The organism is Aeromonas caviae (genome assembly GCF_000819785.1).
Classification (GTDB): domain Bacteria; phylum Pseudomonadota; class Gammaproteobacteria; order Enterobacterales; family Aeromonadaceae; genus Aeromonas; species Aeromonas caviae.
Genome location: NZ_CDBK01000107.1, coordinates 1 through 57,671, shown reverse-complemented (window position 1 = coordinate 57,671; position 57,671 = coordinate 1). Strand labels below are relative to the sequence as shown.

Genomic DNA, 57,671 nt, shown 5'->3' with positions numbered 1-57,671 from the left:
TGCTGCAGACGCTCGTTCAAGGCCTCGGGCCGCTCCACCTGCTCCAGCCGGACGCGGAACCAGAATTCGCTCCCCTTGCCAAGCTCGCTGGTGACGCCGATGTCCCCCCCCATCAGGTTCACCAGACGGCGACTGATGGTCAGACCAAGCCCGGTACCCCCGAAGCGGCGGCTGGTGGAGGAGTCTGCCTGGGAGAAGGCATTGAAAATGTTGGCCTGCTGCTCGGGGGGAATGCCGATCCCGGTGTCGCGCACCCGAAACAGCAAGGTGGCCATGCCGTCTTGCTCTGCTTCCAGCACGACCTTGACCTCCACCTCGCCGCGTTCGGTAAACTTGATGGCATTGCCGGTCAGGTTGAGCAACACCTGCTCGAGGCGCAGGGCGTCCCCAATCAGATGGGAAACCGGCTCGGGGGCACTGCTCACCACCAGTTCGAGGTGCTTCTGGCCAACGCAGGTGGACATGATGGCCGCCACGTGATCGAGCACCTCTTCCAGACTGAATGGCACCCGCTCAAGCTCGAGCCGACCCGACTCAATCTTGGAGAAATCAAGGATGTCGTTGATGATCCCGAGCAGCGCCTGCCCGGCCTGGTGGATTTTGCGCACCAGGGCATGCTGACCATCGTCGAGCCCTCCCTGTTCGAGCAGGTAGGTCAGCCCCATGATGGCGTTCATGGGGGTGCGGATCTCGTGGCTCATGTTGGCGATGAAATCACCTTTGACCTGTGCCAACCTGGCCGCTTCCTGCTGGGCCAGTTGCTCCTTGTGCCTGCTGCGCACCAGTGCAGCCACACCGGCACCAAACAACAGCAGCAGCACGGCGCTGGCGGCCAATATGATCCCCCAGATATGAGTGCGAATGGCCTGCAGCTCGCTGTGCGGCACCAGGGACGCGGCTTTCCAGATCAGCTGATCATGATTCTGTGCCGGGTACAGGGTGGTCCAGCTCCAGAGCCCGTCGGCAGACTCCATCTGGCCGTTTGATGCGTCCCAGAACGCCTGCCAGGCCTGGGGGGAAGTGTACTTCAGGGTGAGATCCGGGCGCTCGAGCATGAAGCCCCACTCCCGGGATGGGTCCGGGCTGCGCAGCCAGTATCCGTCCTGGTTGAACAGCATGGTGTGATCGGCTGCCTTGCCACTGCTGTCGGCAAACTCCTTGAGCATACGGGCAGCCTGGACGTTGATAAGCAGCAAACCAAGATCACGCCCCCCAAGGCGCAGACGCTTGGCAATGCGGATCATGGGGTTGAAGGGGCGATCGATCACCCCGTGTTCAACGTTGAGATCGAGCGGCGAGACGTAGACCCGCTCCCAGGGCAGCGCCATGGCATCACGAAAGTAGTAACGATCCCCCTTGTTCTGCAACTGGTCGTCCGCCACCCGCCACAGACGCTGACCCTGACGATCGATGCGCACTAGCTCCATGCCATCCGGGGCAAGCCAACGCACCTGGGCATAGTCGGGATTGCGGTTCATTAGGATGGTGAACTGGACGGCCAGGGTCTCACGGTCATTGCGACCCGCCGCTTCGAGCAGGATGGGTTCTTCCGACATGCTGCGCACATGGCGCAGTGGCACCGCCAGCTCGCCGTCAAGGCGGCCGCTGGCAAGCGCCAGGAAGGTGTTCTCATCGCTGCGAACGCGATAGAGCTCGCGCTCGATCAGTGCATTGCCAAGCAGATAACCACCCGCCAGGACCAGCAGCAGAATAGGTGAAAACAGCAGGATATATGTCCGTACGATTCCCTTCATAACGGTCAACATCGCCCCGAAAAATGGACTTGTCCGAGTACTTCTTGAACATCAGAGCACCACAACACGTGTCCTGCTGTCAATCATGCCTACAAGTAAAGACCAATAGTGCTGTTTGAGTATTTTATTTTCCCGGAAAAAATGCTGTAAAAACAAAGAGGCCACCCGATTGGGTGGCCTCTTCACAGGAAAGTTCGTTGTCAATTAGACACGAACGAAATCCAGGTGAACCAGCTTGTAGCGAACCGGGTGACGCTGGATAGCCTTCACGTTCACTTTGACTTCTTCACCGTTGATGACCAGGGTCAGCTCGGAGGAGTAGAACTCCGGCTTCTCTTGGGCCAGGATCAGTTTTTTGTGGTCCAGGGTAACGGACACGGCTTCTTTGCCTGCACCGTAAACGATGGCAGGAACCAGGTCAGCATGACGCAGGCGGCGGCTCGCACCTTTCCCCAGGTCAGAACGGACTTCAGCTTGGAATACGAAAGACATAGTGATTATCTCTTTTAAGATGAATGTATGGTGTTGACTGCGACCGGTCAGCACCTCGCAAAACGAGCGCGAATACTAGCACGGGCCCGGAGGGGATACAAGGAAAGAACCCGCGTCACTCCTCTTTGGCCAAGAGGCACTCCACCACGCCTCTCGCCATCCCCTAACGCCCCTGCTCCAGACGGGCAAACTGCTGCTGTCGCTGGGCCGGGCTCAGGGCATCGAATTGCGCCAGAGTCTGCGCTGTGGGGCAATAGAGGCGCAGCCCGGCCTGCACCCGGATTCCTTTGACCATCCTGTCACGATTTTCCTGTACCAGCGCCAGCAGATAGCTGTAAGTATCCGAACCGCCGGCCTCTTTTGACTGAAGCTGGCTTGCGATACGCCACAGGGTCTCTCCCGCCGCCACCTGATGACAAACCCGCGATGCCTCCCCTGCCGCCGTGGCGGAAAGAGTCAGGGTCGTCGGCTCAGGGGCAGACCCTGTGGCGGCCATGGGCTGCGCATCCCCCTGTCTTGCCAAAGCCTGGGTGGGGACTCCCTGCCCCCCCAGCCGTGCGAGCAAGGGCTCCTCCAGGGGCATCCGCGCTTTCCTATCCCGGGGCAGGGAGAACTCGGCGACAAAGGCGACTGCGCCCGGGACTTCGAACGAGGGGGCCGAGGAGGCGGTGTGCGGTACTGATTGGTGGGGAGCCATGCCATAGGCCATCTCATCGATGCGCTTTAGCCTGGCCAGGTAAGCCTTGGAGAGCTGGGCCTCCCCTTCGAACAGATCGAAGGGGGGCACCAGCCGGGCAGGAAAGAGGATCTGCCAGCGGCCGTTCTTCTTTCTCTGTTCAAGAGGGGGAAACTGATTGCCCCGCCAGGCCGCAAAAATGGGCGGCACGGGGCGCTGCACCGGATAGTACTCCGGGTTGAGCTGCACCCAGGTTTGTTCCGCAATGGGTTGATACCCGCTGATGTTGACCAGTGCCACCCCCAACCAGATCCCCAGCATATGACGGCCTCCCTTCCCTTTGGCGTCCCGTTGCTTTCACACTATGGCTCAGAAAACAGATAGATAGCAGCTTAGCACTGGGCAATGGCGCTCTGCACCCGTTTATCCGAGATGGGGTATGGCGTCCCCAGTTGCTGGGCGAAGAAGGAGACTCTCAGCTCCTCGATCATCCAGCGAATATTGGCCACCTCGGTGGGAATAAGCTGGGATTTGGGGATCTTGGCGAGCAGTGCCTTGTACTCCGACTCCACGCTGTGCACCTTGAGCATGTAGACCCGATCCCGGTTGGGATCGATGGCGAGCTTCTCGAGGCGCCGCTCGATGGCCCGCAGGTAGCGCAGCAAGTCAGGCAGCCGTTGCCAGCCGGTCTCGGTGACAAAGCCCTTGTGAATGAGGTTGCCGAGCTGCTGCTGGATGTCCGACATGGCAAAGGCAGTGTCGAGCTGCATCTTGCCCTTGAGCCGTTTCTTGATCTCATGGGAGAGGGTCAGCACGGCTTCCACCTGCTTGGCAACCTCCACCACCGCATCGTTGAGCTCGGCGCGGACATACTCCTTGAGCGCCTCAAAGCCGGCTTCGTCCCACGCCATGCCGCCGTGCTGCTCAATCAGCTTGTCACAGCCACAGGCGATGCAGTCGTCAATCAGCTCGGCCACCTTGCCAAACGGGTTGAAATAGAGCCCGAGCTTGGCCTTGTTGGGCAGCTTTTCCTGCAGGTACTTGATGGGAGATGGCACGTTGAGCAGCACCAGCCGACGCTGGCCAGCCCACATCAGCTGCTGCTGCACCACCGGACTCTCCACCAGCTGGATGGCGACCGAATCCTTCTGATCCACCAGGGCCGGATAGGCTTTCACCTCGAACCCACCGCGCTTCTGACTGTACTCCTGGGGCAGCTCGCCAAAGCTCCACAGGGTGAGGCCAGACTGCTCGATATCGTCGTCCGCCACTTGCGACAGGGTCTCCTGCACCTTGCCGCGCAGCGACTCTTTCAATGCCTCCAGATCCTTGCCTTCCGCCACCTTCTTGTGCTTGTCGTCCACCACCCGGAAGGTGAGTTTCAGGTGATCGGGCACCGCAGCCCAATCCCAGGATTCACGGGGCACGGTCACGCCAGTCATGCGGCGCAGCTGGCGCTCCATCTCGTCCAAGAGCGGCCCCTGCTCGGGGTTGATGCTGGCGAGCAGCGCATCGGCATAGTTGGGGGCCGGCACGAAGTTCTTGCGCATGGGCTTTGGCATCGACTTGATGAGGGCAACCAGCAGTTCGTGACGCAGGCCCGGGATCAGCCACTCGAACCCCTTCACCTCCACCTGGTTCAGGAGCGGCAGCGGGATATGCAGGGTGACGCCGTCCGCCGCCTCCCCCGGCTCAAACTGGTAGGTCAATTTCAGCTTGAGGCGCCCCTGCTGCCAGAAGTTGGGGTAGTCGAGATCGCTGATGTGGGCCGCATCCCCCTTCATCAACATCTCTTTTTCGAAGTTGAGCAGCTCGGGATCCCGCTTTTGCGCCTCTTTCCACCACTTGTCGAAGTGACGGGCGGAAATCACATCTTCCGGCAAACGGGCATCGTAGAAGCGGAACAAGTCCTCATCATCCACCAGAATGTCGCGCCGGCGGGACTTGTGCTCCAGCGCCTCTACCTCGGCCAGGAGCTTGCGGTTATCGCTGAAGAAACGGTGGCGGGTCTCGAAATCCCCCTCCACCAGCGCGCGGCGGATGAAGAGCTCGCGGCACAGCGCCGGATCGATGCGGCTGAAGTTGATGGTGCGCTCGTTGACCAAAGTCAGACCATAGAGGGTCACCTTCTCCTTGGCCATCACGGCACCGTTTTTCTTCGACCAGTGAGGGTCGCTGTGGTGCAGCTTGATGAGGTGCCCCGCCAGCGGCTCCACCCACTCCGGTTCAATCTTGGCGTTGATGCGGGCGTAGAGGCGCGAGGTCTCCACCAGCTCGGCGGCCATCACCCACTTGGGCGGCTTCTTGAACAGACCCGAGGCCGGGAAGAGGTGGAAGCGGCCATTGCGGGCCCCGAGGAATTCGGGCTTTTCCAGATCCTTGTTGCCGATATGGCTCAAAAGACCGGTCAAGAGCGCACAGTGCACCGTCTTGAAGTCTGCCGGTTCCTGGTTGGCCTTGAAGCCCAGCTCTTTGACCGTCTGGCGCAGTTGGAAGTGAATGTCCTGCCACTCGCGCACCCGCAGGTAGGAGAGAAACTCCTTCTGGCAAATGCGGCGAAACGGGTTGCTGCCAAGGAGATCCTGCTGCTCTTTCAGATAGTTCCAGAGGTTAACAAAAGCGAGGAAGTCGGAATCCTTGTCTTCAAAGCGTCTGTGCTGCTCGTCGGCGGCCTGCTTCTTCTCCATGGGCCGCTCGCGGGGATCCTGAATGCTGAGGGCGGCGGTGATCACCATCACCTCACTCAGGCAGCCGGTCTGCGCTGCGCTGATCACCATCTTGGCCAGACGCGGATCAAGGGGGATGCGCGAGAGCTGGCGACCGGTCTCGGTCAGCTGCAGCTTGGCTTCGCGATCGCCGGTGGCGGGCAGCTCGCGCACCGCCTCCAGCTCTTTCAAGAGGGTCAGACCGTCCTTGATATGGCGTGACTCAGGTGGCTCGACGAAGGGGAACGCCTCCATATTGCCAAGGCCGAGCGCCAGCATCTGCAGGATGACCGATGCCAGGTTGGTGCGCAGGATCTCGGGGTCGGTAAAGGCGGGACGGCTATTGAAATCCTCCTCCGAGTAGAGGCGGATACAGATACCATCCGCCACCCGACCGCAGCGCCCTTTACGCTGGTTGGCGCTGGCCTGGGAGACCGGCTCGATGGGCAGGCGCTGTACCTTGGTGCGCCAGGAGTAGCGGCTGATGCGGGCGGTGCCCGGATCGATGACGTAGCGAATGCCCGGCACCGTCAGCGAGGTCTCCGCCACGTTGGTGGCCAGCACGATGCGCCGCCCGGCATGTTGCTGGAACACCTTGTTCTGCTCGGCATTGGAGAGGCGGGCGTAGAGCGGCAGCACCTCGGTATCGCGCAGGTTGAGCTTGCGCAGAGCATCGGCGGTATCGCGGATCTCCCGCTCGCCGTTCATGAAGATGAGGATGTCACCCAGCCCTTCGCGTGCCAGCTCTTCCACCGCATCGAAGATCCCCTGCAGTTCGTCGCGCTCCTCCAGCCCTTCGCTTTTATCACTGACGAGCGGGCGGTAGCGCACCTCCACCGGGTAGGTGCGGCCAGAGACCTCGATCACCGGCGCCTTGTTGAAATGGCGGGAGAAACGTTGCGGGTCGATAGTGGCCGAGGTGATGATCACCTTGAGATCGGGGCGTTTGGGCAGCAGTTGCTTGAGATAGCCCAGGATGAAGTCGATGTTGAGGCTGCGCTCGTGGGCCTCATCGATGATGATGGTGTCGTACTGGGTGAGCATCCGGTCGTTCTGGATCTCCGCCAGCAGGATACCGTCGGTCATCAGCTTGATGTGGGTCTGCTCGCTCACCTGATCGGTAAAGCGCACCTTGTAACCCACGTAGTGGCCAAGCTCGGACTCCATCTCCTCGGCGATGCGGGCTGCGACGGTACGGGCCGCCAGACGGCGCGGCTGGGTGTGGCCGATGAAGCCCTTGACCCCACGCCCGAGCGCCAGACAGATCTTGGGGATCTGGGTGGTTTTGCCCGAACCGGTTTCGCCGGCGATGATCACCACTTGATGCTCTTCAATGGCTTTGGCGATCTCCCCCTGCTTCTGGCTGACTGGCAGATTGTCCGGATAGGTGACCTTGGGCACGCCCGCCAGACGGGACTGATAGCGCGCCTGTGCCACATCCAGGTCAGCGGCGATGGTCTCGAGCACGGCAGCCTGCTTGGCTTCCGGCAGCTTCTTGACCCCGTGCAGTCGACTGGAGAGACGGCGGGCGTCGAGATTCATGCAGGCGGTAAGACGGCGGCGCAGCGCCTCGATAGAGAGAGACAAGGTACGAATTCCTTAAAAGAGTGCCCATCAAGGGCCATATCGATAGCTGGGGGAGATCCTAAAGAGCGAGGCTGGGCGGTGCAAGCCTTAAAGCGCCGCGCCAGCACATCAAGCCGGAGGCGTCATGACCGTCACGGATGAAAAGAGCAGGCCGGAGCCTGCTCTTTGAAAACAACCAGACAACACCGTTTAGACTCTGGCCTGATGCACGAAACAGGTGCCAAGCTGGGCGTGGATGGCCTGCATCACATTGTGGCGGTTGATGACCCCGAGCAGGCGCCCCTCCTCCACCACAGGATAGATCTTGGGCTTTTGACCCATCATCATCTCCGCCAGATCCAGGATGCTGGTGTCGGGGCCGACTGCCAGCACCTCCTTGCGCATCACATCCCTGACCTGGGCCACCTGTTCACAGTGGTAGGCCTCCTTGAGCATGACGGCAATGCAATCCTGCTCGGAGACCCAGCCAATCAGATGTCCCTGGCTGTCCACTACGGGGCCGCCCAACTGATGACTGTTGAGAAATTTTTCCACCGCCGCCTGTACCATCATCTCTGCGCTGAAGGTGATGGGCTTGGTCTGCATGTAGTCCTTTGCTTTGAGTGATTCCATGACGCTTTCCCCCAACGAGCCTCCCGAGGGGAGGCAAGAGCCGGGCACTATGTCCGGCTCACTCCAAGCATAGTCCGCATGGATCAGGAGATGGATTGCAGCAAGAGCAAGAGCTCGTTCTGGCTGTGGCAGTCGGTCTTCTTGAACACCCCTTTCAGGGTGGAGCGCACAGTTTCCACCTTGACACCGCGCAGCTCCGCGATGTCGTTGCTGCTGTAACCCTTGCTCATCAGCACCAGCAGCTCCTTCTCGCCAATGGTGAGGGGATAGAGGCTGGCCAGCGCTTCGATGTCGGGGTTGAAGGCGTGCTCGGGGTCACGCAGCACCACTTCCACATAGCGTTCAAAGCGGCTGAGTCCGCTCATCAGGGTGCATTGGACCAGCAGCGGACGCAGGTTAGGCTGACGGGGAATGGACATATAGGCGCTGGCGCCGGGCAGCAAATAGGCAAAGCCATTGAGGATCTCCTTGAGCTGGCGTTGCTGCTCCTTATTCTGCAAAGAGAAAATGCCATTGATGGCCCGCAATTCCACATTTTCATCGGCGATACGGTTGAAGGCCACATTGGAATAATGAATATGCCCCTTGTCGTCTATGATGGCGCTGGGCTTATTATGGTTTTTCACCAGCTGTTGCAACTGATAGTTCTGGGTTTCCAGGGCCAGCAAGTTCCAATAATGCTGGCTCCAGGCCGCCAGTCCGGAATAGATTTCCGAGAGCGAGGTGAGGTCGCGACTGCTGAAATCATCTTGCGCTGCACCACGGTAACTGCACAGGCTGCTCAGCCCACGCCCTTTCACCAGGCAGACGCCGCCGGCGGCGAATTGGGCGCCGAAACTTGCCAGCAGGCCCACCGAGCTTGAAATGCTGTTGGCGCTGACGATCCCCTTGCACCCTTTATCCTGGTAATGGTTGAACCACACATCCTGGCGATGATGTTGCAGGTAAAACTGCTGCTGGGCCTCGGTCAGACCGCTGGAAAAAAGCTTTATTCCGTCGCTCTTGTCATCATCCCGCAATAAAAACAGGGATGAACTGCAGGAAACGTCGGCGCGAAATTGGTCCACGACGAGCTTAATGTCAGAATCATTAATACCGCACTCGTATAACTGGCTGATATAGGGCGATATCCTTTCTTTCTCTAATGCCTTCACACCCGAACTCCTAATTCTTATTTTTATTGAAGAGGCATCTTACTCTGCAATGGGATAGCCGAAAAGTAGTCAAATGAACAAAGGGTTTATGATTTATTCATAAATAGTCATGAATATAGGCCCATGAATGAATATGACCAGAAAGGGTAAATAGCCGCTCATGTTTTTCCTGGCGCTGGTCGCTTTCCTCCCTGTTTTGCCTCTTGATGCCTCACCACCCCGGCCCCTCTTCCCCCCAAGATCACGCTTTTCAACCTTGGGGTCATCTGCATCCACACCGACTCACATGTTGCATTTTGGTGACTTTGGTGTTTCCATTTTGAGCGCCGGACGATATTGTATATACAAATCATCCCCCTCAACGGAATTGAACCATGCGGATCACAAGGAGAGAAAATGGAACCTGAATACTCGCTCACTGCACCGGCAGGATCAGGGGCCGGCATCAAGCTGCTGCTGGCCAGCCTGCTTGGCATCGCCATCTTTTTTGTTCCCTTCGAGCTTGGCGGGCGCAGCACCATAGTGGTGGATCACCTGGCCGGCTTTCTGATTGCCCAGCGCCCCCTTGCCCTGACCATCATTCTCTTGCTCATCGCCTATGGCGCCATCACCCCCTTGCTGGATGGCCGCTGGCGCGCCCGTCCCATCGACAGGGTATTGAGCCTGTTCAAGCTGCTCGGACTGGCCCTGGCCATTTTGTATGTCACAGACTGGGGCCCTGCCTGGTTGATGACCCCGGATCGCCTCCCCTTCCTGTTCGATAAACTGGCCATGTCTGTGGGTCTCATCGTGCCTATCGGCGCCATGGCCCTGACCTTCCTGCTCGGTTTCGGCCTGCTGGAATTCATCGGGGTGCTGATGCAACCTGTGATGCGCCCCCTGTGGCGCACGCCGGGTCACTCCGCCATCGATGCCGTCGCCTCTTTCGTCGGCAGCTACTCGGTGGGCCTGCTCATCACCAACCGGGTCTTCCTCGCGGGCAAGTACACGGTGCGAGAAGCCGTCATCATCGCCACCGGCTTCTCCACCGTCTCGGCCGCCTTCATGATCATCGTGGCCAAGACCCTCAACCTGATGGGACACTGGAACTTCTACTTCTGGTCCACCCTGGTGATCACTTTCGTCATCACCGCCATCCTGGCGCGTGTTCCTCCCATCAGTCGCCTGGCTCACCATGGGGAGACCGACGAGCCGCTACCGGCTGGCATGAGCCGCTGGCAGGCGGCCCTCACCTGCGGCCTGACCCAGTCCCACCAGGCAGATCCCCTGCTGCGGCAATTGAAGGACAACCTCAGGGACGGTCTTCACATGGCCGCTGCCGTGGTGCCCACCATACTGTCCGTCGGTCTGCTGGGCCTGCTGCTGGCAAAGCACACTCCCCTGTTCGATCTGCTGGGCTGGCTGCTCTGGCCACTGACCTGGCTGCTGGATCTCGGCGAGCCGCTCGCCACCGCCAAGGCCCTCTCGGCCGGTCTGGCCGAGATGTTCCTGCCCGCCATCCTGCTCAAGGATGCCGACCTGCTGGTGCGCTATGTCGCGGCCGTGGTTTCGGTCAGCTCGGTGCTCTTCTTCTCTGCCTCCATCCCCTGCATTCTGGCCACCCGGATCCCGGTGAGCGTGGGACAGCTGGTGGTGATCTGGCTGCTGCGCACCCTGCTTGGCATCCTGCTGGCTGCCTTGTGCGGCAGGCTGGCGCTGGCCCTCGGCTGGCTCGGTTGACCAGGGCTCATAAAAAAGCAAAGCGCCATCAGGCGCTTTGTTTTTATCGGGATTGTCTCAGGGGGCGATGACGGCGAACCGGCCGCTGCTGAAATCATCTATCGCCTGATGGATCTCTGCCTCGCTGTTCATGACAAAGGGGCCATAACCCACGATGGGTTCATCGATGGGCTCGCCACTCAGCAGCAACAAGCTGGCCTCGCCCTCCGCCTCCAACATGAACTCCTCACCGTTGGGATCGAGCAGCACCAGTTGTGCTTCGCCCGCGCGCTCCTGACCGTTGATAATAAGAGAGCCCTTGAGCACCACCAAGGCGCTGTTCCATCCCGCTACCGCCGGCAGCACCACGCTGGCCCCGCCCTTGAGCCGCAGATCCCAGATGTTCATGGGCGAGAAGGTTCGGGCTGGCCCCTCTACCTCGCCTTGTTGCAACCCGGCATCGTTCCCGGCGATGATGCGCACCCGCACATCGCCCTCCTTGAGGCTCAGTTGTGGGATGGTGTCGTTGGTGATGCCCTGATAACCGGGCGTCGACATCTTGTGTTTGGCGGGCAGGTTGACCCACAGCTGCACCATGTCGAGGGTGCCACCACGACGGGTGAACCCCTGGGAGTGGAACTCGTCGTGCATGATGCCGGCGGCGGCCGTCATCCACTGCACGTCTCCCGGACCGATGATCCCCCCCTGGCCGGTCGAGTCGCGATGGGCGACCTCCCCTTCATAGACGATGGTGACCGTCTCGAAGCCACGGTGCGGGTGCTCCCCCACTCCCCTGGCATGATCGGCGGGCTCGAAATGTGCCGGGCCAGCCCTGTCCAGTAGCAGGAAGGGGCTCAAGGCGCGGCCATGGGTCTGATACGAGAACAGCGAGCGAACCGGGAATCCGTCGCCGACCCAGTGTTGTCGAGGGGCGCTGTAAATACCGATGACTCTTTTCATGATGCTCTCCTGGGTGATCGTCACGGGATGTGTCGTAGCTCGCATTGTGAGTCTGGAACGCTGCGTCCGGTAGACGTAAAATTGGCTATCAGCGTCCTATTTTGTGAACGATAACCCCATGCAACAGGATCTCAACGACCTCTATTTCTATGTCCAGGTGGTGGATCACGGGGGCTTTGCCCAGGCCGGCAGGGCCCTCGGCATGCCCAAATCCAGGCTCAGCCGCCGCATCGCCATGCTGGAGGAGCGACTCGGGGTGCGTCTTATCCAGCGTTCCACCCGCAGCTTCACCGTCACCGAACTCGGTCAGGCTTATTACACCCGTTGCCGGGCCATGCTGGTGGAAGCCGATGCGGCGCAGGATCTCATCGCCGCGACCCAGAGCGAGCCTTGCGGTCTGGTGCGCATCGCCTGCCCCATCGATCTGCTGCACGCCCACGTAGGGAGGATGCTGGTCTCGTTCGCCCTGGCCCATCCCAGCGTCAAGGTGCAGCTCGTCGGGGTCAACCGGGCGGTGGATCTGGTCGCGGAGGGGTTGGACATGGCGCTCAGGGTGCGACCACTGCCCCTGGAGGACAGCGATCTCGCCATGCGGGTGCTGGGTTATGCGACCCAGTGTCTGGTGGCAAGCCCGGCCCTTGTCACGTCACTCGGCATACCCCGGGCCCCCGCAGATCTGCTGTCATGGCCGAGCCTCGGTCACGGCGCCAGCCTGGAAGGCCATCACTGGACCCTGCTGGGCCCCAATGAGTCCAGGGTCAAACAGCACCACAGCCCCCGCTTTGCCACCACCGACATGCAGACATTGCGTCAGGGGGCGATCGACGGGCTCGGGGTCGTGCAACTGCCCACCATGATGATGGATGAGCCCCTGGCCGATGGCCGGCTGGTGCGTCTGCTCCCCGACTGGGCACCGCGCCAGGAGGTGATCCACGCGGTCTTCCCCTCACGCCGCGGTCTGCTGCCTGCCATCCGCGCCCTCATCGATCATCTGGTCGAGGGCTTCTCCCACCTGGGGCAGGCAAGTGCGCCGCACCCGCCATGATCTGTGCATGGCCGTTCCCGGGGGTGCCGACATGCAAAAGGCCAGAGCTTGGCTCTGGCCTTTTCATTTTTCCCCTTCCCAGAGGAGGGGAAACGGATACGGGCAGGATCCTCAGAAGGGCATTTTGAAGCCCGGGGGCAGTTGCATACCGCCGGTCAGCTCGCCCATCTTGGCCTTGTTCTGCTCTTCCACGCGGCGCACGGCGTCATTGACGGCGGCGGCGACCAGATCTTCCAGCATCTCCTTGTCATCTTCCATCAGGCTGGGATCGATCTCGATACGACGCACGCTGTGGCTGCCGGCCATGGTCACCTTGACCATGCCTGCGCCCGCCTCGCCGACCACTTCCATCTGGGCCAGCTGCTCTTGCATCTTCTGCATGCGCTCTTGCATCTGTTGGGCCTGTTTCATCAGGTTACCCATTCCACCTTTACCAAACATAGATCGTCTCTCGTCTTGAAATCCGGCATCCAGCGCCGGGCTGTGGGTTCATCTGCCCTAAGTGGGGGCAGCCAAAGGTCTTTTCAACCGGGGACAAACCCCGGCACGGTTTTTTCACCGCAATTCAGCGACTCAGGGGTTCGATGCTCTCGGGATGGAGCACGGCGCCGAAACGCTGCTGCAAGAATTGTACGTTGGGATCCGCCGCCAGATCCCGGCTCACCTGTTCACGCACCCCGAGATAGAGACGATGCTCTATCTCGAGCGGCGTCTCCCGCGCGGGATCCGAGCCCAGGGTCACATCGATGTGAACCGGGCCGCCCAGCTCGGGACCGATGATCTCGGCCAGATCGGCGCGGGCCTTGTCGCTCACCAGATGGCGCTGCTCGGGTTTGAGCAGCAGGGAGACCCGATTGCCTTCCCGGGTCATCACCGCGTTGATGGCCAGTTGACGCAGCCGACCACCCACCCCGGTGCGGGCGATAAGCTCGGCCCAGGCGTCCCCGCAATTGACCAGCAAGGACGAGGGGATCAGACGGGCGACCTCCCCCTCCTCCTCGGGCTGGGCGTCGCTCTCCAGGGCATCCCAGTCGATGGTCTCCATCAACGCAATGGCGGGCTGAGGCTCGCTGGCAGCCACTGGAGGTGCGGCAGGCACCATAGCGGCAACCACAGGTGCCGCCGCATCCGCGCTGCCGGCGTCAGCGCCCAGATCCCAGGGCGGCAGATCCTCCTGCGAAGGAGGTGCCATGGTGGCGGGAGCTGGCTGGGCGGAAGTCACTGCCCGCGTGGGCAACGGGGCACTGGCAAACCCCTCGTCAAACCCCTGATTCAGATACTCTTCGTAGTCACTGGCCCCCTCTTCATAGGCATCGAGAGGGGGCAGGTCGTCATACCCTGTTTGCAAGGCAGGTCCCTGCCCCGGCATCTCGGGCCGCGCCGCTGGTTGCACCTCGGTCTGGGGTGAAGTTGCGAAGGCAGGCATCGCAGGGGCCGGTTTGGTCGCGGCCACCGGTTTGACGGGAGTGACCCGGGCGGGCGCGGCGTTTGTACTCTGCTCGCCACGCAGGCGGCTTCGCAGCAGATTGCGCTTGCCAAGCAGGCTCTGCATGCTGGAGGTCGAAGAGATGGTGACGTCTTCCCCTTGGACCTCAACCTGCTGCATCTGCCCGGCGTCATCCGCCGCCAACGGCGCAGAGGCAGGCTCTGCAGGCGGACTGGTGGGCACCGCGGCCTCGTAACCCATCCGTTCGGCCTCGCGCAGCAGCTCATCCTGCTCGGCAAAGAGCGGATCCAGCACTGCGCCCTCTTCCGCCTTGGGTGCGGGGGCGACGTGCTCGGCCTCAAGGACCGATGCTGGCGCGGCGGGAGCCTGTGGTGCTGCACTGGCAGCCGGGGCCGGCTCAGCCCCCTGGGGCTTTCCCGGCAGGAGCGGCGCGCTTTCCCTCGCTGCCACCATCACGCCGGAGAGCCCTGTCATGAGAGGTTGGGCCGCCAGGTTGGCGGGATGGACCACCTCGCGCCGGGGCGAGAAGGCCAGCATCCGCAGACAGGTCATCTCCAGTGCGGTGCGCCCGTCAGGGGCCCAGGGCAGATCCTTGCGCCCCCCCAGCACGATTTGATAGCAGAGCTGTACCTCTTCCGGGCTCATGGCTCCGGCGAGCTGCAGCAAGGCATCGGCATCCGCCCCCTGCTCCTGCACGCTCGCAGGCAGCAGTTGCGCCATGGCCACCCGGTGGAGCAAGGCTTCCAGCTCGGCGTGAAGCTGATCGAAATCCGGCCCCAGGGTAGCAATCTCGGTGATCTTGGCCATGGTGGCCGGGGCATCCTGGCGCAGCACCGCCTCCAGCAACTGGTGCAGGTGGTGATGATCGAGGGTCCCCAGCATGGTGAGCACGCTCTCCAGGCGCACGCTGCCGTTGCCGTGGGCCAACGCCTGATCGGTGAGGCTCAGGGCATCGCGCATGCTGCCATCGGCCGCCTTGGCCAGGGCCAGCAGGGCGCGAGGCTCGAAGGGTTGTCCCTCCTGATCCAGCACCCATTCGAGCTGCCTGGCGATCTGGGTCTGCTCCAGGCTCTTGAGATGAAACTGCAGGCAGCGCGAGAGGATGGTGATAGGGAGCTTCTGCGGATCCGTGGTGGCCAGCAGGAATTTCACATAGGGGGGCGGCTCTTCCAGGGTTTTGAGCAGCGCATTGAAGCTGTGGCGCGACAGCATGTGCACTTCATCGATGAGGTACACCTTGAAACGACCACGGGCCGGACGGTACTGCACGTTGTCGAGCAGCTCTCGGGTGTCTTCCACCTTGGTGCGGGACGCGGCATCGATTTCCAGCAGATCGACGAAATTGCCCTGATCGATCTCGCGGCAGGTATCGCACACACCGCACGGATGGCTGCTGATCCCCTGTTCGCAGTTGAGGCTCTTGGCCAGAATGCGGGCGATGGTGGTCTTGCCCACCCCGCGGGTCCCGCTCAGCAGGTAGGCATGGTGAAGCCGTCCCTGATCCAGGGCATTGGTCAGGGCAGTCAGCACATGTTGCTGGCCGACCACTTGTTCAAACGTATGGGGGCGCCATTTGCGCGCCAAAACCTGATAGCTCATAGATCTCGATGCTGGGAAACGAGGCATTGAGGCTGGATGCTAACACAAATGGAGGGCTGGCTGTATGGGGGATGCGCCGCCTTGGGAGGGATCGCTTGAATTTCAAACCGGTGCCCGTTCAGGCACCGGTTTGCGGCAGAAAGCAGGGTGACGAGGCCTGCCGCGCGAAGGGGCGATTTACGCCCCCGCGAGTTCCACCAGAGAGACCACCTTGACGCCGGCGGCGGTCAGACGGGCATCACCGCCCAGGGACGGCAGGGAGATGATGAAGGCGGCATCCGCTACCTCACCGCCGGCGCGGCGGATGAGCTTGACGGTGGCATCGACGGTGCCGCCGGTGGCCAGCAGATCGTCCACCACCAGCACCTTGTCACCGGGCACGATGGCATCGGTGTGCAGTTGCAGAGTGTCGGTGCCGTACTCCAGGGCGTAGGACTCCTCGATGACGGCGCGGGGCAGCTTGCCCGGCTTGCGCACCGGCACGAACCCCAGCCCCATGGCGTAGGCAACCGGGGCGCCGAAGATGAAGCCACGGGCCTCGGTGCCGACAATCTTGGTGATGCCTTGATCACGGTAATGATCGGCCAGCAGATCGATGGTGGCCTTGAAGGCCTCGGCATTCTCGATCAGGCTGGTGATGTCGCGAAACAGAATGCCCGGCTTCGGATAGTCGGGAATGGTCTTGATGCTCGCTTCGATAAACTTCAGGGTTTCCGGATTCATTATTTGACCGCTTATTTTTTGAGCCCTGCCATGGCGGCGCACGGGGTCTCCGCCTGGGGGCAATAAAAAGGCCCGTCACGCAAAAATGACGAGCCGACTCCATAGCATTATTGCCGCGATAGCTTAGGGATTTCACTTCTTCATTGCAACCGGCTCCAGCACCGGCAGACGCATCAACCAGGTGAGCAGGATCACCATTATGACAACCAGCAGCCACCTCACCCAGGGCAACGGCACCACCAGCAGCGATACCGAGAACGAGATCAGGATGAAGATGATGGCGCGGCGTCTGGCATGACGGCGAATGCCGCGATACTGCTGCCAGTCGAGGATGGGGGGGCCAAACCAGGGATGCGCCAGCAACCAGCCATGAAAGCGGGGAGAGGAGCGCGCAAACAGCGCCGCCGCCAGCAACATGAAGGGGGTGGTCGGCAGCAGGGGCAGGACTATCCCGACTATCCCGGTGGCGAAGGCAAGCCAGCCCAGGGCCATCAGACACCAGCGTTTCATGGGTACTCCTCTGCATGTATCTCTGCCTTTAGCCTAACAGAGTTGGCCCGGAAGCTGACAGCCTGGCCCAGTCGGCGGCCGTCGATTGGGGCCATCGAGTGGGCAGACGGCTGACAATCCCGGCCATTGCCACTACAATCTGCGCTCTTTTTTCTCCCCTTGTCTTCGGAAGCAGCTATGCGCGTTATTTTGGCCCCCATGCAGGGGGTGCTGGATCACCTGATGCGGGAGGTCCTCACCTCCGTCAATGATTACGACCTCTGCGTCAGTGAATTCATCCGGGTGGTCGATCAACTGCTGCCCGCCAAGGTCTTCCATCGCCTTTGCCCCGAGCTGAAACAGGATGGCAAGACCCGTGCAGGGACCCCGGTACGGGTGCAACTGCTGGGACAGCATCCGGAGTGGCTGGCAGAAAATGCCATCCGGGCCATCGAGCTCGGCTCTCCCGGGGTCGATCTCAACTTCGGCTGCCCTGCCCCCACGGTCAACAAGAGCAAGGGGGGCGCCGTGCTGCTCAAGGAGCCCGAGACCGTCTATCGCATCGTCAAGGCGGTGCGGGAGGCCGTGCCTGCCCACCTGCCGGTGAGCGCCAAGATCCGCCTGGGATACGATGACAAGGATCTCTATCTGGACAACGCCCAGGCCGTCTATCAGGGGGGCGCCAACGAGCTGGCGGTGCATGCCCGCACCAAGCGCGAAGGCTACAAGGCGCCGGCCCACTGGGAGTACGTGGACGCCATCCGCCGCGCCCTGCCCATCCCCGTCACCGCCAACGGCGAGATCTGGAACCATGCCGATGCCCTGACCTGTGCCCGGGTGTCCGGTTGCGATGCCCTCATGGTGGGCCGGGGCGCCATCTCCCTGCCCAACCTGGCCAACGTGATGAAGATGGGGTGTGCCCACATGAGCTGGGCCGAGGTACTGCAATTGATGGTGACCTACACCGAGCAGGATCTGGCGAGCGACAAGGCCGACTACTACCCGAGCCGCATCAAGCAGTGGTTCTCCTACATAGTGCGGGAATACCCCCAGGCCGACGAGCTGTTTCGTCGCATCCGCACCATCAAGACCGCAGAGGAGATCCGCACCGCCCTCGAGCGCGAGTGCGCCTCACAGGCCTAGACTTGGCCGCCGCCCCGCGGCGCCCTATGATGAAGGCTCATTGACAGGAGGTCAGGATGCAGGGAGTGCCGGTCAACTTTACCCATCAGCACGACAGGGCCGATTTTCGCGCCCTGCCGGGGCAGCCTGCGACCGAGCTCTATCGCGCCCACATCCAGCACCACATCTTCGATCCCCATAGTCACGAGGGGTTTGGCCTCGGTGTCATCGAGTGCGGTGCCGAGCGCTTTCGCTATCGCGGCAGCCAGCTCCTGGCCGGTCCCGGCAGCCTGGTGCTGATGAACCCCGATGAGCTGCACACGGGCGAGTCAGCCTGCGAGCAGGGGTGGCGCTATCGCATGCTCTACCTGCCCGCCGATCGGCTCGAGGCCATCAGCGGCGAGCGCGACTGGTATTTCACCGATGCCGTGCGAAGCGATCCGCGCACTGCCCCCGTCCTGCAGGCGACCCTGGATGCCCTCTGGCACTGTGACAGCGAGCTCGCCGCCGACGGCCTGCTGCTAAGGGTGTGCGAGACCCTGCGCCCCCATGCCCGGGCCCTGGCGGCCCCGCGCGAAGCGGCCCACCCTCTGGGCCGCGCTATCGACTATATGCAGGCCTATTTCGCCCGCCCCATGACCCTGGCCGAGCTGGCCGGTGCAGTGAACCTCAGCCCCTACCACTTCCAGCGCAGCTTCAAGGCCCGCTTTCACGTCACCCCCCAGCAGATGTTGATGGCCATCCGCCTGCAGCGCGCCAAGGGGTGGCTGGCTGCCGGCCTGCCCGCAGCCGAGGTGGCCGCCGCCTGTGGTCTGGCCGATCAGTCCCACCTCAACCGTGCCTTCCTGCGCCGCTATGGCACCACCCCGGTCCGCTACCAGAAACAGGTGCAGGCTGGCCGCTAAAGCGCAATCTGGTTCAATACGCCCCCCTTCCCCCCTGCTAGGCTGGCCTCCTTCTTCTTTACCGGATATGAAACATGTTGATCGGAGTCCTGTTTGCCCTGCTGGCCGGCCTGATGTGGGGGCTCATCTTCGTCGCCCCCCTCTTGGTAGACGGCTATCCCCCCGCCCTGCTCGCGAGCGGCCGCTACCTCGCCTTCGGCCTCATCGTACTGCCGCTCGCCTGGCAGGCACGCAAACACCTGGCGGCCCTCTCGGCCAGCGACTGGCGAGAGGCCCTCGCCCTCACTCTGGTGGGGAACCTCCTCTACTACTTCTGCCTGTCGGGGGCCATCTTGCGCATCGGCTCGCCCCTGGCGGCCATGTTTATCGGCACCCTGCCGGTGGTGACGGCCCTGGCCGCCAACCGCCTCTATGGCGCACGGGACGGTCGCCTCTCCCGCACCCGGCTCTACCCGTCCCTGGTGCTGATGGGGGCCGGCCTCTGTCTGGTCAACAGCGCCGAGCTCACCTGGCACACCGAGGCGCGCACCGAACAACTGCTTGGGCTCGCCCTGGCGGTGGGCGCCGTGCTGTGCTGGACCTGGTATCCCCTGCGCAACGCCCGCTGGCTGCGCGAGCACCCGGGCCGCAGTCCGGCCGTCTGGGCCACCGCCCAGGGGCTGGTGACCCTGCCGGTGGCGCTCATTGCCTATCTCGGCAGCCTCGGCCATCTTGCCCTGAGCGCACCGGACTTTCCCCTGCCCTTCGGGCCGACGCCCCTGCGCTTCGTGCTGCTGATGGGGGCAGTGGGGCTCCTCTGCTCCTGGCTCGGCACCCTATGCTGGAACGAAGCGAGCCAGCGCCTGCCGACCGTGCTGGTCGGGCCGCTCATCGTTTTCGAGACTCTGGCGGGGCTCTTGTACGCCTTTATGCTGCGCGGGATCATGCCCCCCATGAGTACCCTGGTGGGTGTCGTCTGTCTGGTGGCGGGAGTGCTCTACGTCATCACCGGCAAGCCGCAGCACCTGCCGGAAAAACCCGTCAAAGCACGGTTAACTTGACTCATGTCATCTTGATAAACCGCGGGTTTCCCTATACTGGCCGAGTTTTATCACTCGTTTTTGGGGGCTGCTGTGTGTGAAGTGACGCAAGCCCGGTTGGCCGAATGGCATCAGCGCCTTCTGACCGACTGGGCGCAAACAAGAGAGGAGCTGATCCGTCAGCTCAAGGCCTGTCGACAAGATGACTGGGCACAGAAGGTGGAGCGCTGCGAGCGGGATCAACTGGTTGATCTGACCAGCCGTCTCGATCTGCCCGGGGTGGAACACAGCGTGGCACGCCTCAAGCGGCTCGACGCGGCGCTCTGCCAGATGGATCTGGGGCTCTATGGCTTCTGCTCCGATTGTGAGGAGCCGCTGCTCCCTGAACAGCTGGAACAGGATCCGACCCTGCAACGCTGCCCGCGCTGCGAGGCCCGCTACCGCAAGGGATTCCACGCTCACGAACTCTGATGGGGGCACCCTTTGTGCCCGCCATTTTCCTCCTCCACCCCTTCTCGCTTCCCATCATGACCAACCCTCTGGTGCGACGATCCCGGCAACCCCTGGGGGCAGCCGCACAGGCATGAAAAAGGGGAGTCATGGACTCCCCTTCTCGTACTGCGTACTCGTCACTGGGCCAGCAGGTGGCCTACCAGCTCATGACGCCACCCTTGCAGCAACATGGGCTTGTCCGCCCTGGCCCGCTCCTCGGCACTCATGCGCCAGCTCCAGGTGAAATACTGGTGGATGATCTTCTTGCTCGCCACCAGCTCCGGCGGAATGTTGCTGGCCTTGGCCTTCTCCTCCACCATGGCCTTGATGCGCTTGAGCTCGGCCTTGTACTGGGGAAAGTCCACCAGACGGCGGATGGGATCGGGCCAGCTCGCAGGGTCGCTCTGCTGGGCGGCGGCGACGATGTCCAGCATCCGCTTGCCGTGGATCTTGATCTCGATGGGCGAGAGGCCCAGCTCGTTGAGATCCCGAAGGGAAGCGGGACGACGCTCCGCCACCTTGAACAGGTGCAGCTCTTTCACCACGAAGTTGAGGGCGAGATCCCGGCGTACCGCTTCCTGCTGGCGCCAGGCGGCCAGCTCGCGCAGGATGGCCAGCTCACGGCGACCCAGTTGCCAGGCGTTGACGATCTCGAGGTAGGCTTGACGGGGATCGCTGCCCTGGGTCTTGCGGGCGGAGTGGTTCTGGCACTCCTGCTCGAACCAGGGGAACTTGCCGCTCTCGCTCAGTCTGGCCATCACCTTCTCGTAGAGGGGCATGAGGTAGAAGACATCCGCCGCGGCATATTCCAGCTGACGAGGGGTAAGGGGGCGCGCCAGCCAGTCGGTACGGGCCTGATCCTTCTCAAGCTCGACCCCGAGGAATTCGTTGACCAGGGCGCCAAACCCCACCGACACGCCATGACCCAGGAAGGCTGCCGCCAGCTGGGTATCGTGCATCTGGTTGGGCAGGTGACCCGCCTGATGCTGGATAAGTTCCAGATCCTCACCGGAGGCGTGCAGGATGGCAATCTGTCCGGCCCGACCGAGGCGTTGCCACAAACCGGAGAGATCCAGGGTCAGGGGATCGAGCAGGGCAAGCTGCTTGCCATCGTAGATCTGGAACAGACCGAGCTGGGGATAGTAGGTACGGGTGCGAACGAATTCGGTATCGATGGCCAGGGGAACGTCGGCCAGAGAAGCGAGATACTGATCCAGTTCGGCTTGCTGTGAAATGAGTTGATATTGCATCGTTGCCTGCACGTTGGTCGGATCCAGAAAGAAAAAACCGTGGATGTCCCACGGTTTTGCATAACGACAGCGCTGGACTGCAAAGCAGTGCATGCCGGTTACTGCTTGGCAATCTCCTCGTCGCGCAGCACGCGGCGCAGGATCTTGCCCACGTTGGTCTTGGGAAGTTCGTCGCGAAATTCTACCAGTTTCGGCACCTTATAGGCAGTCAGATGTTTGCGGCAGTGGGCAATTATCTCCTCTTCCGCCAGCTTTGCATCTTTCTTGACCACGAAGATCTTCACCTGCTCGCCGGACACCGGGTTGGGTACGCCGACGGCGGCCACCTCCAGCACCTTGGGATGCAGGGCTACCACGTCTTCTATCTCGTTCGGGTAGACGTTGAAGCCGGAGACCAGGATCATGTCCTTCTTGCGATCGACGATCTTGAAGAAACCCTGCTCGTCGCATACCGCGATGTCGCCGGTGCAGAGCCAGCCATCCTGCATCACCTCGGCGGTCGCCTCCGGGCGCTGCCAGTAGCCGGTCATCACCTGAGGACCGCGTACCTGCATCTCGCCGGGGGCACCCCGTTCGGTGACCTGGTTCCCCTCGTCATCCACCAGACGGATCTCGGTGGAGCAGACCGGCAGACCGATGGAGCCGTTGTAATCCACCAGATCATAGGGGCAGACGCTCACCAGGGGCGAGCACTCGGTCAGGCCATAGCCCTCCAGCAGCGGGGTGCCGGTCAGCCCCTTCCACTGCTCAGCCACCGCCCGTTGCACCGCCATGCCGCCACCGATGGTGAGCTTGAGCTTGGCAAAATCCATGCCCTTGAACTCGTCGTTGTTGACCAGGGCGTTGAACAGGGTGTTCACCCCGGTGATGCAGGTGAAAGGATACTTTTTGATCTCTTTGACAAAACCCGGGATGTCGCGGGGGTTGCTGATGAGCAGGTTGTAGCCCCCCAGACGCATGAACAGCAGGCAGTTCACCGTCAGGGCGAAGACGTGATAGAGCGGCAGCGCCGTGACCACGAACTCCTTGCCGCGCTCCAGCACAGGGCCATAGACACCGAGGCACTGCTCGACGTTGGCGATCATGTTGCGATGAGTCAGCATGGCCCCCTTGGAGAGGCCGGTGGTCCCGCCGGTGTATTGCAGGAAGGCGATGTCCTGGTTGCTGATCTCGGGTTTGATGTACTGCAGGTAGCGCCCCTTGGCGAGGGCCTGGCGCATGGTGCTGGCATGGGGCAGGTTGTACTTGGGCACCAGCTTCTTGACGTATTTGACCACGAAGTTGACCAGGGTCCCCTTGGCCAGCCCCAGGTTGTCTCCCATCCGGGTCAGGATCACATGCTTGACCGGGGTGTCATACACCACTTTTTCCAGGGTGTGGGCAAAGTTGGAGACGATGACGATGGCCTTGGCGCCGGAGTCTTTCAACTGATGCTCCAGCTCGCGCGGGGTATAGAGGGGGTTGACGTTCACCACCGTCATGCCGGCCCGCAGGATGCCGAATACCGCGATGGGGTATTGCAGCAGGTTCGGCATCATCACGGCCACCCTGTCCCCCTTGCCGAGCTTCAGCTCGTTTTGCAGGTAGGCGGCGAAGGCTCGGGACTGCTCCTCCAGCCGGCGGTAGGTAATGGTCTGCCCCATGTTGACGAAGGCGGGCTGATCGGCGAACTGGTTCACCGACTCTTCAAACATCTCGACCAGAGAGCCGTATTGGTCTGGATTGATCTCGGCGGGCACCCCTTCTGGATAACGCTTCAGCCAGACTCTTTCCACGAACTTCTCCTGCATAACTCGCACCTGTGCGCTCACTGTGTTGCCTCCGTCCCTGTCACATCCATTTCAATCAATTGTTTTAAGTTCATGCTCTAATGCCGCACATATTTACATAAGGCAACATCAATTAACAGTGAATTAACAACGGGAAATGTGAGGGAGAAAGCAAACCTGACATGATTCAAAGCCGCCGATCCTACCGGATTTGAGCGAAGTTTTCGATATAAACGGCGGTTTCTGATGAATTTTCCATATGAAAATGATGGCCTCCTGCCACTGTCACCCGTTCAATGTGGCCAAAGGCCGCCTCCCGCAACTGCCACTGTGCCAGGAGCCCGGGGAAGCCCTGCTCTCCCCGGATAAAGAGCACCGGACAGGCGATGGCCCGGATCAGGGCCTGGGCCTGCCCCTCGCTCATGCGCAGGGGGGAGAGATCGCGAAGACGGGGATCACTGCGCCAATACCAGCGCCCTGCCCGCGCCTCCAGCTGCCGCTCGCAGATAAGGCGTGCCGCACTCGAGGGAATGTCCGCCACCTTGCAGCGGGCAGCCACCGCCTCCTCGAGGGTGGCAAATCCACTGGTTGCACGCTCACGGGTACGAGTGCGGTTGAGGATGGCGCGGCGCAGCTGCCCCGGTACCTCCTCGTCGGGCTGGCTCAAGGGGCCGAGCCCCTCCAGCAGAATGAGCCGCTCGATTTGTTCGGGAAAAACGCCGGCATAGGCAGAGGCAATCAGCGCCCCCAGGGAGTGACCAAGCAGGATGAAACGCTGCCAGCCCGCGGCCTGGCTGATCTGGTAGAGATCATCCAGCCAGTCCACGAAGACATAGGGAGTCGACTTGTGATCGGAGTGACCATGGCCCGGCAGATCGACGCAGACCAGATGAAACGCCCCCAGCCAGGGGGCCAGAGGCAAAAAGCTGGCACCGTTGTCGAGCCAGCCATGGAGGGCCACCAGCAGCGGTCTGCCCTCCTGACCATTGTCCAGCAGGGCGATGTGCCGCCCGTCCGCCAGGCGCAGCCTGCGCTCCTGCAATGTCGCCGTCATCCGGGCTCCTCAGCGGCGCAGGGGCCGTCTGGGCCAGAAGGGATCATAGAAAGGATCGTAAAAGTAGGGATCCATGTAGCGGATCTCCACCTCCTTCACCGGTGGCCACAGCTTGCTCCCCGTCACCTTGAGTACCGAGAAGCGATACTTGTGCTCGCCAATCTGGCTGTCCACCGGCTTGTCGAGGGTGCCGAGCACCGTCAGGCTGCGACCCTTGGCATAGAGGGTCGGGTCGACAAACCCCTGCATGATGGCGAGAAAACGACCTGGGCTCTGCTCGGTCTGCTCCGGCACCCCGTTGGACTTGAGGGGCAGATAGACCACCTCGATGACACTCTGATCCGCCTTGTTGTGGACCGCCGAGATGACACCGCTCCAGCGGGCCGGCTTGCCTTCCATCCCCTGCAGAGCGGGTTGATAGGCCACCAGCTGATCCGCAGGCTCATAGGCAAGCTCTTTGGGCACCGTGCTGCAACCGCCCAGCAGCAGCCCCACCAATCCCAGCATGATCACGGATTTTCTCATTCGTATCTCCTTCATCATCCGACAAAGCAGCCCGGGACAGCCGCTGCCGTTTATTCGCGACCCGGCAGTTTCTTCCAGGTCACCTTGTCGCGCAGATAGACAGGGGTGGCCTGCTCTACCGGCACCGCCTCACCCGCAAACCAGGCCTGGCGTGCCAGAGGCAGCATGTCGGCGGCCGCCGGGAAACGCACCTGGCTTGGCATCAGCACATCTGCCAGGCCGCCCAGGGTCTCGCCATAGGTTTCAAAACCGGTGCCAACGCAGCTCACCGCGCCAGTCAGCTTGTCACGGGCCTGCACCAGTGCGGCTGGCTCGCTCACCACCTCCTCGCCCACCAGCGTCATCACTCCGTCCACCAAGGCGTAGTGGCCGAAATAGACCTCGTCCATGCGCGCATCGATGGCGGCAAGCACCTGCTCGGCCCCTTCCAGCTTATGGGCCCCCTGGGCCATGGCTGCCAGGGTGGAGACACCGATCATCGGCACGCCGGCACCAAAGGCGAGCCCCTGGGCCACGCTGATCCCGATCCGTACCCCGGTGAAGGAGCCAGGCCCACGGCCAAAAGCGATGGCGTCGAGCTCATCCAACGATAGACCGGCTTCATCCAACAGAGCCTGAACCATGGGCAGGATCTTGCGGGTATGGTCACGGGGCGCCTCTTCCCAGCGGGAGTAGAGGGTATCGCCCACCAAGAGGGCTGCGGAGCAGGCTTCGGTGGCGGTATCCACGGCCAGGATCTTCAACTCATCCATTCTTTTTATTCTCTTCACATCAGTCAGTTAAATCGTCAGCATGGCCAAGGCCTGCCGTCATGCATGACCGGGGGCAATCAGCCCCGGCGCGGCGGACTCACTCCCGTGGTCCGAAAAATTCTCCCAGGGTCGCCAGCTCCCGGGTCCGTGGAATGGCAGGCAGGCTCTTGATGAAGGTGGCGCCATAGGGCTTGTTTACCACCCGGGGATCACAAATAACCAGTACGCCGTGATCACTGCGATCACGGATGAGCCGCCCCACCCCCTGCTTGAGGGCAATCACCGCCTTGGGCAACTGCAGCTCGGCAAAGGGATCTCCCCCCTTGAGCTTGCAATCCTCCACCCGTGCCTTGAGCTGGGGATCGTCCGGGCTCGCAAAGGGCAGCTTGTCGATGATAACACAGGACAATGCCGCCCCCCGCACGTCTATCCCCTCCCAGAAACTGCTGGTGGCCACCAGCACGGCCCGACCGTTTTCCACGAAGGTCTTGAGCAGCCGCTGCTTGTTGTCTTCCCCTTGCAGCAGGACGGTGCGGCCGATTTCCCGGCGTAGCACCTCGGCCACCTGGCGCATCACCTGATGGCTGGTGCAGAGGAAGAAGCACCCCCCCGGCGTCTTGTTGATGAGGGGGATCATCAGGGTCGCCAGCTGCTCCCCGCGCCCGAAGGCATTGGGCTCTGGCAGGAAACGGGGTACGCACAGGCGCGCCTGCTCGGCGTAATCGAACGGACTGTCGAGAATGAGTTCGGCGCTGCCGGCCAGCCCCATCTCGGCGACGAAGTGGGCGAAGCGATTGTCCACCGTCAAGGTGGCCGAGGTGAAGACCCAGGCCACCTCGGGGCGCTGCACCTCGGCACCGAAGCGCTCGGCGACCGACAGCGGCGTCAGATTGAGGGTAAAGTGCAGACGCGAACAGTCATACCAGTAGGAGAAACCGGTCTGGTTGACCGCCAGCACCTCCCCAAGGCGAGTACGCAGCTCGCTGATGCGCTCGAAACAGTGATCCAGCTGCTCCCCTCGCCCGAGCGCCAGTTTCAGCACTTCATAACAGAGCCCGATGGCATCATTGAGGCGGGCCAGCGCCTGGGCCCAGAGGGATTGTCTCAGCAGATCCCGGGTGTTGCCGCGCCCCCCCTCCACGCCGAAGGCAAGGCGCAGATCCTGACTGGCAATGGCGAGCCTGTCCGCCGCCTTGCCAAGCTGGGCCATGTCATGAGCCTCTGCCCGGTAGGCGAGCTGGATATCCTGCGCCAAATCCTGGATGGTGCGACTGCCCACGGACTTGCCGAAGTAGTGGCTGGCGATCTCGGGCAGCTGGTGCGCCTCGTCGAAGACATAGACCTGCGCCTCGGGCACCAGCTCGCCAAAGCCGGTGTCTTTGACCGCCATGTCGGCGAAAAAGAGGTGGTGGTTGATCACCACCACCTGGGCGTCCATGGCACGGCGCCGGGCGATGACCAGGTGACAATCATCGTAATAGGGGCAGTCGCGACCCAGGCAGTTGTCGTTGGTGCTGGTGACGTGGGCAAGGATCTCGGCGTTCTCCTGTAGCCCCGGGATATCCCCCACATCGCCGTTGTCGGTAGCGGTCGACCAGGATTTGACCTTCACGAGATCGCTCAGGATCTCGGGCTTTTGCAGATGGGATTCACTCAACAGCCGGTTCATCCGCTCGATGCAGAGGTAATTGCTGCGCCCCTTGAGCAGTGCCACCGGCGGGGTGTAGTGAAGCGCCCCCGTGATGGTGGGCAGATCCCGATAGAAGAGCTGCTCTTGCAGGTTCTTGGACCCGGTGCTGATCACCACCCGCTTGCCGGATTCCAGCGCAGGCACCAGATAGGCATAGGTTTTGCCAGTGCCTGTTCCAGCCTCCACCAGCAAGCGGCCACCTTGCTTGATGGCACGGGACACCGCCTCGGCCATCTCCAGTTGCGGGGCACGGGCCTTGAAGCCGTCAATATGGCGGGCCAGGGGGCCGTCTGGCTTGAACAGGGTCTGGATGATGGTCAAAGGCATGTCCCGCTGCAAAAGCGGGCATTATGCCAAAAGCGCGGAAAAAGCGGGACTGATAATGCGTTCAGACGAAGAGATCAATCCGGTGGTCCGGATCCGGTTTGTGATCATCATCCTGCACCGCTGGTTGATCAGGCTTTGGCGGCTGCTCTCTCTGCTGGTGATGCTGGCCACCGCCGCCATTGTCGGTGCCTATCTTGCGCAGCTGATGTTTCTGGCTGATCTGGGTCACCTCCCGCTTGATGTCATCCGGGCTCGGTGTCGAGGGTGCGCGGGGCAGGATGGGAAATAACAGGTCCTGGCTGGGCATGATGTCGCCTCCTTTGGCATCTCATTGTCTAGTTATCGACCAGAAAACCGTTTTCTCAACTTTAATCGTCCTGATCACATTTTTCGGTTGCATTTTCTGTCAAGGCAGGTAGTTTAAATCGGGCGTCAACAACGGCATCTGATTTGTAAAGGATTGATTACATCATGAAGTTCACCAACCTGAAGACTCATCATCACCATCATCATCCCGAATAGTCTTTCAGGAGGTTGACTGCTGGAAGACACTTAACTGGTGACTTCCAAAAGGACCGCAAGATTCATGAACCCTCGGAAGCACATACTTCCGAGGGTTTTTTCGTTTTTGACTAGAAGGAAATCGAGCAATGGAAACACAACGTCTGCGCATCGCCATGCAAAAATCCGGTCGTCTGAGCCAGGATTCCCAGGCCCTCTTCAAGAGCTGCGGCCTCAAGATCAACCTGCGGGAACAGCGCCTCATCGCCCATGTCGAGAACATGCCCATCGACATTCTGCGAGTGCGTGATGACGACATCCCGGGTCTGGTGATGGAAGGGGTGGTCGATCTTGGCATCATCGGCGAGAACGTTCTCGAAGAGGTGCAGCTCATCCGCGCAGCCCAGGGGCAGCCCTTTGCGGTGAAGACCCTCAAGCAGCTCGACTTCGGCGGCTGCCGCCTCTCTCTGGCGGTGCCGGACGATGTCAACTACACAGGACCCGAGAGCCTTGCCGGCAAACGCATCGCCACCTCCTACCCCGGTCTGCTCAAGCGCTTCTTCGACGAGAAGGGCCTGGGCTTCAAGAGCGTTATGCTGGGCGGCTCGGTGGAAGTGGCCCCCCGCGCGGGTCTGGCCGATGCCATCTGCGATCTGGTCTCCACCGGCGCGACCCTGGAAGCCAACGGCCTGAAAGAGGTCGAGGTGATCTACCGCTCCAAGGCCGTCCTGGTGCAGGCTCCCAACCCTCTGAACGATGCCAAGCAGAAACTCATCGACAAGCTGCTGCCCCGCATCCAGGGGATGCAGCAGGCGCGCGAAAGCAAATACATCATGCTGCACGCCCCCAAAGACAAGCTCGATGCCATCACCGATCTGCTGCCGGGGGCGGAACGTCCCACCATCATGCAGCTCGCCGGTGACACCAACCAGGTGGCCCTGCACGTCGTCTCCAGCGAAACCCTGTTCTGGGAGACCATGGAACAGCTCAAGGCCCTGGGTGCCAGCTCCATCCTGGTGCTGCCCATTGAAAAGATGATGGAATAAGCCAAGAGAGATGGAATAAGGAAGACACATCATGCAGACCCTGATCTGGAAGACCCTCTCCCCCGCCCGGCAAGCCGAGGTCCTGACCCGGCCCGCCCTTGGCGACGAAGCCGACATCGGTACTGTGGTGCGAGACATCATTGCTGCGGTACGCAGCCGGGGCGATGAGGCCCTGCGCGAGCTGAGCCAGCGTTTCGAACGCGCGCCCCGCGAACAGCTTCGGGTGAGCGACGCGGAAGTGGATGCCGCCTGCGCTCGACTCGGTGATGATATCAAGGGCGCCATCGAGGCCGCCATCGCCAATATCCGTACCTTCCACGCCGCCCAGGTGCAGCCCGTCGTGCGCGTCGAGACCCAGCCAGGGGTACTGTGCGAGCTGCGCACCCAACCCATCAGCCGGGTCGGTCTCTATGTCCCGGGAGGCAGCGCGCCGCTCCCCTCCACCGTGATGATGCTGGCCATTCCGGCAAGTCTGGCCGGTTGCCGTGAGGTGGTGCTCTGCACCCCGTCTCCGGCGAGCGACGAGATCCTGTTTGCCGCCCGCGCCTGTGGCGTTCGCCAGGTGTTCGCCATCGGCGGCGCCCAGGCCATCGCGGCCATGGCCTATGGCACGCAGACCATCCCCAAGGTGGACAAGATCTTCGGCCCGGGCAACGCCTATGTGACCGAAGCCAAGGGCCAGGTTTCCCGGGACTGGCGGGGCGCCGCCATCGACATGCCAGCCGGCCCCTCCGAGGTGCTGGTGATCGCAGACGAGAGCGCCAACCCGGCCTTCGTGGCATCGGATCTGCTCTCCCAGGCCGAGCACGGCCCCGACAGCCAGGTGGTGCTGGTCACCACCTCCGCTTCCCTGGCCGATGCCATCGGCAGCGAGATCCAGGCGCAACTCGCCGAGCTCAGCCGCCGCGACATCGCCGAGCAAGCCCTGAAGGCAAGCCTGGTGATCCTCTGCGACAGCCTGGAGGAGGCCTGCACCATCTCCAACGCCTATGCCCCGGAACACCTCATCGTGCAGACCCGGGCCCCCCGGGATCTGCTGGACAAGCTCGAGAACGCGGGCTCCATCTTCCTTGGGGCATGGACACCGGAGTCAGTCGGTGATTACGCCAGCGGCACCAACCACACCCTGCCCACCTACGGCTATGCCCGCACCTGCTCGAGCCTGGGACTTGCCGACTATCAGCGCCGCTACACGGTTCAAGAGCTCACTGCAGACGGCATTCGCGGCCTTGGCCCCATCGTCCAGCGCATCGCCCAGGCCGAGGGACTCGATGCCCACAAGCATGCCGTCACCCTCAGGTTGAACGCCCTGGCCGCCGAGCCCCAACAAACAGCACAGCAGAAGGATTTGTCATGAGCATCGCCAATCTGGCCCGTCGCGTTGTACGGGCTCTCACTCCCTACCAGTCCGCGCGCCGCATCGGCGGCCAGGGCCACGTCTGGCTCAATGCCAATGAGGCCCCCCTGGCCTATCCCTTCACCGTCGAGGGGAGTCGCCTCAACCGCTATCCTGAGTGCCAGCCGGCCGAGGTGGTAAACGGCTATGCCGCCTACGCCGGGGTCAATCCGGATCAGGTGCTGGTAAGCCGCGGTGCCGACGAGGCCATAGAGCTCTTGATCCGCACCTTCTGCGAGGCAGGGGAAGATCAGATCCTCATCTGCCCCCCCACCTACGGCATGTACGCCATCAGCGCCGAGACCTGTGGCGTGGGGATTGTCGAGCAGCCATTGACCGCCAGCCGTCAGCCGGACTGGCCCGCCATCGCCGATCGCCTCTCTGACGTGAAGCTGGTGTTCCTCTGCTCCCCCAACAATCCCACCGGGGATCTGGTGGGCCGCAAGGGACTCGTCGCCCTGCTGGAGAAGGCCCGGGACCGCGCCATCATCATCGTGGACGAGGCCTACATCGAATTCTGCCCGGAGGCCTCCGTGGTGGACCTGCTCGCCCAATACCCGAACCTGGTGGTGACCCGCACCCTCTCCAAGGCCTTTGCCCTGGCGGGGATCCGCTGCGGCTTTACTTTGGGGGATCCCGAGGTGATTGCCATGCTGGCCAAGGTGATCGCGCCCTACCCCATTCCCGACCCCATCGCCCAGATTGCCGCCCAGGCGCTCTCTCCCATGGGGCTGGAACTGATGCAGGAGCGGGTGCTGGAACTCAACAAGCAAAAGGCGCTCATCAAGGCGGAGCTGCTTCGTCTGCCCTGCGTCAAGGAAGTGTTCGAGGACAAGGGCAACTTCGTGCTGGTGCGCTTCAAAGATGGCGCCGCCGTGTTCGTCGCCATGAAGGCCGCCGGCATCATCTTGCGTGATTTCTCCAGCAAGCCTGGCCTTGACAACAGCATCCGCATCACCATCGGCTATCAGGGCGAAATGGACGCCGTGCTCGCCGTGCTGCGTGACCTGCCCCCACCCTCTCTGTAAGACAAGCAAGGATGTAGCGATGAAAACCCCGTTTTTGTTTATCGACCGTGACGGCACCCTGATCGAGGAGCCGGTCACCGACAAGCAGGTGGACAGCCTTGCGAAGCTGCGCTTCGAGCCCATGGTGATACCTGTGCTGCGTGAGCTCCAGGCCGCCGGCTACGTGCTGGTGATGGTGACCAACCAGGATGGGCTCGGCACCGCCAGCCTGCCCCTTGAAAACTTCCAGCCGCCCCACGACCTGATGATGCACCTCTTCGAATCCCAGGGCGTCACCTGGGAGCAAGTGCTGATCTGCCCCCACTTCCCCACCGACGGTTGCAGCTGCCGCAAGCCTCACCTTGGGCTGGTGAAGGAGTATCTCGCCTCGGGCCGCATCGACTTTGCCAACTCCTTCGTGATTGGCGACAGACAGACCGACATCCAGCTTGCCGAGAACATGGGCATCCGCGGCATACGCTACCACCCGCAAGATCACGGCTGGACTGCCATTCGTGATCAGCTGCTCTCCAAGGGGCGCGTGGCCGAGGTGGAGCGCTACACCAAGGAGACCCGCATCCAGGTGGCAGTGGATCTCGACAAGAGCGGTGGCAACCAGATCGCCACCGGCATCGGCTTCTTCGATCACATGCTGGATCAGATAGCGACCCACGCGGGCTTTCGCCTCAAGCTCAAAGTGAGCGGCGATCTGCACATCGACGATCACCACACGGTGGAAGATGTGGGATTGGCGCTGGGTCAAGCCCTGCGCCAGGCCCTTGGCAACAAGCGCGGCATCGGCCGCTTCGGCTTCGTGCTGGCGATGGACGAGGTGCAGGCGGTGATCGACGGGCGTCCCCGCCAGGAGGCTGACAACACCTCGCTGACCGAGCTGGATGTGGCCACGGCGCTGGATCTGAGCGGCCGTCCCTACTTCGTGTTCGACTGCCCGAGCGGCTTTGGTCGCGACAGCGTGGGAGAGATGGCCACCGAGATGGTGCCCCACTTCTTCCGCTCCCTCTCTGACGCCATGGCCATCACCTTGCAGATGAAGGTGGGCAGCGGCAACACCCACCACCAGGTGGAGGCGCTGTTCAAAGGCTTTGGCCGCGCCCTGCGCCAGGCCATTCGCGTGGAAGGGAGCGAGCTTCCCTCCAGCAAGGGGGTGCTGTGATGGGGAAACAGAACCTGGTCATCATCGACACCGGCTGCGCCAACCTCGCCTCGGTGCGCATGGCGTTCGAGCGCCTCGGCGTGCAACCCAGGGTGAGCTGCAAGGCCGCCGACATCGAGCAGGCGGACAAGCTGATCCTGCCCGGCGTCGGCACCGCCATCGCCGCCATGAAGAACCTCAATGAACGGGAACTGGTGCCCCTCATTCGCGCCGCCAAGCAGCCGCTGCTCGGTTTTTGCCTCGGCATGCAGATGCTGGCACAGGCCTCGGAAGAGAACATGAGCGCCGATGGCAGCGAAGGAGCGCTCATCGACTGCCTCGGCATCGTGCCTGGCAGGATCCGCCTGATGGAGGTGGGCAACCTGCGCCTGCCCCACATGGGCTGGAACCAGATTGAACACGACGAGACCCACCCGCTACTCAAAGGCATCCCCAGCGGCAGCTACTTCTACTTTGTCCACTCCTATGCGCTGGAGGTGACCGACGCGACCCTGGCGACCTGCGACTACGGCCTGCCCTTTACCGCCATCGTCGGGCGGGACAACTTCTTTGGCGCCCAATTCCACCCGGAGCGATCCGGACCGGCCGGTGCCCGCCTACTGCAAAACTTTCTGGAGCTATGACAGGCATGATTATTCCCGCAATCGACCTCATCAACGGTCAGGTCGTGCGCCTCTACCAGGGCGACTACGGCCAGAAAACCGCCTACAGCGACAACCCGCAGGCCCGCTTCGATGACTATGTCAGCCAGGGGGCGGCGCAGCTGCACCTGGTTGATCTGGACGGCGCCAAGGATGCCAAGGCCCGCCAGTTGGCCCTCATCGCCCAGTTGCTGTCCGCCACCGAGGCACCGGTGCAGGTCGGCGGCGGCGTGCGCAGCGAACAGGACGTGGCCGACTTGCTGGCGGCCGGCGCCAGCCGGGTGGTGATCGGTTCCACCGCCGTCAAATCCCCGGATCTGGTGGCCAGCTGGATGGAGAAATATGGCCCCGAGCGCATCGTGCTGGCCCTGGATGTCAACATCGATGAACAGGGCAACCGCCACATCGCAGTGGCTGGCTGGCAGGAGAACAGCGGCATCTCCATCGAGGCGCTGATCGAGCGCTTCCTCCCTGCCGGACTCAGACACGTGCTCTGCACCGACATCAGCCGGGACGGTACCCTGGCGGGCACCAACGTCGAACTCTACCGGGATCTCTGTGCCCGCTACCCGAGCGTCGGCTTCCAGGCCTCCGGCGGTATCGGCGGTCTGGCGGATATCGAGGCGCTCAAGGGAACCGGCGTCAAGGGGATCATCCTCGGCCGTGCCCTACTGGAGGGCAAGTTTGACGTGGCAGAAGCCATTCGCTGCTGGGGTGACGGCCGCGCGGCGTGACGCGCCCCTTTCCGGCATCAGACAGCCTGCCCATCCGGGCAGGCCTCTTTCTCCCCGATGGGGGCGAACCTTATGATTTGGCAGCAATTGGCTCTATACTCGACCTCACAGGGATAGCGTCATGGAAGACATATGTTGACACCTCACAACGCCACCATCCTGATCGTCGACGACTCACCCGAAAATCTGATGGTACTGACCGAATTGCTTTCGCCTCATTACCGCGTGCTGGCTGCGCAGAGCGGGGAAAAATGCCTGCGCATCGTCAGCGCGGATCCAAAGCCTGACCTCATCCTGCTGGATGTGATGATGCCCGGCATGGATGGTTATGAAGTGCTCAGGCAATTGCGTCAGTCCCCGATCAGCAGCCGTATTCCCGTCGTTCTGCTCACCGCCCTCGCCGACCCCCAGAGCGAGGAGTTCGGCCTCTCCCTCGGCGCCGCTGATTACATCACCAAGCCCATCAAACCGGTGGTCGTTCAGGCCCGGGTGCGTACCCAGCTGGAGGCCAAGCAGGCCCGTGACGGTCTGCAAAACCAGAATGCGGCGCTGGAAGCCGAGGTCGCGCGGCGAATGGCGGAAAACGACCTGATCCAGCAGGTCTCCATCCGCGCTCTCGCCCATCTGGCGGAGATCCGCGACCCCGAAACCGGCAACCATATCCTGCGCACCCAGGGCTATGTGCGTCTGCTGGCCAGCGCCCTGGCTGATCACCCCCGTTTCGCCGATACCCTGACCCCGGGTTACATCGACCTGCTGAGCCGCTCCGCACCGCTTCATGATATCGGCAAGGTGGGCATTCCCGACCACATCCTGCTCAAGCCGGGCAAGCTGACCCCGGAGGAGTGGCAGATCATGCGCACCCACGCCAAGCTCGGCAGCGATGCCATTGAAGAGGCCGAACAGGACATGGAGCAGCCCCTGGCCTTCCTCACCCTGGCCAAGGAGATCGCCCACTGGCACCACGAGAAGTGGGATGGCAGCGGCTACCCGGACGGCTTGCAAGGGGACGCCATCCCCCTCTCGGCCCGCCTGATGGCACTGGCAGACGTGTTTGACGCCCTCATCTGCGCCAGGGTCTACAAGCCGGCCATGAGCTACGACGAGGCTCGCGCCCTCATCCTCTCCGGCAGCGGCCACCATTTCGATCCCGATGTCGTGACCGCCTTCGATCGCCATTTCGACGCGTTCGTCACCATTGCCGAACGCTACCAGGATGGCAGCGAGGCCGTGGATGGCTGAGGCTCCCCTGACCCGGGCACATGTGCTCAACGTCGTGCTCACCTATGCCGCCGTGGCAAGCCTGTGGATCCTGCTCTCCGACAAGGCGGTGGAGTGGTTGTTCAGCACCCCTGCCCAGTTCGCCATGGCAAGCACCATCAAGGGCTGGCTCTTCATCCTCATCACGGCCCTCATGCTCTATGCCATGCTGCGTCGTCGCATTGACACCACCGGCAGCACACCTGTCTTTACGCGGCGTCAATGGATCCCCTTCCTGTTGCTCAACGGGCTCATTCTGGCCCTGACCGCCATGGCCATCGCCCGCAACATCGAACTGGCACGCAACAAGGAGGTGGCTCGTCTCGAAGCCATCGCGGATCTCAAGAGCCAGCGCGTCACCGAGTGGCTCGGTACCCACGAGGAGGATATTCACCAGCTCATAAAGGGTCTGGGCAGTACTGATTTCTATCGTCCCGGACAAGCACCATCCTCACCCGAAGCGATCACGCCACCACTGGCAAGGCTGCTCGAATTCATCTCGGTACGCGGATTTCACGGTGCAGCCGTGTTCAATCCTGCCGGGCACCCCCTGTGGCATACTCCGGGTGGCGACACCATGAATGCCACGTTGCGTGACGCCCTGCCACGGCTCGAGCAGGGCAACGTCATGCGTCTTGGTCCCTATCTCGATGATCGCGGTCACGCCAGGCTGGACTTTCTGGTCAATCTGGAGGTCGCTGCAGGACCTGCCCCCGTGCTGGTGATGCAGATAAGCGCAAATCGCTGGCTCGATCAGATCCTGGGGGCCTGGCCCGTCCCAGACAGCAGCGGAGAAGCCATTCTGTTTCGCCAGCAGGGGGATCAGGTCCACTATCTGAGTAGCCTGCGCTATCGCCCGGAACCGGCTCTCACCCTGCACTATCCCGTCACCCACCCCACCCTGCTGGCAGCCCAGTATTTGCGGCTCGCCGAACGCGGCACGCCCCAGGTACTCTATGGCCAGGATTACCGGGGTAGCGAGGTCTTCGGGGTTGTCTATCCGGTCATGAACACGGACTGGTACCTGCTGGCCAAGATCGACAAGGCGGAACTCTACCAGGCCACCTTCAAGGAGAGCGTCTGGATCGGTCTCATCGGCCTGCTGGTGCTCTTTGTCACCAACGCCGGCATCATCCTGCTGCGCCAGCACACCCGGCTGCAGATGGCCGAACAGCTCCAGCACTCCCAGTCCCAGCGCCTGGAGGCGTTGCAACTGCTCTCCGCCATCGCCGACAGCTCGGAAGACGCCATCTTCGCTAAGAACAAGGAGGGCAGATACATCCTCTTCAACCGGGCCGCCAGCCAGTTTGTCGGCAAGCCGGTTGACGAGGTGCTGGACCAGGATGATCTGACGCTCTTCCCGCCGCAGCAGGCGCAGATGCTGATGGCATCCGGGCGCCAGGTCATAGAGCGCAACCGGGTGCAGACCGAGGAGGAGTACCTGACCCTGCCCGATGGCGAGCATGTGTTTCTCGCAACCAAAGGTCCCTTGCAAGACAGCGAGGGGCAGGTGATCGGGATCTTCGGCATCTCTCGGGACATCACGAACTTCAAACGGGCCGAGGCCGACTTGCGAGAGCGGGAGGGGCTGTTCCGTGCACTGGTGGAGCAATCCCTTGCCGGGATCTACATCATCCAGCAGGGTCGACTCTGCTACATCAACCCCTGTTTTGCCCGACTGTTTGGCTATGACACCCCGGGGGCGCTGATCGCCGTTGGCCAGTTACACGCCCTTGCCGCCCCCAAGGACAGCACCAGGGTCGCCGAGCTGGTGCGCGCGTGCGAGCAGGACGCGCGCGATATCCACACCCGCTTCAGTGCCCTGCATCAGCACGGGGAATCTCTGGAGGTCGAGCTGTACGGGCGGCGCGTCGACTACCTCGGCCAGCCCGCCATCATCGGCATTCTGCTCGATGTCACCGAACGGGAGCAGGTTGAGCAGGCCCTGACCCGCCAGGCCAGCGAGCTGCGCCAGCAGAACCATGAGCTGGAGCGGTTCAACAAGGTGATGGTGGACAGGGAACTCGCCATGCTGGCCCTCAAGCACCAGATCAACGGGCTCTCCCGTCAGCTCGGAGTGCCGCCCCCCTATCCCCAGGCCCCCATGCCACCGGAGGATCTCCCATGATGAGCTGGTCACCCCTGTGGCATGTGCGCCCCTCCACCCAGCGCTGGGGGATCTCCCTGCTGGCTGTGCTGCTGCCCGTTCTGATGTTGCAAATCCGGGTCCAGCTGCCCATCGCCTTTGGCGAGCGACCGCTGCTGGTTCTCTTCATGCTGCCCATCATCGTCTGCGCCCTGTTGGGGGGCTTGTTGCCAGGTCTGCTCTGCACCCTGATCACCGCCCTGGTCACCAGCTATTTCATGCTCCCCCCCATCTATTCACTGAGTGTCGAGGCTGGCCAGGATCTGGTGCAATGGTGCCTGCTCATCGCCAACGGTCTGCTCATCAGCGTGCTCAGTGCCGCCTTTCATCGCGCCCGGGCCAGAGAGGTCCTGCGCTGGCAGGAACTGATGAACACTCAGAACCAGTTGCAGCAGAGCGAGAACCGCTTCCAGGTCACCTTCGAACAGGCGGCGGTCGGCATCGCCCTGGTCTCCCCCGATGGACACTGGCTGCGTGTCAATCAGCGGCTGTGCCACATCCTGGGCTACCGGGCCGACGAACTCACCGAGATGACGTTCCAGCAGTTGACCCACCCGGACGATCTCTACCTCGATGAGGCCCATGTGGCCCGGGTGCTGGCGGGGACCATCCCCCACTACACCCTGGAGAAGCGCTACCTGCACAAGGGGGGCGAGATCATCTGGACCACCCTGACGGTGGCCCTGGTGCGCGACGCCGAAGGCAATCCCGACTACTTCATTTCCATCATCGAGGACAACCGGCAGAACAAGGAGACCGAGGAGGCGCTGCGCCGCAACGAAGCCATACTGCGCGAGTCCCAGCGTCTCGCCAAGATAGGGAACTGGCGCTGGCGCGTGGCCGATGACAGCCACTTCTGGTCACCGGAGATCTATCGCATCTATGGCCGGGATCCGGCCCTCCCCCCCGCCGTCTATCCCGAGGTCAGAAAATACTTCACCCAGGAGGGGTGGCACACGGTGGCCCAGGCCGTCGAGCGCTGCAGGATGGACGGGCAGCCCTACGAGTGCGATGCCGAAGTGATCACGGAGCAGGGGGAGACCGCCTGGGTCATTGCCCGCGGGGCGGCGCTCAGGGACAGGGATGGCACCATACTCGAGCTCTACGGCACCGTGCAGGACATCACGGAGCGCAAGCTCGCGGAGCAGCGCCTGCAACACAATCAGCAGATGGCGCTCGATACCCAGCGCCGTGCTCGCCTCGCAGCCCTGAACCTGATGGACGACGCCATCAGTGCACGGGTGCGCGCCGAAACCGTCAGCAGCGCCCTGCGCGAGAGCGAACAGCGCCTGCTGATGGCCCAGGAAGGAGCCCATGTCGGCATCTGGGAATGGGACATGGTCAGCAACCGTCTCTTCTTCTCGCCGGAATGCGCCCGCCTCTATGGCCGCAGTGCCGAGGTGCTCGGCGAGCTGGCCGCCTGGCAAGCCTGCCTGCATCCGGATGACAGGCCCCGCATCGAGCAGTTGCTGGCGGAGCGGGCGGTCAGCGGCGCCCCCGTCGAGCTGGAGTTCAGGATCCTGCTGCCAGATGGCGGAATCCGCTGGCTGGTGAGCAAAGGGAGCGTCTATCGGGACGCCCAGCAGCGGCCCGTGCGCCTCCTTGGCATCCATCTGGACATCACCCAGAGCAAGCTGGCCGAGCAGCAGTTGCGCCAGTTGTCCCTGGCCCTCGAACAGAGCCCTGACGGCGTCTTCATCACCGACACCCGGGCGCGCATCGAGTATGTCAACCCCGCCTTCCTCGCCGCCAGCGGTTACCAGCAGCACGAAGTGATAGGCCGGACCCCGTCCCTGCTGCGCTCTGGCCTCACCCCGGATGCCAGCTATGTTGCCCTGTGGGATGCCATCAACCACGGCCAGCGCTGGCATGGCGAATTCATCAACCAGCGCAAGGATGGCTCCCACTACCAGGTGCTGGCCACGGTGTCGCCGATCCGCCAGGAGAGCGGTGAAATCACCCACTACGTCACGGTCCAGGCCGACATCACCGAGAAGAAGCAGCTCGGCGAGGAGCTGGACCAGTATCGCTACCACCTGGAGGAGATGGTCAACGAGCGCACCCGGCAGCTGGCCCAGGCCCACCAGCGGGCCGAAAGCGCCAACCACGCCAAGAGCGCCTTCCTTGCCAACATGAGCCACGAGATCCGCACCCCCATGAACGCCATCCTGGGGCTCACCTATCTGCTCAAGCGCGACACCCGGGATCCCACCGACCTCGAACGGCTGACCAAGATAGACACTGCCGCCCAGCACCTGCTCAGCATCCTCAACGACATCCTGGATCTCTCCAAGATCGATGCGGGCAAGATGACGCTGGATCTGACCGATTTCTCCCTCACCGCCATGCTGGACAACGTCCGCGCCCTGATGAACGACCAGGCCAGGGCCAAGGGGCTCACCATAGTGACGGACATCGGCGATACCCCCGCCTGGGTGCATGGCGACATCACCCGCCTGCGCCAGGCCCTGCTCAACTATGCGACCAACGCCATCAAGTTCACCGAGCAGGGAACCGTCACCCTGCGCTTCAGGCTGGCCCGCCCCCTCACCACCGGCTACCTGCTGCGCTTCGAGGTGGAAGACACCGGCATCGGCATCACCCCTGCGCAGCGCGAGAAGCTGTTCCAGGCGTTCGAACAGGCGGATGTCTCCACCACTCGCAGATATGGCGGCACTGGCCTTGGCCTTGCAATCACCAGCCGGATCGCCGCCCTGATGGGGGGGGAGGTCGGAGTCACCAGCGAGCCTGGCCAAGGTAGCTGCTTCTGGTTTACCGCCAGGCTGTTCAAGGCAAAGGAGGACGCCCCTTCCCGGACCCCGTCCGAGCAGGGGAACGAACAGTCCTTCAGCTTCCCTCGCCACGCCCGAGTCCTGCTGGTGGAAGACAACGCCATCAACCGGGAAGTGGTGCTCGAGCTCCTGTGCCACAGCGGCCTCGTCATCGAGACGGCCGTCAACGGCCAGGAGGCCCTGGCCCGCGTCAGCCAGCACCCCTTCGACCTCATCCTGATGGACATACAGATGCCGGTGATGGATGGCTACAGCGCCACCCGCGCCATCCGGGCCCTGCCCGGCATGGACAGGTTGCCCATCCTGGCGCTCACCGCCAGCGCCTTCGAGGAGGACAGAAAGGCGAGCGCATCGGCCGGCATGAACGATTTCATTGCCAAGCCCGTCACCCCCGCCAAGCTGTTTGACGCCCTGCAGCGCTGGTTGCCCCAGGGCAAGGTCACCGAGCTTGCCCCGGACGACAGCACTCGCCATCCCGTGACAGGCCCCCTTGCCCGCTTGCAGGCACACCCGGGTCTGGATCTCGACCAGGGGCTGGCGGCCCTCAACGGCAATCAGGAGAAATACCTGGCCCTGCTTCGCTACTTCATCCATGAGCATGGCCAGGACATGGCCCGGCTGCACTGCCACTTGCAGGCCGGGGAGCACAGCGATGCAACTCGCATGGTCCACAGCCTGCGCGGCGTGGCGAGCACCCTGGGGGCACATGAGCTGTCGCGCCACTGCCTGGCCCTGGAGCAGGCCATCGCGGGCGGCGACACTGAGCCCACCGGACTCATGTCATCCATCGATGAGGAGATCGCCGCCCTTTGCGCTCTGCTCGGGGACGATCTCGCCGCCCCGACCACCGATCTGGTGCCCCTGGGAGATCAGTGGCGCCAGCAACTGCTGGCCCAGATGGAAGCCCTGCTGATACAAAGCGACACTGCCGTGATCCCCCTCTACGAGCAGTATGCCGGTCCCCTTCGCCTCATGCTGGGGTCTCGCAGTGACACCCTGACCAGGCAACTGAAGGCGTTTGATTTTGATGCTGCCCTGCTCACCCTGCGCCAGCATATGGCAACGGACGAGACCCACCCGGACGATCGGGCTCCCCTCCCCGAGGCGCCAGCCTGCCATCCGGGGCAGGTGAAGGGCGACAAAGGGTTGAATCACTGAATAAAGTCATGCATATAGTGGGGTGCCCAGAAGCGACGAGACGGTCTGCCAGGCCTGTCGTTTCCCCCGTCAGGGGCCCCCGTTCAAGGCATGCCAACCCTGTTCCCGTCCGCCGCCCGGGCCAACGCCGGCGGCAGAACGACGTTTCTTTAACCGTGCTTTACATGGAGCAATGAGCATGTTGTCAAAGCGTATTATCCCCTGTCTCGACGTCAAAGATGGCGTGGTGGTCAAGGGCGTGCAGTTTCGCAACCACGAGGTGATGGGCGGCATTGTCGACCTCGCCCGCCGCTACGCCGCCGAGGGCGCCGATGAGCTGGTCTTCTATGACATCACCGCCTCGAGCGACGAACGGGTAGTGGACAAGAGCTGGGTAAGCCGGGTGGCGGAAGTCATCGACATCCCCTTCTGCGTCGCCGGCGGCATCAAGAGCGTGGAGGATGCTCGCCAGATCCTGGAATTCGGTGCCGACAAGGTCTCCATCAACTCCCCCGCCCTGGCCGATCCCACCCTGATCACCCGGCTCGCCGAGCGCTTCGGCGTGCAGTGCGTGGTGGTGGGTATCGACTCCTACTTCGATGCCGCCCTCGGTCAATATCAGGTCAAACAGTTTACCGGCGACGAGAGCCGCACCCGCACCACCACCTGGACCACCCTGGAGTGGGTACAGGAAGTGCAGCGCCGGGGCGCGGGGGAGATAGTGCTCAACGTGATGAACCAGGACGGCATGCGTCAGGGGTACGACCTTGAGCAGCTCAAGCTGGTGCGCGCCGCGTGCAAGGTGCCCCTCATCGCCTCCGGCGGCGCCGGGGCCATGGCGCACTTTCGCGATGCCTTTACCCTGGCCGACGTGGACGGGGCGCTGGCCGCCTCCGTGTTCCACAAGGGCCTCATTCCCATTCCCGAATTGAAACGCTGGCTGAAAAACGAAGGAGTCGCCATCCGTGAATAATCAAGCAGTAGACAATGCATTGCCGCTGGCCGAGCGCCTGGACTGGGCCAAGTGTGAGGGCATGATCCCCGCCATCGTCCAGCATTCCCTCAGCGGCGAAGTGCTGATGCAGGGCTTCATGACCCGCGAGGCGCTGGAAAAGACCCAGACCACCGGCCAGGTCACCTTCTTCAGCCGCAGCAAGCAGCGCCTGTGGACCAAGGGCGAGAGCTCGGGCCATGTGCTCAAGCTCGTCGCCATCACCACCGACTGTGATCAGGACTCCCTGCTCATTGCCGCCGACCCGGTCGGCCCCACCTGCCATCTGGGCAACCCCTCCTGCTTCGACGGCCACCCCGTGCCGCCGCTCGGCTTCCTGGCCGAGCTCGAACAGATCCTGGCATCACGCAAAGGGGCCGATCCCGCCACCAGCTACACCGCCAGCCTCTATGGCAAAGGCACCAAGCGCATCGCCCAGAAGGTGGGTGAAGAGGGGGTGGAAGTGGCCCTGGCCGCCATGGCGAAAGACAGGGAAGAGCTCATCAACGAATCCGCTGACCTGCTCTACCACCTGACCGTCTTGCTGCAAAACGAAGGCTTGGGTTTGAAGGATGTGGTGCAGCGCCTGCATGAGCGCCACACCAAGTAATTATTGAATTCTGTTCAACAAAACGGGCCCTGTGGGCCCGTTTCATTTCATGATTGCCACCTCGCCGGGGGATGGCAGGCCCCGCGCCGCCCTCAGCCGATACGGGTCCAGAAGCTCATGTTGACCGAGTCATGGTCAAGCAGGGTCAGGTACTCCCCTGCCACGTCGTTGTGCAGCCACTGCTGGCAATAGGCTTCCACCAGCGACTGGCTGGGGGCCATCACCACGTCGGCATAGAGGCCGTCGGCGCCGCGCAGCAGGCAGTGCATGATGAGCCCGGATTGCTGGACAAGAAACTCGGACTCGACCCGCCGTGACAGGGCGAGCAAATCCGCCTCCGTCACCCCTTCCCTGAGCCTGAAGGTGGCAAATTCGACGCCCCCTGCCTGTTGCATGTCACCCTTGATGATCATCTCGTTTTCTCCGTTGTGGATGGTCTGGAAAACCCAGCATAACGAAGGGCTACTGACAGCCTTGTGTCAGTCCTGAATGACTTTTTCGGCGCCACTGCCCCCAGGGAGGAACGCGTCCGACTGGCGCAGGGCAAGATAATCGGCCAGAGTCGCGCCAGGTGGTGCCCCTTCTCCCGGTCGGCACGGCGCCAGGGTGTCGATGCGATCCACCCTGAAATCCCGGTAGGCCCGGCGCAGCGCACACCAGGCGCCGAGCGTCCAGCATCCGCCCCAGTAGAAGAGCCCGAGGGGAAAGAGCTGGCGTTCGGTCCTGCTGGCGCTGGCATCCCGGTAGCCAATGTGCAGCCAGTGACCGGCCGTGATGGCGTCGTGCAACCTGTCCCAGCGAGCGTATGCAGGGTGCGCCGTGGAATAGTCCGGCACCCGCACCACGGGGACGCGAGGTGCCCGAGCCTCCTTGGCGGGCAGGGCCGCCTCAATCTTGGCGAGCAGGGCGCGGGCCGGATCGGCCATCCCCTTGCCCGTCAGCACCGCCACCAGGTTCACCCCGGTGATGAGGGCCTCCAGCTCGGCCGCACTCAGTTGCAACGGGGCCATTTCGAACCCCTCGCTCAGCCGATAGCCCAGCCCGGCTTCCCCGTAAACCGGAATGCCCGCCAAAGAGAGATCGTCGATATAGCGGTAGATGGTGCGCTCCGACACACACAGGCGCGTCGCCAGCTCCCGGGCGGTCAGGGGTTGATGCGCCCGCAGCAGGTTGGTCAGTTGAAACAGTCGGTCCGATTTTCTCACAGGCATCCTCAGGCTCGCGGGACATGGCAGGCATGGTAAGCCGGGACGGGCTCAAAAGGCACGTCTTGTTGGCTGGCGACCGCTCCTGCTTCTTTGCATCGCGCAACACAAAACGGGCCCGCAGGCCCGTTGATGGCTCGGCGCCTTTGTCGTCACGCCAACTGCTTGCGCAGCATGAATTTCTGCACCTTGCCGGTGGAGGTCTTGGGCAGCGGGGTGAAGATGATGCGCTTGGGGGCCTTGAAGTGGGCCATCTGCTCGCGGCAGAACGCAATGAGCTCGGCCTGGGTGAGCTCGCGCCCCTCCTTGAGCTTGACGAAGGCGCAGGGCACCTCCCCCCAGGTCTCGTCCGGCATGGCGATCACCGCGGCTTCTTCCACATCGGGGTGGCGATAGAGCACGTCTTCCACCTCCAGGCTGGAGATGTTCTCCCCGCCGGAGATGATGATGTCCTTGGATCTGTCCTTGATCTCCACATAGCCGTCCGGGTGCCAGACCGCGAGATCCCCGCTTCGAAACCATCCCTGTGCCATCGCCTCCTCGCTCGCCGACGGGTTCTTGAGGTAGCCCTTCATGACGATGTTGCCCCGCAGCACTATCTCTCCCAGGGTCTTGCCATCCATGGGGACCGGCTCGCCGCTGACGGGGTTGATGACCCGCATCTCTCCTTGCAGGGGGGAGGCCACCCCCTGGCGCGCCTTGAGACGGGAGAGGGTGGTGGCATCCTGCCCCTGCCAGTGTCTTTGCGGCTCGCATACCACGCAGGGGCCATAGGTTTCGGTGAGGCCATAGACATGGGTCACGGCGATCCCCATCGCCTCCATGCCGGCGATCACGGTGGCGGGTGGCGCTGCCCCCGCCGTCATCGCCTTGACGGGGTGGTCGAGCCCCTGCTTGAGGACCGGATCGGCATTGTTGAGCATATTGAGCACGATGGGAGCGGCGCAGAAATGGCTCACCTTGTGCTCGCGCAGCGCCCCGTAGATGGCCGCCGCCTGCACGTGGCGCAAACAGACGCTCACCCCGGCGGTGGCCGCCAGGGTCCAGGGGAAGCACCAGCCGTTGCAGTGGAACATCGGCAGGGTCCAGAGGTAGACGGGGTGCTTGGGCAGCTCCCAGGAGAGGGCATTGTTGACCGCATTGAGGTGGGCGCCGCGATGGTGATAGACCACCCCCTTGGGGTTCCCCGTGGTGCCGGAGGTGTAGTTGAGGGAAATGGCCTGCCACTCGTCCGCCGGCAGCCAGCCGGGTTCGTCCCCGTCCCCCAGGGCGATGAACCCCTCGTAGTCGAGCTCGCCGACCAGCTCCCCTTCCCGGTAGAGGGGATCGTCGATGGCGATCACCAGGGGCTGGCTGTCAATGAGAGAGAGCGCCTTTCGCACCACGGCGCCGAACTCCCGGTCCACCAGCACCACCTTGCTCCGGGCGTGCTGGAAGATGAAGGCCATGGCGTCCGCATCGAGCCGGGTGTTGATGGTGTTGAGCACGGCGCCGCTCATGGGTACCCCGAAGTGCGCCTCGAACATGGCCGGCACATTGGGGGCGACGATGGAGACGGTGTCCCCCTCGCCAATGCCGCGACGGCGCAGGGCCGAGGCGAGCTGGCGGCAACGGCGTTCGGTCTGGGCCCAGCTCTGGCGCAGGGGCCCGTGGATCAGCGCCGGATAGTCGGGATAGACCCGGGCGGCCCGCCCCAGAAAGCTCAAGGGGGTCAGCGCCTCGAAATTGGCGGGCGTCTTGCCAAGGCCGGCGTCGTACATGTTCTGCTCTGTCATCGGATCCTTCCTCACAGGGACACAAAACGGGGTGGCTCTCGCGGTTCACCACGACCGGCATTGCGCCCTGATGCGGGGCCAGGATGCCGGCTGGAACCGGATGAAAGGGTATCAAGGGGGCCAGATCCCAGGTATTAGCGAAACGTCTTAGGGCCCTCGGCCCTGCTCTCCCTGTCGCCAATCGCCGACGCTATTTTTGCGCGGTCACTTTTTGCGCAGTCAGCCCCTGTCGCGATCCCGTGGCCCTTGCCTTGAGCCTGCGGCGCAAAATGCGAAGAATGATCCCAAGCCCTCAACGGGTATGAGTACAAGGAGAAGAGTGATGAACAAATCCATGTTGGCAGGTGTCGGGATCGGTGTAGCCTCTGCGCTGGCATTGTCGGCGGTCGCCAGCGGATCCCTGTTTTCATCAGAGCCCCAGTTTGCCGAGGTGCTGGCCAGCAAGCCGGTGACCGAGACCATCAAGACGCCGCGTCAGGAGTGCCGCAACGTCACCCTGACCCACCGCAAGCCGGTGCAGGACGAGCACAAGATCCTGGGTACCGTGGTTGGCGCGGCCCTGGGCGGCGTGGTCGGCCACCAGTTTGGCGGTGGCAGCGGCAAGAAGGTGGCCACCGCCGCCGGTGCCGTGGCAGGGGGTTATGCCGGGAATCAGGTGCAGGGCAACATGCAGGCGGGTGATACCTACACCACCACGGAGCAGCGCTGCAAGACGGTGCAGGAGAGCAGCACCCGCACCATCGGCTATGACGTCACCTACCGCCTCGCCGGCCAGGAAGGGGTGGTACGCATGGAGAAGCAACCCGGCCCCACCATTCCGGTCAAGGATGGCAAGCTGGTACTGAGCAACGCGCAGGGTTGATACTCCGTTAGGAGCGCCCTGCCATGAAGAAGGCCCACCATGACGGTGGGCCTTTTTCATCTTCGCAACCCAATTTGTCTGCAACAGGTCTTCCCAACAAAAGTGTTCTCAACAGAAAGGGGCCCGCAGGCCCCTTTCTTGTTGCTCAATCATCCTCAGTGGCGACCGAAGGACCACCAGGACTTGTCGTTGTCCAGAATGTCGACCCGGGTCTGCTGCAGGGTGCCGGGCTGGCCCCCTTCCACCCGATCGAGGCTCACCCTGAACTGCTCGGTGGGCTCCACAAACCAGTCATCGATGATCAGCACCTTGACCGACTTGCTGCCCCCCTCGCCCGCGGCCCAGCTCACTGTCTGCCCGAACCAGGGCAGGAAATCCAGTCCCCAGCGCGCCGTGACCCCGTCAAGGGCCACCCGGGCACGGGCCGGCTTGCTGAGATCGCCGCTGCGCACCAGGGGGATCTCGGCAAACCACTGCCCCTCGTTCACCGTGATACTGGCCTGAGCCAGCGAGATGGTGGACGGCGCCAGCTTGTCCTTGATGGTCACCAGGGTCTGGTGCTGATCCCCCAGGGTCGCGCCGCTCGCATCAAACAGCTCCAGGGTAAAGGTCTCGTCCCCCTCGTGCAGGGTGTCGCTCTTCACCGGAATGCTGATGGTCTGGGGCTCGCTCTGCCCGTCCGCCCAGTGCAGGGTGCCGGTGAGGGGCGCCACGTCGCTTGCGTCCGCGCTGCCATGGACGATGCGATAACTCACGCTCGCCTCCCCATGGCTGCCATCGCGGCGCGCCACGCTCAAGACCAGGGTGTTGCCCTCCTCCACGCTCGCAGCGGCGCTCTCGAGGCTCAATACCCCGGCGGGCGGCAGCGGATACTGGATGGCCACCAGCACGGGATCGTGATCCGAGGCGCTGAAAGGCCCTTCGGATTTCGCCAGCTGGCCGCTGTACTTGCTGCCGTACTCGAAGAAGTTGCTCTCGGCGGAGTTGATGTGCCAATCCTCGATGCCGATCACCTTGGCCGCGAGACTCGGGTTTGCCAGGGCGTGATCCAGGTTGCCGAGCTCCCCTTCATAGCTGTAGGAGTAGGTGTCGGTGCCGTGGAAGCGGGTGTTGAGGTTGACAAGGCCATACCCCTTGCCCAGGGCGCTGCCGCTCTCCTCGAAGGGCTGACCCGCCAGAGTGGTGAAGGAGGCGCTCATGATCTGGCGCGATTGGGCGGCCGGATCATAGTCGGTCAGCACCCGGATGGGATCCTCCATGCCGTAGGCGTTCATGTCGCCGATAAGCAGCAGATCCCCGGCCAAATCCTTGAGCTGTTCCCCCAGCACCTTGGCGGCAGAGACCCGCAGCGCGTTGCAGTGGCCCTGGCCATCCAGCGGATCGGCGCTGGCGTAGTCGGGGTAATCCTCGAAGCAGGCGGAGCCCTTGGACTTGAGGTGGTTGACCACCAGGGTCAGGGGCGCATCCCCCTTGGGCGAGCTGAAACGCTGCACCAGCGACTCGCGCATCCCCTGATTGATGGTCACCGGCTTGCCGCTGGCGTCCACCGCCTCGGCCTGCTGCACCGGCAGCGCGATAAGGCTGGCGGCCCCTTGCGGGCTCACGCTGGCGGGTCGGTAGATGAGACCCACCGTGATGGCGTCGGTGCCAATGGGCTTGCCATCCGGCGAGGCAATCCAGCGGTAGTGATCCGCCTCATCCGGCAGGGCCGCGTTCAAGGCCGCCACCAGGTTGGCAATGGCGGAGTTGTCGCCGTAGCCGTTGTTCTCGATCTCCATCAGCCCCACCACGTCGGCATTGAGGCGGGTGATGGCGCTGACGATCTTGGTGCGCTGCAGCTCGAATTCCGCCACCGTCAAGGCGCCCCGGTTGCTGCCGGTGGGGTTGGCATCCCCGCCCACCACCGTGGTGAAGAAGTTGAGCACGTTGAAGCTCGCGACCCGCAGATCCCCCGCCTCGGCAAGTTCGGGGGTTTCCACCCGATCCCAGCCGCTGTGATCAATCTGGCTAGCATCGATGCGGTTGCTGGCCACCAGCCTGAACAGGTTGTAGGAGTAACCAAGGGCCCCCTCCAGCCCGTTGAGCTTGTCGCCGATGCGCAGGTAACCGTCCTCGGCGTTGAAGCCGGGGAACCAGGGCAGCACACCGTCCGGCGCCTTGGCGTCGGTCTCCACCACCAGCTGGTTCTGCTGGTTGCGAAGGGCCCAGTCGCTCGCCTCCTGGCTCATGGCGGCAAATTTCTGGGTCGACTTGATGAGCGGCGCGCCATAAGAGAGCACCAGGTTGTTGCGCTTGCCGTCGTAATCAAAGCTGAAGTTGCGGGTCACCACCAGGCTGGAGCCGGGCACCAGCCGCACCTGCATCCCCTCGTGACGCTCCAGCAGCTGGCTCAGGCTCTCGCCCGCCACCGGCAGCAGATCCACCGCAGCCGGGATGGCCCCTTGCGGCCGGGTCACCACCAGCTCGTCTGCGTTGATCTGGGTCTGGTTGAAATACTCCTTCACCTTGCCAGACACACACACCTCGGCCCCCGGCACGACGGCAGCGTTGGCCTTGGTGGTGTAGACGAAGAGGCCGTCGGAGGTAGCCGCATCCCCGTCCCCCTGCTCGTCCTGAATGAAGAAGCCCTTGTAGAGGCCGCTCACTACCTGGGTCACCACGCCGCGGGTGGCGTAAGCCTGTTCCGATTCGAACTTGCCGGCCGGCACCAGCGGGCTGCTGCTGCCCGGGCCCTGAATGGCGGGCACGGGCACCAACTGATCCACCGGGCAGACGAAGGCGGGCGGCTGGGTGCCATCGCAGGGACCATCGCCACTGCAGCCCAGGCCACTGGCGTCATCTTTCGGGGCCGCCACGTATTCCTGCGCCGGATCGAAGGGGGCGATTGCATCGACCCGGCCGGTGGTGACGGTGGCCTTGCGGCGCAGGGTCATGTCCAGGGTCGAGACGTTGCCGGAGACCCAGGCCGTACCCGGATCCATCCCTACCTGGCCGAAGCTGTCGATTATCTCGCTGCCGCGATAGAGCACCAGGGCGTCGTCACCGTTGAACACCAGGTTGCCGCTGGTCTGGGTCGTCTTGGCCAGGATCTCGGCATTGGCAGAGGGGTTGGCCAGCACCAGACTGGCCCCAGGGGCGAGGGTGCCTTGCAGCGCCAGGCTGTTGGTGGGGGCATCGGTGATGGGTTTGCCGTTGGCGTAGAGGGCCAGCCGGTATTGGGAGAGATCGACGGGGTCCGAGCCGAGGTTGCTCAGCTCCAGCGCCTTGTTGTTGCCGGACCCTTCCAGGTATTCGGTGATGAGCAGTTGCGCCTGTGCCTGTCCAGCGAGGGCCAGCCCGACGGCCAGCGCCACCAGAGAGTGTCTTCCTGACATGGTCAGTTTCCTTTTTTATTTGCAGATCATGTTATTGGCGCCCCGCACAAGGCGGGCCGCAGCACCTTGGATGCAGCCATCAACGGGAGGCATGTCAGCCCCCGGCCGAAACTGCGCGCCCACTCTGCCCCGTCGGCGCCGGGGCCGCTGCGAGCTGGCTAACAATGACAACAAAATGTTGCGCCAAGGTGACGGGCAATACCCGAATGGGCAGTGTCTGCCATCGCTGCGCAGGAAGTTGTCGCCCCCCAGCCCCTGCTGGCGGCCTCTGTCAGGGAGCGACATCGGCGCCGGGGCAGACGGGGGAGCACTACGGCGGGCCTCTGCCCGGTACCATTTCGTGAGCAACCCCACTCACCCCACTCACAGACACTGGATCAAGGGCAAATCCATGGGTGCCATACCGGGCGCCACTCCCTTCGTGGCCCGAGAAGGCAGAAAACCGGGGGATGAGACTCTCTCCTGGTGCTCTTGTGGAACCGGTTCCAGTAATGACAGAAATAACAAGAGAGGGGATGACACAAACGTTTGTTGCTTTTGCGCTCGCGAATGGCAATAGTTCTCACTTTCTTTTTTGACCGTCTCTATTCTCGAGGTGCTACTAGATGTTTCGTCACCCCCTGGCAAAGTTGCTGCTGCTCGGCCAGCTCGTCCTGGTGAGCTGGATGGCGCAGGCCGCCCCCCCCGTTGAAGTGGAAGATGTGATGGGCCGCAAGGTCTCCCTCAGCCTTCCGGCAAACCGTATCGTGCTCGGTTTCTATCCCGAAGATTACCTGGCGGTGGCCGGTGAAGGCGGGGCCGAACGCCTGGTGGGCATGTCCCTGGGCTGGTTCATGAAGTCCCGTCCCGCCATCTGGTCGCTCTACGTGGCCAGCCAGCCACAACTGGCCAAGGTCCCCGACCTTGGCAACGTGCAGGATCAGAGTTTCTCCATCGAGAAGACCCTGGCGGTCAAGCCCGACCTGGTGATCCTGGCGAAGTGGCAATATGAGGCCCTGGCCGCCGACCTGCCACGCCTTGAGCAGGCAGGGATCCCGGTGGTGGTCATCGACTACAACGCCCAGACCCTGGCACAGCACATGGCGAGCACCCTGCTGCTTGGCAAGCTGACCGACCAGGAGGCCCGCGCCCGGAAGATGGCCGACGAGTACAAGGCCAAGATTGACACCATCACCTCCCGCATTGCCGCCGCGAAGCGCACGCCGCCCCGGGTCTACATCGAGCTGGGTGACAAGGGCCCGGCCGAGTACAGCTACACCTATGGCAAGGACATGTGGGGCGCCATGGCCCTGCTGGCCGGTGGCGACAACGTGGCCGCCCCCTTCGTCGATCGCTGGGGCCCCATCCACCCGGAACAACTGCTGGCGAGCAAGCCCGAGGTGATCCTGATGGCGGGCTACGAGAGCGTGAGCAGTGCTGTCGCCATGCAGGTGGGCCAGGATGTGTCGGCAGAGACCGTGCGCCAGCGTCTGCAAGGCTTTGCCGCCCGTCCGGGCTGGAGCGAGCTGCCTGCGGTGAAGCAGGGTCGCCTCTACGCGGTCTATCACGGCGCCACCCGCAGCATCATGGATGCCGCCCTCATCGAGTTCATGGCCAAGGCCCTCTATCCGGATCTCTTCCAGGATCTCGATCCCCTGGCCACCTATCAGGCGTTCTATCAGCACTACCTGCCCATCCGTCCCCAGGGCACCTTCATGCTGGGCATCAAGCAGGATGACGCAAGCTAACCCCGGCAATTCGGGTATGGCCCACCTCGGCCACGCCCTCTTCAGCAACCCTCTTGGATTGTGTGGGCGCCTCTTGCGGCGCCCGTTTCAGGATTGACATCATGAATGATTTGGCTGCCCTGCAGCAGACCCTCGCCCGGCAGCGGCAACGGGAGCGCCGTCGCTGGCACTGGCTCCTGCTGCTCGCCCTGGTCCTGTGCATTACCCTGGTGCTCGACATCGCCACCGGCCCCTCCCTGCTGGCCCTGCACGACGTGATCGATGCCCTGGTTTCCCCCGCCCAGGCCGATCCCATGACCCGCACCATCGTCCACGACATGCGCCTGCCCATCGCCCTCATGGCCCTGGTGGTCGGAGCCTCCCTCGGCCTTGGTGGCGTGCAGATGCAGACCCTGCTGGACAACCCCCTCGCCAGCCCCTATACCCTCGGGCTCGCGGCGGCGGCGGGCCTTGGCGCGGCGCTGGCCCTCTACACCGGCGGCCTCGGACTTCCTCCCCTGGTGGCCATCCCGGCCGGTGCCTTCATTGTGTGCATGTTTGCCGCCTGCCTGCTGTTTGGTCTGGCCATGATGCGCCATGTCAGCAGCCAGACCCTGATCCTGGCGGGCATCGCCCTGCTGTTCCTGTTCCAGTCCCTGCTCTCCCTGCTGCAGTTCCTCTCCTCCCCCGAGCTCAACCAGCAGATCCTGTTCTGGCTGTTTGGCAGCCTGATGCGCACCACCTGGGACTCCCTGATCATCACCGCCGTCGTCACCCTGATCTGCACCCTGCTCATCTACCGGGATGCCTGGGCCCTCACCAGCCTGCGCCTCGGGGAAGCCCGCGCCCGCAGCCTCGGGGTCAACGTCGACAGACTGCGCATGAAGACCCTGGTGCTGGTCGCCCTGCTCACCGCCACCGCCACCAGCTTCGTCGGCGTGATCGGCTTCGTCGGCCTGGTGGCCCCCCATATCGCCCGCATGCTGGTGGGGGAAGATCAGCGCTTTTTGATCCCCCTCTCCGCCCTGTGCGGCGCCTGCATGCTCTCGGCGGCCTCGGTGCTCTCCAAGTCCATCATTCCGGGGGCCCTCTTCCCCATCGGCATCGTCACCGCGCTCATTGGCGTGCCCTTCTTCATCTGGTTGATCCTCGGCAGGGGGCGTAAACGTGCTTGAAATATCCCGACTCTCCCTCTCCCTCGGCCAGCAGACCTTGCTGCGGGATCTCAGCCTCACCCTGCATCCGGGTCAGGTCCATGTGATCATCGGCCCGAACGGGACCGGCAAGACCTCCTTGATGCGCACCCTCTTTGGTGAACTGACCCCGGACAGTGGCGACATTCGCCTCGGGGACCAGAGTGCCCGCCAGATGACGCAGGCCAGGTGGCGCCAGCAGTTTGGCTACATGCCCCAGAACATCCAGCTGGAGCTGGATCTCAGCGTCATCGAGGTGGTGGTGCTGGGGCGCCTCGACAGCCTCTCCATGCGCCTCGCGGACGAGGACATCCTGGCTGCCGGCCGGGCCCTGCAGGCGCTCGGCATCGCCCATCTGGCGGATCGCCCCCTCTACTCCCTGAGCGGCGGCCAGCGGCAGATGGTGCTCTTCGCCCAGGTGCTGCTGCGCGACCCCCGCATCATGATGCTGGACGAGCCGGTCAGCGCCCTGGACCTGCACCACCAGATGCAACTGATGGAGCACCTGTGCCAGCAGACCCGGGAGCAGCAGTGGATCACCCTGGTGGTGCTGCACGATCTCAACCTGGCCGCCCAGTTTGCCGATCAGCTGATCGTGCTGGCAGGGGGAGATCTGCAGGCCTTCGGCCCCCCCGCCCGGGTGCTCGACGCGGCCCTCATCGAGCGCCTCTACCAGGTGCCGGTGGAGATAAGCCACGATCAGCACGGCATCCCCTTCCTCAGAACCCTGCGAAAGACATCATGACACAGTACTGCGCCACCCCGGCGACCACCGCCCCACGCGCTGGCGGGAGGCGATCATGAACGGCGCCTCCTACTGGCGGGACTGGCAGGGCATGAGCCCGGCCGCCCGCCTGCTCATCACCAATGGGCTCGCCTTCAACCTCGGCTTTTACATGATGATGCCCTTCCTCGCCCAGCACATGGGCAGCGGGCTCGGCCTGGCCGGCTGGGCCTGCGGCCTCGTCATGGGGATGCGGGTCTTCAGCCAGCAGGGGCTCTTCCTGCTGGGCGGTACCCTTGGAGATCGCATCGGCTACCATCCCGCCATCGTCTGGGGCTGCCTGGTACGATCCTTGGGCTTCGTGCTGCTGGGCTGGGCCGAGTCCCTGCCCATCCTGCTGCTGGCCGCCGCCCTCACCGGCTTTGCGGGGGCCCTGTTTACCCCCTGCGCCCAGGCCTACCTTGCCAGCGAATGCCACAACCCGAGCCAGCGTCAGCGCGCCTTCGCCCTGCACAATCTGGCCAGCGAGGCGGGCATGCTGCTCGGCCCCCTGGTCGGCCTCACCTTGACCCAGCAGAGCTATACCCTGACGGGGATCCTGGCGGCGAGCCTCTTCGCCCTGCTCGGAGTGCTGCAATACCGGGTGCTGCCCAAACGCCCGGTGAGCAACCAGAGCCCCCGTGGCGCCATCTTGCGCCAATGGGGGGAGATAGTGCGCCAGCGCCCCTTCATGGGGTTCACCCTGCTGGCAGGCAGCTACCAGATCCTGTTCCACCAGCTCTATCTCGCCCTCCCCGCCCATATCCAGAGCCTGCCGGACGCCACCCACCTGCTCGGCGGCGTCTTCACCCTCTCGGCGGTGATCGGTGTCGTGCTCCAGCTGCCGGCGTCGCGCCTGGTGGAGCGCCGCCTGGGGGTGCCGCTCGCCATGGGACTGGGGATAGGCATGATGGGCTTGAGCTACCTGGCCCTGCCCCTGCTGGCACCCTGGCCGACGGCAGGCGTGTTGACGCAGGTGGCCCTGCTTTCCTTGGGCTCCATCCTCTGCTTCCCACTCTTCGCCGCCCAGCTGCCCCGCTACGCTCCCCCTGAGCAGCTCGGCAGCTACTACGGCTTCTATGCCAGCGCTGGGGGCTGCATGGCGCTCTTTGGCAACCTGCTCATCGGCTTTATGCTGGGGGATGCGGGCAGCCGCCCCGCCACCGCCATCTGGTGGCTGCTGGCCATCGCCGGCCTGCTGGCGGGGTTTGGTCTCTATACCCAACTGCGCAAGGATGGCCAGGTTCAGCCTGCTCCCCATCAATAAACAGGGCGGCCAAGGCCGCCCTGTTTTATTCCCTTTTCTCCCCCTTCCACTCTCTGCCTTATCCGGCTAAACCGGCTTCAAGACCTTGTCAGATACGCGAGCAAGCTCGGCTGTACTCGATAAGCAAAACAACATCGGACATGCGCGATAGCGATAAAAAGGACGCCATCAGGCGTCCTTGAAAACAAAATCGGGTTAACTCCCCAGATGCAGTGCCAACCACACCGCAAGGGGGATCACCACCACAGAGAGCGCATTGCCGCCGAGCACGATGCTGGCCACCTTGTCGGGCTGGCACTGGTACTGCTCACTGAGGATATAATTGAGCACCGCCGGGGGCAGCGCCACCGACAGCATCAGGAGTGGTATCCAGTCAGGTTCGAGGGGCAGCAGCCAGACGGCGAGCCCCAGGGAGAGGCCCCCCGCCAGCAGGTAGAGCAGGTTGCACTTGATGGCCAGCCCCAGATGATCCAGCTCCCCTTCCATCAGCCGGATGCCTAAGGCAAACAGCATCAGGGGCACCGCTATCTGGCCGAGCAGGGCGGCGCTGGTCACCAGGTATTCCGGCAGCGGGATATGCAGGTTGGCCACCAGCAGCCCGGCGAAGGCGGCCCAGAGCACGGGGCTTCTCAGCCAGAGCCAGCGGGAGCTGCTGGCCGAGAGGATGAACATGCCCACCGAGAAGTGGAGCAGGTTGGAGAGCACAAAGAGGATGACGATGGCGCCGAGCTGCTGCTCGCCAAAGGCGAGCACCATCAGCGGAATGCCGAGGTTGCCGGTGTTGCGAAACATGGCGGGCAGGATCAGCGCGGCCCGCTCTATCTCCTTGAGTTTGAGCAGGGAGAGCAGCAAGCCGGGCAGCAGGATCACCAGGGCACCGGCCCCCACAAGGGGCAAGTGCGCCGCCAGATCCACGGGGTATTTCACCAGGGCCGAGAAGACCAGCGCCGGGGTAAAGAGCTCGATATTGGCCCGGTTGACATAACCCAGGGCCCCGCCCGGCCGCAGCCGTCCATAGAGGGCGCCAAGGCCCACCACCGCAAACACGGGAATGACGATATTGAGCAGGGCGCTGAACATGGGTATCCCGTTTACAGTTCGCGGGCCGGGCGTCCCATCAGCACCACGGGGTCCAGCGTCACCTCCTGGCTGCCGTTGCTGACCCAGAGCTGGCCGTCGGAGATGGTACAGGTGAGCTGCATGGTGCGCTCCACCATGGCCGCCAGGGGCAGGGTCTGGCTGTCGGAGAGTTCGATGACGCTCAGGTTGTCGTGCAGACCGAGCTTGCCCTGGTTCTGCTTCCACCAGACGCTGGTGCCACGGCCGCCATAGAGGTAGAGCACCACCTGGCGAGAGCGGTTGCATGCCTTCTTGAGGCGGCGCTCGTCCGGCTGACCCAGCTCAATCCAGAGTTCAATCTCGTCGGAGTAGTTCTTGCACCAGAGCTCGGGCTCGTCGTCGGCTGAGAGCCCCTTGGTGAACTCCAGCCGCTCGGCGGCATGCCAGGCGAAGGCCGCTAGGCGGATCATCATGCGCTCGTCGGTCTCGGAGGGGTGACGGGCCAGGGTGAGGGAGAAGTCCTGATAGAGATTGCGATCCATGTCAGACAAGCTGATCTGGGCCTTGAAGATGGTTGCCTTGAGCGCCATAGAAGTCGTGAATACCTGATAAAAGAGAAGGGGGCGGACATGCCGGGCGTCAGTGTAATCAAAATGGCCGCCGGGTTCGACCGTCTTGCGCTCCCTTTACCCCATCAGGGGCGGGCAAGTGCTTCAGAAGACACAAAAAACAAATGCCAGTCGTGAGACTGGCATTTGGCGGCATGAACGAGAGTGACTCACTTCTCGGCGGACTTGACCCCGAAGGCATTGAGCAGCAGGCAGCAGGTCACTGCCACTGCCACGAACCCGCTCAGGAAGATAAAGGGCATGGCCCCATACCCCAATACAGTCCAGATGGTGTGTTCAAGCAGACTCATAGTGTGTCCTTCATCCAGTGAAATGGGTGTCCCTTTCGTGACGGGGTCGCCCCCGTTCCTGATGAGACTATTTGACCTCAACCCGCGCCTGAGTCCTATGCCACCAAAGTAATAAATGGGGCACCAGTTTGCGCCAGATCAAGGTTTTACCCGTTTTTCTTCGCGTCCCCGCCCCAAACCGGAAAGGTATGCCCAACAAAAAGCGAGGCGACCTTGGGGTCGCCTCGCTCGATGTATGCCGTCGAGAGCCATCCGTAGAAGGTCTGC

Annotated in this window: 47 protein-coding genes and 1 other annotated feature (1 of these 48 running past the window's edge); of the genes, 22 read left to right on the top strand and 25 right to left on the bottom strand. The window is 63.0% G+C overall.

The features are described from left to right. From BN1120_RS19420 to BN1120_RS19395, 6 genes are all read right to left on the bottom strand, one after another. Positions 1-1,754: the 5' portion of a hybrid sensor histidine kinase/response regulator gene (locus BN1120_RS19420; RefSeq protein WP_042017621.1), read on the bottom strand. 1,417 nt of this gene lie to the left of the window's left edge; 1,754 of the gene's 3,171 nt are visible here — the first part of the coding sequence; it begins with the start codon at positions 1,752-1,754; its stop codon lies beyond the left edge, outside the window. 204 nt (positions 1,755-1,958) lie between these two features. Then, positions 1,959-2,246: a 50S ribosomal protein L25 gene (gene rplY, locus BN1120_RS19415; RefSeq protein WP_010674717.1), complete on the bottom strand. Its 288-nt coding sequence runs from the start codon at positions 2,244-2,246 to the stop codon at positions 1,959-1,961. Between the two features lie 163 nt (positions 2,247-2,409). After that, positions 2,410-3,243: a hypothetical protein gene (locus BN1120_RS19410; protein ID WP_042017620.1), complete on the bottom strand. Its 834-nt coding sequence runs from the start codon at positions 3,241-3,243 to the stop codon at positions 2,410-2,412. 71 nt (positions 3,244-3,314) lie between these two features. Further along, positions 3,315-7,214, bottom strand: a complete 3,900-nt coding sequence (hrpA, locus tag BN1120_RS19405; RefSeq protein WP_042017619.1) for an ATP-dependent RNA helicase HrpA — start codon at positions 7,212-7,214, stop codon at positions 3,315-3,317. A gap of 189 nt (positions 7,215-7,403) precedes the next feature. Beyond that, positions 7,404-7,826, bottom strand: a complete 423-nt coding sequence (locus BN1120_RS19400; protein WP_010674714.1) for a CBS domain-containing protein — start codon at positions 7,824-7,826, stop codon at positions 7,404-7,406. 83 nt (positions 7,827-7,909) lie between these two features. Beyond that, positions 7,910-8,980 carry a helix-turn-helix transcriptional regulator gene (locus tag BN1120_RS19395; RefSeq protein ID WP_042017618.1) on the bottom strand — a complete coding sequence of 357 codons (1,071 nt, stop codon included), beginning with the start codon at positions 8,978-8,980 and terminating at the stop codon, positions 7,910-7,912. 396 nt (positions 8,981-9,376) lie between these two features. Here BN1120_RS19395 and BN1120_RS19390 point away from each other — a divergent pair, with 396 nt between their 5' ends. Further along, positions 9,377-10,699: a YjiH family protein gene (locus tag BN1120_RS19390; RefSeq protein ID WP_042017617.1), complete on the top strand. Its 1,323-nt coding sequence runs from the start codon at positions 9,377-9,379 to the stop codon at positions 10,697-10,699. 57 nt (positions 10,700-10,756) lie between these two features. Here BN1120_RS19390 and BN1120_RS19385 read toward each other — a convergent pair whose 3' ends face one another. After that, positions 10,757-11,638 (bottom strand): pirin family protein, encoded by an 882-nt coding sequence (locus BN1120_RS19385; protein ID WP_042017615.1) that lies wholly within the window; start codon positions 11,636-11,638, stop codon positions 10,757-10,759. Positions 11,639-11,756: 118 nt separating this feature from the next. Here BN1120_RS19385 and BN1120_RS19380 point away from each other — a divergent pair, with 118 nt between their 5' ends. Further along, on the top strand, positions 11,757-12,683 hold the full coding sequence (locus tag BN1120_RS19380; RefSeq protein ID WP_042017614.1) for a LysR family transcriptional regulator: 927 nt from the start codon (positions 11,757-11,759) through the stop codon (positions 12,681-12,683). A gap of 111 nt (positions 12,684-12,794) precedes the next feature. Here BN1120_RS19380 and BN1120_RS19375 read toward each other — a convergent pair whose 3' ends face one another. The 4 genes from BN1120_RS19375 to BN1120_RS19360 form a co-directional block, all read right to left on the bottom strand. Next, complete coding sequence (locus tag BN1120_RS19375; RefSeq protein WP_005301028.1) at positions 12,795-13,124, bottom strand: YbaB/EbfC family nucleoid-associated protein; 330 nt, start codon at positions 13,122-13,124, stop codon at positions 12,795-12,797. A 124-nt stretch (positions 13,125-13,248) separates the two neighbouring features. After that, complete coding sequence (dnaX, locus tag BN1120_RS19370) at positions 13,249-15,729, bottom strand: DNA polymerase III subunit gamma/tau (protein ID WP_042017613.1); 2,481 nt, start codon at positions 15,727-15,729, stop codon at positions 13,249-13,251. A gap of 177 nt (positions 15,730-15,906) precedes the next feature. After that, a complete protein-coding gene (apt, locus tag BN1120_RS19365; RefSeq protein WP_010674707.1) occupies positions 15,907-16,452 on the bottom strand; it encodes an adenine phosphoribosyltransferase in 546 nt (181 codons plus the stop codon). A gap of 132 nt (positions 16,453-16,584) precedes the next feature. After that, positions 16,585-16,962 (bottom strand): YbaN family protein, encoded by a 378-nt coding sequence (locus BN1120_RS19360; protein WP_039039141.1) that lies wholly within the window; start codon positions 16,960-16,962, stop codon positions 16,585-16,587. A gap of 177 nt (positions 16,963-17,139) precedes the next feature. On the opposite strand from BN1120_RS19360, the gene dusC reads away from it, so the two are divergent. The 4 genes from dusC (at position 17,140) to BN1120_RS19340 (ending at position 20,458) form a co-directional block, all read left to right on the top strand. After that, positions 17,140-18,084, top strand: coding sequence for a tRNA dihydrouridine(16) synthase DusC (dusC, locus tag BN1120_RS19355; RefSeq protein ID WP_042017612.1), 945 nt, complete (start codon positions 17,140-17,142; stop codon positions 18,082-18,084). Positions 18,085-18,140: 56 nt separating this feature from the next. After that, complete coding sequence (locus BN1120_RS19350) at positions 18,141-18,968, top strand: AraC family transcriptional regulator (RefSeq protein ID WP_042017611.1); 828 nt, start codon at positions 18,141-18,143, stop codon at positions 18,966-18,968. Between the two features lie 74 nt (positions 18,969-19,042). Further along, positions 19,043-20,008, top strand: a complete 966-nt coding sequence (locus BN1120_RS19345) for a DMT family transporter (protein WP_042017610.1) — start codon at positions 19,043-19,045, stop codon at positions 20,006-20,008. An 81-nt stretch (positions 20,009-20,089) separates the two neighbouring features. Next, positions 20,090-20,458, top strand: coding sequence for a TraR/DksA family transcriptional regulator (locus tag BN1120_RS19340; protein WP_039039175.1), 369 nt, complete (start codon positions 20,090-20,092; stop codon positions 20,456-20,458). 158 nt (positions 20,459-20,616) lie between these two features. Here the strand turns inward: BN1120_RS19340 and rnd are convergent, their stop codons facing one another. The 7 genes from rnd to BN1120_RS19305 all read right to left on the bottom strand — a co-directional run bounded on the left by rnd (position 20,617) and on the right by BN1120_RS19305 (position 28,153). Beyond that, positions 20,617-21,729 (bottom strand): ribonuclease D, encoded by a 1,113-nt coding sequence (rnd, locus tag BN1120_RS19335; protein WP_042017673.1) that lies wholly within the window; start codon positions 21,727-21,729, stop codon positions 20,617-20,619. A gap of 98 nt (positions 21,730-21,827) precedes the next feature. Further along, entirely contained in the window at positions 21,828-23,504 is a 1,677-nt protein-coding gene (gene fadD / locus BN1120_RS19330) for a long-chain-fatty-acid--CoA ligase FadD (protein WP_010674700.1), read from the bottom strand. A gap of 196 nt (positions 23,505-23,700) precedes the next feature. Continuing rightward, positions 23,701-24,552 (bottom strand): alpha/beta fold hydrolase, encoded by an 852-nt coding sequence (locus tag BN1120_RS19325; RefSeq protein WP_042017609.1) that lies wholly within the window; start codon positions 24,550-24,552, stop codon positions 23,701-23,703. A 9-nt stretch (positions 24,553-24,561) separates the two neighbouring features. Next, positions 24,562-25,077, bottom strand: a complete 516-nt coding sequence (locus BN1120_RS19320; RefSeq protein ID WP_039039136.1) for a Slp family lipoprotein — start codon at positions 25,075-25,077, stop codon at positions 24,562-24,564. Positions 25,078-25,127: 50 nt separating this feature from the next. After that, positions 25,128-25,829, bottom strand: a complete 702-nt coding sequence (gene tsaB, locus BN1120_RS19315) for a tRNA (adenosine(37)-N6)-threonylcarbamoyltransferase complex dimerization subunit type 1 TsaB (protein ID WP_042017608.1) — start codon at positions 25,827-25,829, stop codon at positions 25,128-25,130. A gap of 97 nt (positions 25,830-25,926) precedes the next feature. After that, positions 25,927-27,846: an ATP-dependent DNA helicase gene (locus tag BN1120_RS19310; protein ID WP_042017607.1), complete on the bottom strand. Its 1,920-nt coding sequence runs from the start codon at positions 27,844-27,846 to the stop codon at positions 25,927-25,929. A 61-nt stretch (positions 27,847-27,907) separates the two neighbouring features. After that, positions 27,908-28,153, bottom strand: coding sequence for a hypothetical protein (locus BN1120_RS19305; protein WP_010674695.1), 246 nt, complete (start codon positions 28,151-28,153; stop codon positions 27,908-27,910). Between the two features lie 190 nt (positions 28,154-28,343). Continuing rightward, positions 28,344-28,472 (top strand) — a sequence feature (His leader region). Between the two features lie 24 nt (positions 28,473-28,496). On the opposite strand from BN1120_RS19305, the gene hisG reads away from it, so the two are divergent. The 11 genes from hisG (at position 28,497) to hisIE (ending at position 43,281) form a co-directional block, all read left to right on the top strand. After that, entirely contained in the window at positions 28,497-29,393 is an 897-nt protein-coding gene (gene hisG / locus BN1120_RS19300) for an ATP phosphoribosyltransferase (protein WP_010674694.1), read from the top strand. A gap of 31 nt (positions 29,394-29,424) precedes the next feature. Beyond that, complete coding sequence (hisD, locus tag BN1120_RS19295) at positions 29,425-30,750, top strand: histidinol dehydrogenase (protein WP_042017606.1); 1,326 nt, start codon at positions 29,425-29,427, stop codon at positions 30,748-30,750. After that, positions 30,747-31,817 carry a histidinol-phosphate transaminase gene (gene hisC / locus BN1120_RS19290; RefSeq protein ID WP_042017605.1) on the top strand — a complete coding sequence of 357 codons (1,071 nt, stop codon included), beginning with the start codon at positions 30,747-30,749 and terminating at the stop codon, positions 31,815-31,817. Before hisD ends, hisC begins: the two co-directional genes overlap by 4 nt. 19 nt (positions 31,818-31,836) lie before the next feature. Beyond that, a complete protein-coding gene (gene hisB, locus BN1120_RS19285) occupies positions 31,837-32,970 on the top strand; it encodes a bifunctional histidinol-phosphatase/imidazoleglycerol-phosphate dehydratase HisB (protein WP_042017604.1) in 1,134 nt (377 codons plus the stop codon). Continuing rightward, positions 32,970-33,593, top strand: coding sequence for an imidazole glycerol phosphate synthase subunit HisH (hisH, locus tag BN1120_RS19280; RefSeq protein WP_039039129.1), 624 nt, complete (start codon positions 32,970-32,972; stop codon positions 33,591-33,593). Before hisB ends, hisH begins: the two co-directional genes overlap by 1 nt. 5 nt (positions 33,594-33,598) lie before the next feature. Next, on the top strand, positions 33,599-34,345 hold the full coding sequence (gene hisA / locus BN1120_RS19275; protein ID WP_010674689.1) for a 1-(5-phosphoribosyl)-5-[(5-phosphoribosylamino)methylideneamino]imidazole-4-carboxamide isomerase: 747 nt from the start codon (positions 33,599-33,601) through the stop codon (positions 34,343-34,345). Positions 34,346-34,477: 132 nt separating this feature from the next. After that, positions 34,478-35,587 carry a response regulator gene (locus BN1120_RS19270; RefSeq protein WP_010674688.1) on the top strand — a complete coding sequence of 370 codons (1,110 nt, stop codon included), beginning with the start codon at positions 34,478-34,480 and terminating at the stop codon, positions 35,585-35,587. Then, positions 35,580-37,733 carry a PAS domain-containing protein gene (locus tag BN1120_RS19265; RefSeq protein WP_080768123.1) on the top strand — a complete coding sequence of 718 codons (2,154 nt, stop codon included), beginning with the start codon at positions 35,580-35,582 and terminating at the stop codon, positions 37,731-37,733. Before BN1120_RS19270 ends, BN1120_RS19265 begins: the two co-directional genes overlap by 8 nt. Then, positions 37,730-41,701, top strand: coding sequence for a PAS domain S-box protein (locus BN1120_RS19260; RefSeq protein ID WP_042017602.1), 3,972 nt, complete (start codon positions 37,730-37,732; stop codon positions 41,699-41,701). The genes BN1120_RS19265 and BN1120_RS19260 overlap by 4 nt, the downstream gene beginning before the upstream one ends. 178 nt (positions 41,702-41,879) lie before the next feature. Continuing rightward, a complete protein-coding gene (gene hisF / locus BN1120_RS19255) occupies positions 41,880-42,653 on the top strand; it encodes an imidazole glycerol phosphate synthase subunit HisF (RefSeq protein WP_042017601.1) in 774 nt (257 codons plus the stop codon). Further along, complete coding sequence (hisIE, locus tag BN1120_RS19250; protein ID WP_029314506.1) at positions 42,646-43,281, top strand: bifunctional phosphoribosyl-AMP cyclohydrolase/phosphoribosyl-ATP diphosphatase HisIE; 636 nt, start codon at positions 42,646-42,648, stop codon at positions 43,279-43,281. The genes hisF and hisIE overlap by 8 nt, the downstream gene beginning before the upstream one ends. Positions 43,282-43,373: 92 nt before the next feature. Here the strand turns inward: hisIE and BN1120_RS19245 are convergent, their stop codons facing one another. The 3 genes from BN1120_RS19245 to BN1120_RS19235 form a co-directional block, all read right to left on the bottom strand. Continuing rightward, positions 43,374-43,694 (bottom strand): hypothetical protein, encoded by a 321-nt coding sequence (locus BN1120_RS19245; protein ID WP_039039125.1) that lies wholly within the window; start codon positions 43,692-43,694, stop codon positions 43,374-43,376. A gap of 66 nt (positions 43,695-43,760) precedes the next feature. After that, positions 43,761-44,459 carry a helix-turn-helix transcriptional regulator gene (locus BN1120_RS19240; RefSeq protein ID WP_197713288.1) on the bottom strand — a complete coding sequence of 233 codons (699 nt, stop codon included), beginning with the start codon at positions 44,457-44,459 and terminating at the stop codon, positions 43,761-43,763. Positions 44,460-44,638: 179 nt separating this feature from the next. After that, positions 44,639-46,261, bottom strand: coding sequence for an acyl-CoA synthetase (locus tag BN1120_RS19235; protein ID WP_042017599.1), 1,623 nt, complete (start codon positions 46,259-46,261; stop codon positions 44,639-44,641). 322 nt (positions 46,262-46,583) lie between these two features. Between BN1120_RS19235 and BN1120_RS19230 the strand changes: the two genes are divergently transcribed. After that, the gene (locus tag BN1120_RS19230) at positions 46,584-47,123 is read left to right on the top strand and encodes a glycine zipper 2TM domain-containing protein (protein ID WP_010674678.1); all 540 of its coding nucleotides are present in this window, start codon (positions 46,584-46,586) and stop codon (positions 47,121-47,123) included. A 155-nt stretch (positions 47,124-47,278) separates the two neighbouring features. Here BN1120_RS19230 and BN1120_RS19225 read toward each other — a convergent pair whose 3' ends face one another. After that, positions 47,279-50,497 carry an ExeM/NucH family extracellular endonuclease gene (locus BN1120_RS19225; RefSeq protein ID WP_042017598.1) on the bottom strand — a complete coding sequence of 1,073 codons (3,219 nt, stop codon included), beginning with the start codon at positions 50,495-50,497 and terminating at the stop codon, positions 47,279-47,281. A 605-nt stretch (positions 50,498-51,102) separates the two neighbouring features. Here BN1120_RS19225 and BN1120_RS19220 point away from each other — a divergent pair. The 4 genes from BN1120_RS19220 to BN1120_RS19205 all read left to right on the top strand — a co-directional run bounded on the left by BN1120_RS19220 (position 51,103) and on the right by BN1120_RS19205 (position 55,426). Next, positions 51,103-52,224 (top strand): ABC transporter substrate-binding protein, encoded by a 1,122-nt coding sequence (locus tag BN1120_RS19220; RefSeq protein ID WP_042017597.1) that lies wholly within the window; start codon positions 51,103-51,105, stop codon positions 52,222-52,224. A 101-nt stretch (positions 52,225-52,325) separates the two neighbouring features. After that, a complete protein-coding gene (locus BN1120_RS19215; RefSeq protein WP_010674675.1) occupies positions 52,326-53,378 on the top strand; it encodes a FecCD family ABC transporter permease in 1,053 nt (350 codons plus the stop codon). Beyond that, a complete protein-coding gene (locus BN1120_RS19210) occupies positions 53,371-54,141 on the top strand; it encodes an ABC transporter ATP-binding protein (RefSeq protein WP_010674674.1) in 771 nt (256 codons plus the stop codon). The genes BN1120_RS19215 and BN1120_RS19210 overlap by 8 nt, the downstream gene beginning before the upstream one ends. A gap of 55 nt (positions 54,142-54,196) precedes the next feature. After that, the gene (locus tag BN1120_RS19205; protein WP_042017595.1) at positions 54,197-55,426 is read left to right on the top strand and encodes an MFS transporter; all 1,230 of its coding nucleotides are present in this window, start codon (positions 54,197-54,199) and stop codon (positions 55,424-55,426) included. 195 nt (positions 55,427-55,621) lie between these two features. Here BN1120_RS19205 and BN1120_RS19200 read toward each other — a convergent pair whose 3' ends face one another. The 3 genes from BN1120_RS19200 to BN1120_RS21100 form a co-directional block, all read right to left on the bottom strand. Then, positions 55,622-56,506: an AEC family transporter gene (locus tag BN1120_RS19200; protein ID WP_042017592.1), complete on the bottom strand. Its 885-nt coding sequence runs from the start codon at positions 56,504-56,506 to the stop codon at positions 55,622-55,624. Positions 56,507-56,517: 11 nt separating this feature from the next. Then, entirely contained in the window at positions 56,518-57,075 is a 558-nt protein-coding gene (locus tag BN1120_RS19195; protein ID WP_010674671.1) for a YaeQ family protein, read from the bottom strand. Positions 57,076-57,263: 188 nt separating this feature from the next. Next, positions 57,264-57,404, bottom strand: a complete 141-nt coding sequence (locus BN1120_RS21100; RefSeq protein ID WP_010674670.1) for a TIGR02808 family protein — start codon at positions 57,402-57,404, stop codon at positions 57,264-57,266. Between the last annotated feature and the right edge of the window lie 267 nt (positions 57,405-57,671).

Bases quoted from the DNA above. Each gene is read 5' to 3' on its own strand.
- BN1120_RS21100 (WP_010674670.1), bottom strand. From the start codon at position 57,404: ATGAGTCTGCTTGAACACACCATCTGGACTGTATTGGGGTATGGGGCC.
- BN1120_RS19350 (WP_042017611.1), top strand. From the start codon at position 18,141: ATGCAGGGAGTGCCGGTCAACTTTACCCATCAGCACGACAGGGCCGAT.
- BN1120_RS19410 (WP_042017620.1), bottom strand. From the start codon at position 3,243: ATGCTGGGGATCTGGTTGGGGGTGGCACTGGTCAACATCAGCGGGTAT.
- BN1120_RS19385 (WP_042017615.1), bottom strand. From the start codon at position 11,638: ATGAAAAGAGTCATCGGTATTTACAGCGCCCCTCGACAACACTGGGTC.
- hisC (WP_042017605.1), top strand. From the start codon at position 30,747: ATGAGCATCGCCAATCTGGCCCGTCGCGTTGTACGGGCTCTCACTCCC.
- BN1120_RS19265 (WP_080768123.1), top strand. From the start codon at position 35,580: ATGGCTGAGGCTCCCCTGACCCGGGCACATGTGCTCAACGTCGTGCTC.
- hisH (WP_039039129.1), top strand. From the start codon at position 32,970: ATGGGGAAACAGAACCTGGTCATCATCGACACCGGCTGCGCCAACCTC.
- BN1120_RS19305 (WP_010674695.1), bottom strand. From the start codon at position 28,153: ATGCCCAGCCAGGACCTGTTATTTCCCATCCTGCCCCGCGCACCCTCG.
- BN1120_RS19205 (WP_042017595.1), top strand. From the start codon at position 54,197: ATGAACGGCGCCTCCTACTGGCGGGACTGGCAGGGCATGAGCCCGGCC.
- BN1120_RS19195 (WP_010674671.1), bottom strand. From the start codon at position 57,075: ATGGCGCTCAAGGCAACCATCTTCAAGGCCCAGATCAGCTTGTCTGAC.
- BN1120_RS19400 (WP_010674714.1), bottom strand. From the start codon at position 7,826: ATGGAATCACTCAAAGCAAAGGACTACATGCAGACCAAGCCCATCACC.
- hisF (WP_042017601.1), top strand. From the start codon at position 41,880: ATGTTGTCAAAGCGTATTATCCCCTGTCTCGACGTCAAAGATGGCGTG.
- BN1120_RS19200 (WP_042017592.1), bottom strand. From the start codon at position 56,506: ATGTTCAGCGCCCTGCTCAATATCGTCATTCCCGTGTTTGCGGTGGTG.
- hisA (WP_010674689.1), top strand. From the start codon at position 33,599: ATGATTATTCCCGCAATCGACCTCATCAACGGTCAGGTCGTGCGCCTC.
- BN1120_RS19270 (WP_010674688.1), top strand. From the start codon at position 34,478: ATGTTGACACCTCACAACGCCACCATCCTGATCGTCGACGACTCACCC.
- rplY (WP_010674717.1), bottom strand. From the start codon at position 2,246: ATGTCTTTCGTATTCCAAGCTGAAGTCCGTTCTGACCTGGGGAAAGGT.
- hisD (WP_042017606.1), top strand. From the start codon at position 29,425: ATGCAGACCCTGATCTGGAAGACCCTCTCCCCCGCCCGGCAAGCCGAG.
- hisG (WP_010674694.1), top strand. From the start codon at position 28,497: ATGGAAACACAACGTCTGCGCATCGCCATGCAAAAATCCGGTCGTCTG.
- BN1120_RS19245 (WP_039039125.1), bottom strand. From the start codon at position 43,694: ATGATCATCAAGGGTGACATGCAACAGGCAGGGGGCGTCGAATTTGCC.
- BN1120_RS19380 (WP_042017614.1), top strand. From the start codon at position 11,757: ATGCAACAGGATCTCAACGACCTCTATTTCTATGTCCAGGTGGTGGAT.
- dusC (WP_042017612.1), top strand. From the start codon at position 17,140: ATGCGCGTTATTTTGGCCCCCATGCAGGGGGTGCTGGATCACCTGATG.
- rnd (WP_042017673.1), bottom strand. From the start codon at position 21,729: ATGCAATATCAACTCATTTCACAGCAAGCCGAACTGGATCAGTATCTC.
- apt (WP_010674707.1), bottom strand. From the start codon at position 16,452: ATGAATCCGGAAACCCTGAAGTTTATCGAAGCGAGCATCAAGACCATT.
- BN1120_RS19345 (WP_042017610.1), top strand. From the start codon at position 19,043: ATGTTGATCGGAGTCCTGTTTGCCCTGCTGGCCGGCCTGATGTGGGGG.
- BN1120_RS19320 (WP_039039136.1), bottom strand. From the start codon at position 25,077: ATGAGAAAATCCGTGATCATGCTGGGATTGGTGGGGCTGCTGCTGGGC.
- BN1120_RS19390 (WP_042017617.1), top strand. From the start codon at position 9,377: ATGGAACCTGAATACTCGCTCACTGCACCGGCAGGATCAGGGGCCGGC.
- BN1120_RS19235 (WP_042017599.1), bottom strand. From the start codon at position 46,261: ATGACAGAGCAGAACATGTACGACGCCGGCCTTGGCAAGACGCCCGCC.
- BN1120_RS19230 (WP_010674678.1), top strand. From the start codon at position 46,584: ATGAACAAATCCATGTTGGCAGGTGTCGGGATCGGTGTAGCCTCTGCG.
- tsaB (WP_042017608.1), bottom strand. From the start codon at position 25,829: ATGGATGAGTTGAAGATCCTGGCCGTGGATACCGCCACCGAAGCCTGC.
- dnaX (WP_042017613.1), bottom strand. From the start codon at position 15,729: ATGAGCTATCAGGTTTTGGCGCGCAAATGGCGCCCCCATACGTTTGAA.
- BN1120_RS19225 (WP_042017598.1), bottom strand. From the start codon at position 50,497: ATGTCAGGAAGACACTCTCTGGTGGCGCTGGCCGTCGGGCTGGCCCTC.
- BN1120_RS19220 (WP_042017597.1), top strand. From the start codon at position 51,103: ATGTTTCGTCACCCCCTGGCAAAGTTGCTGCTGCTCGGCCAGCTCGTC.
- BN1120_RS19360 (WP_039039141.1), bottom strand. From the start codon at position 16,962: ATGAAACGCTGGTGTCTGATGGCCCTGGGCTGGCTTGCCTTCGCCACC.
- BN1120_RS19325 (WP_042017609.1), bottom strand. From the start codon at position 24,552: ATGACGGCGACATTGCAGGAGCGCAGGCTGCGCCTGGCGGACGGGCGG.
- BN1120_RS19215 (WP_010674675.1), top strand. From the start codon at position 52,326: ATGAATGATTTGGCTGCCCTGCAGCAGACCCTCGCCCGGCAGCGGCAA.
- BN1120_RS19375 (WP_005301028.1), bottom strand. From the start codon at position 13,124: ATGTTTGGTAAAGGTGGAATGGGTAACCTGATGAAACAGGCCCAACAG.
- BN1120_RS19260 (WP_042017602.1), top strand. From the start codon at position 37,730: ATGATGAGCTGGTCACCCCTGTGGCATGTGCGCCCCTCCACCCAGCGC.
- hisB (WP_042017604.1), top strand. From the start codon at position 31,837: ATGAAAACCCCGTTTTTGTTTATCGACCGTGACGGCACCCTGATCGAG.
- BN1120_RS19310 (WP_042017607.1), bottom strand. From the start codon at position 27,846: ATGCCTTTGACCATCATCCAGACCCTGTTCAAGCCAGACGGCCCCCTG.